General features: G+C 72.9%; 53 protein-coding genes and 1 riboswitch (2 of these 54 running past the window's edge). Of the genes, 30 read left to right on the top strand and 23 right to left on the bottom strand.

Translation table 11 applies throughout. The features are described 5' to 3' along the window. The 3 genes from OTB19_RS04095 to OTB19_RS04105 form a co-directional block, all read left to right on the top strand. Positions 1 to 360, top strand: the 3' end of a protein-coding gene (locus OTB19_RS04095; protein ID WP_267796535.1) for a heme o synthase. It extends 582 nt beyond the left edge of the window; only the last 360 of its 942 coding nucleotides appear in the window; its start codon lies off the left edge, out of view; the stop codon is at positions 358 to 360. A 24-nt stretch (positions 361 to 384) separates the two neighbouring features. Next, entirely contained in the window at positions 385 to 744 is a 360-nt protein-coding gene (locus tag OTB19_RS04100; RefSeq protein WP_267796537.1) for a hypothetical protein, read from the top strand. 94 nt (positions 745 to 838) lie between these two features. Then, on the top strand, positions 839 to 1960 hold the full coding sequence (locus OTB19_RS04105; protein ID WP_267796538.1) for an amidohydrolase family protein: 1122 nt from the start codon (positions 839 to 841) through the stop codon (positions 1958 to 1960). A gap of 72 nt (positions 1961 to 2032) precedes the next feature. Here the strand turns inward: OTB19_RS04105 and OTB19_RS04110 are convergent, their stop codons facing one another. The 4 genes from OTB19_RS04110 to OTB19_RS04125 form a co-directional block, all read right to left on the bottom strand. After that, positions 2033 to 3001: a COX15/CtaA family protein gene (locus OTB19_RS04110; protein WP_267796638.1), complete on the bottom strand. Its 969-nt coding sequence runs from the start codon at positions 2999 to 3001 to the stop codon at positions 2033 to 2035. A 25-nt stretch (positions 3002 to 3026) separates the two neighbouring features. Next, complete coding sequence (locus OTB19_RS04115; RefSeq protein WP_267796540.1) at positions 3027 to 4163, bottom strand: hypothetical protein; 1137 nt, start codon at positions 4161 to 4163, stop codon at positions 3027 to 3029. Positions 4164 to 4248: 85 nt separating this feature from the next. Continuing rightward, the gene (locus OTB19_RS04120) at positions 4249 to 5016 is read right to left on the bottom strand and encodes an ABC transporter permease (protein WP_267796542.1); all 768 of its coding nucleotides are present in this window, start codon (positions 5014 to 5016) and stop codon (positions 4249 to 4251) included. Next, positions 5013 to 5948, bottom strand: coding sequence for an ABC transporter ATP-binding protein (locus tag OTB19_RS04125; RefSeq protein WP_267796544.1), 936 nt, complete (start codon positions 5946 to 5948; stop codon positions 5013 to 5015). The genes OTB19_RS04120 and OTB19_RS04125 overlap by 4 nt, the downstream gene beginning before the upstream one ends. 460 nt (positions 5949 to 6408) lie before the next feature. Between OTB19_RS04125 and OTB19_RS04130 the strand changes: the two genes are divergently transcribed. The 11 genes from OTB19_RS04130 (at position 6409) to OTB19_RS04180 (ending at position 15562) form a co-directional block, all read left to right on the top strand. Continuing rightward, positions 6409 to 7167 (top strand): helix-turn-helix transcriptional regulator, encoded by a 759-nt coding sequence (locus OTB19_RS04130; RefSeq protein ID WP_267796545.1) that lies wholly within the window; start codon positions 6409 to 6411, stop codon positions 7165 to 7167. Beyond that, on the top strand, positions 7164 to 8579 hold the full coding sequence (gene sufB / locus OTB19_RS04135; RefSeq protein WP_267796546.1) for a Fe-S cluster assembly protein SufB: 1416 nt from the start codon (positions 7164 to 7166) through the stop codon (positions 8577 to 8579). Before OTB19_RS04130 ends, sufB begins: the two co-directional genes overlap by 4 nt. A 64-nt stretch (positions 8580 to 8643) precedes the next feature. Continuing rightward, positions 8644 to 9822 (top strand): Fe-S cluster assembly protein SufD, encoded by a 1179-nt coding sequence (gene sufD, locus OTB19_RS04140; RefSeq protein ID WP_267796547.1) that lies wholly within the window; start codon positions 8644 to 8646, stop codon positions 9820 to 9822. Next, the gene (locus OTB19_RS04145) at positions 9822 to 10139 is read left to right on the top strand and encodes a bifunctional 3-phenylpropionate/cinnamic acid dioxygenase ferredoxin subunit (protein ID WP_053681636.1); all 318 of its coding nucleotides are present in this window, start codon (positions 9822 to 9824) and stop codon (positions 10137 to 10139) included. Before sufD ends, OTB19_RS04145 begins: the two co-directional genes overlap by 1 nt. 7 nt (positions 10140 to 10146) lie before the next feature. Then, complete coding sequence (gene sufC, locus OTB19_RS04150; protein ID WP_267796548.1) at positions 10147 to 10911, top strand: Fe-S cluster assembly ATPase SufC; 765 nt, start codon at positions 10147 to 10149, stop codon at positions 10909 to 10911. Then, positions 10908 to 12164: a cysteine desulfurase gene (locus OTB19_RS04155; RefSeq protein WP_053681641.1), complete on the top strand. Its 1257-nt coding sequence runs from the start codon at positions 10908 to 10910 to the stop codon at positions 12162 to 12164. The genes sufC and OTB19_RS04155 overlap by 4 nt, the downstream gene beginning before the upstream one ends. A 23-nt stretch (positions 12165 to 12187) precedes the next feature. After that, positions 12188 to 12649 carry a Fe-S cluster assembly sulfur transfer protein SufU gene (gene sufU / locus OTB19_RS04160; RefSeq protein ID WP_053681643.1) on the top strand — a complete coding sequence of 154 codons (462 nt, stop codon included), beginning with the start codon at positions 12188 to 12190 and terminating at the stop codon, positions 12647 to 12649. Next, positions 12646 to 12990: a metal-sulfur cluster assembly factor gene (locus OTB19_RS04165; protein ID WP_053681645.1), complete on the top strand. Its 345-nt coding sequence runs from the start codon at positions 12646 to 12648 to the stop codon at positions 12988 to 12990. Before sufU ends, OTB19_RS04165 begins: the two co-directional genes overlap by 4 nt. 195 nt (positions 12991 to 13185) lie before the next feature. Beyond that, on the top strand, positions 13186 to 14580 hold the full coding sequence (locus tag OTB19_RS04170) for a DUF3616 domain-containing protein (protein ID WP_420716789.1): 1395 nt from the start codon (positions 13186 to 13188) through the stop codon (positions 14578 to 14580). Between the two features lie 116 nt (positions 14581 to 14696). After that, positions 14697 to 15020, top strand: a complete 324-nt coding sequence (locus OTB19_RS04175; protein WP_267796550.1) for a DMT family transporter — start codon at positions 14697 to 14699, stop codon at positions 15018 to 15020. After that, positions 15020 to 15562 (top strand): TetR/AcrR family transcriptional regulator, encoded by a 543-nt coding sequence (locus OTB19_RS04180; protein WP_267796551.1) that lies wholly within the window; start codon positions 15020 to 15022, stop codon positions 15560 to 15562. Before OTB19_RS04175 ends, OTB19_RS04180 begins: the two co-directional genes overlap by 1 nt. Positions 15563 to 15635: 73 nt before the next feature. Here the strand turns inward: OTB19_RS04180 and OTB19_RS04185 are convergent, their stop codons facing one another. Further along, positions 15636 to 16511, bottom strand: coding sequence for a winged helix-turn-helix transcriptional regulator (locus tag OTB19_RS04185; protein WP_267796552.1), 876 nt, complete (start codon positions 16509 to 16511; stop codon positions 15636 to 15638). Between the two features lie 416 nt (positions 16512 to 16927). Here OTB19_RS04185 and dapD point away from each other — a divergent pair, with 416 nt between their 5' ends. After that, on the top strand, positions 16928 to 17908 hold the full coding sequence (dapD, locus tag OTB19_RS04190; protein WP_267796553.1) for a 2,3,4,5-tetrahydropyridine-2,6-dicarboxylate N-succinyltransferase: 981 nt from the start codon (positions 16928 to 16930) through the stop codon (positions 17906 to 17908). Between the two features lie 151 nt (positions 17909 to 18059). On the opposite strand, the gene OTB19_RS04195 is transcribed toward dapD, so the two are convergent. Both OTB19_RS04195 and OTB19_RS04200 read right to left on the bottom strand, forming a co-directional pair. Continuing rightward, entirely contained in the window at positions 18060 to 18314 is a 255-nt protein-coding gene (locus tag OTB19_RS04195; protein WP_267796554.1) for a hypothetical protein, read from the bottom strand. 199 nt (positions 18315 to 18513) lie between these two features. Continuing rightward, entirely contained in the window at positions 18514 to 20355 is a 1842-nt protein-coding gene (locus OTB19_RS04200; protein WP_267796556.1) for an endonuclease/exonuclease/phosphatase family protein, read from the bottom strand. Positions 20356 to 20603: 248 nt separating this feature from the next. Between OTB19_RS04200 and OTB19_RS04205 the strand changes: the two genes are divergently transcribed. After that, on the top strand, positions 20604 to 22115 hold the full coding sequence (locus OTB19_RS04205; protein WP_267796557.1) for a hypothetical protein: 1512 nt from the start codon (positions 20604 to 20606) through the stop codon (positions 22113 to 22115). Between the two features lie 265 nt (positions 22116 to 22380). Next, positions 22381 to 23820, top strand: coding sequence for an alkaline phosphatase PhoX (locus tag OTB19_RS04210; protein ID WP_267796558.1), 1440 nt, complete (start codon positions 22381 to 22383; stop codon positions 23818 to 23820). Between the two features lie 30 nt (positions 23821 to 23850). On the opposite strand, the gene OTB19_RS04215 is transcribed toward OTB19_RS04210, so the two are convergent. The 4 genes from OTB19_RS04215 to OTB19_RS04230 form a co-directional block, all read right to left on the bottom strand. Beyond that, positions 23851 to 24027, bottom strand: coding sequence for a hypothetical protein (locus tag OTB19_RS04215; protein ID WP_199826603.1), 177 nt, complete (start codon positions 24025 to 24027; stop codon positions 23851 to 23853). A gap of 101 nt (positions 24028 to 24128) precedes the next feature. Beyond that, entirely contained in the window at positions 24129 to 25400 is a 1272-nt protein-coding gene (locus OTB19_RS04220) for a TerD family protein (protein ID WP_267796640.1), read from the bottom strand. A gap of 101 nt (positions 25401 to 25501) precedes the next feature. Next, the gene (locus tag OTB19_RS04225; RefSeq protein WP_267796559.1) at positions 25502 to 25720 is read right to left on the bottom strand and encodes a hypothetical protein; all 219 of its coding nucleotides are present in this window, start codon (positions 25718 to 25720) and stop codon (positions 25502 to 25504) included. A 118-nt stretch (positions 25721 to 25838) separates the two neighbouring features. Next, on the bottom strand, positions 25839 to 27383 hold the full coding sequence (locus OTB19_RS04230; protein WP_267796560.1) for an aldehyde dehydrogenase (NADP(+)): 1545 nt from the start codon (positions 27381 to 27383) through the stop codon (positions 25839 to 25841). 147 nt (positions 27384 to 27530) lie between these two features. Between OTB19_RS04230 and OTB19_RS04235 the strand changes: the two genes are divergently transcribed. The 8 genes from OTB19_RS04235 to OTB19_RS04270 all read left to right on the top strand — a co-directional run bounded on the left by OTB19_RS04235 (position 27531) and on the right by OTB19_RS04270 (position 35901). Continuing rightward, complete coding sequence (locus tag OTB19_RS04235; protein ID WP_267796561.1) at positions 27531 to 28337, top strand: IclR family transcriptional regulator; 807 nt, start codon at positions 27531 to 27533, stop codon at positions 28335 to 28337. Positions 28338 to 28627: 290 nt separating this feature from the next. Next, a complete protein-coding gene (locus OTB19_RS04240; protein WP_267796562.1) occupies positions 28628 to 29578 on the top strand; it encodes a hypothetical protein in 951 nt (316 codons plus the stop codon). Positions 29579 to 29818: 240 nt separating this feature from the next. Next, positions 29819 to 31108: a sensor histidine kinase gene (locus tag OTB19_RS04245; protein ID WP_420716790.1), complete on the top strand. Its 1290-nt coding sequence runs from the start codon at positions 29819 to 29821 to the stop codon at positions 31106 to 31108. Further along, complete coding sequence (locus OTB19_RS04250) at positions 31105 to 31830, top strand: response regulator transcription factor (protein WP_267796563.1); 726 nt, start codon at positions 31105 to 31107, stop codon at positions 31828 to 31830. Before OTB19_RS04245 ends, OTB19_RS04250 begins: the two co-directional genes overlap by 4 nt. Before the next feature lie 62 nt (positions 31831 to 31892). After that, positions 31893 to 33341, top strand: a complete 1449-nt coding sequence (locus OTB19_RS04255) for a peptidoglycan D,D-transpeptidase FtsI family protein (protein WP_267796564.1) — start codon at positions 31893 to 31895, stop codon at positions 33339 to 33341. A 63-nt stretch (positions 33342 to 33404) separates the two neighbouring features. Continuing rightward, positions 33405 to 33923 (top strand): GNAT family N-acetyltransferase, encoded by a 519-nt coding sequence (locus OTB19_RS04260; RefSeq protein WP_267796565.1) that lies wholly within the window; start codon positions 33405 to 33407, stop codon positions 33921 to 33923. Positions 33924 to 34042: 119 nt separating this feature from the next. Continuing rightward, positions 34043 to 34759, top strand: coding sequence for a DsbA family oxidoreductase (locus tag OTB19_RS04265; RefSeq protein WP_267796566.1), 717 nt, complete (start codon positions 34043 to 34045; stop codon positions 34757 to 34759). Between the two features lie 83 nt (positions 34760 to 34842). Continuing rightward, the gene (locus OTB19_RS04270) at positions 34843 to 35901 is read left to right on the top strand and encodes an aminotransferase class V-fold PLP-dependent enzyme (protein WP_267796567.1); all 1059 of its coding nucleotides are present in this window, start codon (positions 34843 to 34845) and stop codon (positions 35899 to 35901) included. 92 nt (positions 35902 to 35993) lie between these two features. Here OTB19_RS04270 and OTB19_RS04275 read toward each other — a convergent pair whose 3' ends face one another. Then, positions 35994 to 37061, bottom strand: a complete 1068-nt coding sequence (locus tag OTB19_RS04275) for a pyridoxal-phosphate-dependent aminotransferase family protein (protein WP_267796568.1) — start codon at positions 37059 to 37061, stop codon at positions 35994 to 35996. Between the two features lie 64 nt (positions 37062 to 37125). Between OTB19_RS04275 and OTB19_RS04280 the strand changes: the two genes are divergently transcribed. Together OTB19_RS04280 and OTB19_RS04285 are read left to right on the top strand one after the other, a co-directional pair. Beyond that, positions 37126 to 38229: an amidohydrolase family protein gene (locus tag OTB19_RS04280; protein WP_267796569.1), complete on the top strand. Its 1104-nt coding sequence runs from the start codon at positions 37126 to 37128 to the stop codon at positions 38227 to 38229. Positions 38230 to 38536: 307 nt separating this feature from the next. Beyond that, entirely contained in the window at positions 38537 to 39481 is a 945-nt protein-coding gene (locus OTB19_RS04285) for an SCO1860 family LAETG-anchored protein (protein ID WP_267796570.1), read from the top strand. A gap of 42 nt (positions 39482 to 39523) precedes the next feature. Here the strand turns inward: OTB19_RS04285 and OTB19_RS04290 are convergent, their stop codons facing one another. Together OTB19_RS04290 and cobC are read right to left on the bottom strand one after the other, a co-directional pair. Beyond that, positions 39524 to 40744: a CapA family protein gene (locus tag OTB19_RS04290; protein ID WP_267796571.1), complete on the bottom strand. Its 1221-nt coding sequence runs from the start codon at positions 40742 to 40744 to the stop codon at positions 39524 to 39526. 147 nt (positions 40745 to 40891) lie between these two features. Continuing rightward, positions 40892 to 42319 (bottom strand): Rv2231c family pyridoxal phosphate-dependent protein CobC, encoded by a 1428-nt coding sequence (gene cobC, locus OTB19_RS04295; protein ID WP_267796572.1) that lies wholly within the window; start codon positions 42317 to 42319, stop codon positions 40892 to 40894. 109 nt (positions 42320 to 42428) lie between these two features. Here cobC and OTB19_RS04300 point away from each other — a divergent pair, with 109 nt between their 5' ends. Continuing rightward, the gene (locus OTB19_RS04300) at positions 42429 to 43178 is read left to right on the top strand and encodes a ZIP family metal transporter (RefSeq protein WP_267796573.1); all 750 of its coding nucleotides are present in this window, start codon (positions 42429 to 42431) and stop codon (positions 43176 to 43178) included. Between the two features lie 23 nt (positions 43179 to 43201). Here OTB19_RS04300 and OTB19_RS04305 read toward each other — a convergent pair whose 3' ends face one another. The 7 genes from OTB19_RS04305 to OTB19_RS04335 form a co-directional block, all read right to left on the bottom strand. Beyond that, positions 43202 to 44641, bottom strand: coding sequence for a cobyrinate a,c-diamide synthase (locus OTB19_RS04305; protein ID WP_267796574.1), 1440 nt, complete (start codon positions 44639 to 44641; stop codon positions 43202 to 43204). Beyond that, the gene (gene cobO, locus OTB19_RS04310) at positions 44635 to 45234 is read right to left on the bottom strand and encodes a cob(I)yrinic acid a,c-diamide adenosyltransferase (RefSeq protein WP_267796575.1); all 600 of its coding nucleotides are present in this window, start codon (positions 45232 to 45234) and stop codon (positions 44635 to 44637) included. The genes OTB19_RS04305 and cobO overlap by 7 nt, the downstream gene beginning before the upstream one ends. Beyond that, entirely contained in the window at positions 45234 to 47375 is a 2142-nt protein-coding gene (locus OTB19_RS04315; protein WP_267796576.1) for a putative cobaltochelatase, read from the bottom strand. Before OTB19_RS04315 ends, cobO begins: the two co-directional genes overlap by 1 nt. Positions 47376 to 47469: 94 nt before the next feature. Then, positions 47470 to 49029 carry a cobyric acid synthase gene (locus OTB19_RS04320; RefSeq protein WP_267796577.1) on the bottom strand — a complete coding sequence of 520 codons (1560 nt, stop codon included), beginning with the start codon at positions 49027 to 49029 and terminating at the stop codon, positions 47470 to 47472. After that, positions 49026 to 49985 (bottom strand): cobalamin biosynthesis protein, encoded by a 960-nt coding sequence (locus tag OTB19_RS04325; protein ID WP_267796578.1) that lies wholly within the window; start codon positions 49983 to 49985, stop codon positions 49026 to 49028. Before OTB19_RS04325 ends, OTB19_RS04320 begins: the two co-directional genes overlap by 4 nt. Positions 49986 to 50043: 58 nt before the next feature. After that, a riboswitch (cobalamin riboswitch) is annotated at positions 50044 to 50130 on the bottom strand. Between the two features lie 143 nt (positions 50131 to 50273). Further along, positions 50274 to 50495: a hypothetical protein gene (locus OTB19_RS04330; protein ID WP_266972080.1), complete on the bottom strand. Its 222-nt coding sequence runs from the start codon at positions 50493 to 50495 to the stop codon at positions 50274 to 50276. Positions 50496 to 50524: 29 nt separating this feature from the next. Then, on the bottom strand, positions 50525 to 51814 hold the full coding sequence (locus OTB19_RS04335) for an inorganic phosphate transporter (RefSeq protein WP_267796579.1): 1290 nt from the start codon (positions 51812 to 51814) through the stop codon (positions 50525 to 50527). 354 nt (positions 51815 to 52168) lie between these two features. Between OTB19_RS04335 and OTB19_RS04340 the strand changes: the two genes are divergently transcribed. Then, positions 52169 to 53296, top strand: coding sequence for an alpha/beta hydrolase family protein (locus tag OTB19_RS04340; protein WP_267796580.1), 1128 nt, complete (start codon positions 52169 to 52171; stop codon positions 53294 to 53296). Between the two features lie 117 nt (positions 53297 to 53413). Next, positions 53414 to 54874 (top strand): hypothetical protein, encoded by a 1461-nt coding sequence (locus OTB19_RS04345; protein WP_420716791.1) that lies wholly within the window; start codon positions 53414 to 53416, stop codon positions 54872 to 54874. A gap of 29 nt (positions 54875 to 54903) precedes the next feature. Here OTB19_RS04345 and OTB19_RS04350 read toward each other — a convergent pair whose 3' ends face one another. Together OTB19_RS04350 and OTB19_RS04355 are read right to left on the bottom strand one after the other, a co-directional pair. Then, on the bottom strand, positions 54904 to 55299 hold the full coding sequence (locus tag OTB19_RS04350; RefSeq protein ID WP_267796581.1) for a VOC family protein: 396 nt from the start codon (positions 55297 to 55299) through the stop codon (positions 54904 to 54906). 113 nt (positions 55300 to 55412) lie between these two features. Further along, positions 55413 to 56274, bottom strand: the 3' portion of a protein-coding gene (locus OTB19_RS04355) for a neutral zinc metallopeptidase (protein ID WP_267796582.1). It continues 29 nt past the right edge of the window; only the last 862 of its 891 coding nucleotides appear in the window; its start codon lies off the right edge, out of view — the gene reads right to left on this strand; the stop codon is at positions 55413 to 55415.

Below are 56274 nucleotides of genomic sequence, written 5' to 3' on the forward strand. Positions count from 1 at the left end.
ACGCCGCCGCACTACTGGCCGCTGTCCATGAAGGTCAAGGACGACTACGCGCGGGCCGGCGTGCCGATGCTGCCGGTCGTGGCGGGCAACAAGGTCGTGGCGCGCCAGATCGTCCTCTACAGCTGGGTGATGGTGGCGGTCTCGCTGCTGCTGACCCCGCTCGGCTACACCGGCTGGTTCTACACGACGGTGGCGTTGGTGGCCGGCGGTTGGTGGCTGTGGGAGGCGCACGCGCTGAACGCGCGGGCCAAGTCGGGCGTGACGGGCGCGAAGCTGAAGGAGATGCGACTGTTCCACTGGTCGATCACCTATGTGTCGCTGCTCTTCGTCGCCGTCGCCGTGGATCCCTTCCTCAAGTGATTACTCGTCGGTAGCATGCGAGTCATGGCAGACACCGCAGACACCCCGGTCACCCCGGCCACGCCGGACAAGAAGCAGGACCGCACCGCCGCGAAGCTGGCCCGGCAGATCGGCGCGTTCGCCAAGCAGCACGGCGGCGCCGAGGGCCAGCTGGCCCACATCGGCCAGGCCGGCACCCGGATCGTCCTCGTGGGCACCGACGGGGGCTGGGGCGACCTGGTGGCCCCGACCTACGGCGTGGCCGAGCTGGCCGCCGAGAAGGCCGGACTGACCCTGCACGAGGAGTTCGACGGCGAGTTCGCCGCGCGCGTGCGGACCGGGCCCTACGAGTGGACCCGGATGGCCGGCATCCAGATGGGCGGACCCGCCAATCCCGGATTCTGAGGGCTCGGTCAACAGCCCGAGCAACACCTCACACCCCGCTCACCCGTTAGGACGTGTGGAAGCGCCTTCCTCACGTCCGCAACGGGATGACCGGATGATCGAAACGCCGCCCCTGGTGGACCAGTACTGCCAGGGAGTGCTCCGCACGGAGCTGGGCCTCGGCACCTTCGAGGCCCAGCTGATCAGCTCTGCCGGCCCGCCCGCCGCGGGCACCACCTTCTTCGACACCCAGACCGGCTTCGCCGTGCGCCGCTGGTGTCCGCCGCTGCTGGGGCTGGAGCCCCACTGCACGCCCGCCCGCTACCTGGCCCGCCGGCGCGAGCTCGGGGTCGTCGAGGCCGGCAAACGTCTCCTGCGCGGCTCCCGGGTCGCCGCGTACCTGGTCGACACGGGGGTTCCCGGGGACGTCACCGGGCCCAAGGAACTGTCCCTCGCCGGCGACGCCGAGGCCTTCGAGATCGTACGGCTCGAACTGCTGGCCGAGCAGGTCGCCGACACCTCCGGGACCGTCACCGCCTTCCTCTCCCACCTCGTCGAGGCGCTCCAGCACGCCGCCGCCGGGGCCGCGGCCTTCAGCTGCGGGGATGCCGCCGGATACCCCGCCGTGCTGGCCTTCGCCCCCGAGCCGCCCGGTCCCGGCGAGGTGCACGGGGCGGCCGGGCGGTGGCTGGCCCGCCGGGCCAAGGGCGAGGCGGTACGGGACCCGGTGCTCCTGCGGCACCTGCTGTGGAGCGCGGTGGCTTCCGGGCTGCCGATCCAGCTGCACACGGGCGCGGGGGAGCCGGCGGAGTACCCGGGGCGGGCCGATCCGGCCCTGCTGACCGACTTCGTACGGGCCACCGCGGGCCTCGGGACCCGGTTGGTCCTGCTCGGCGGCTATCCGTACCACCGCCACTCGGCGCGCCTGGCGTCCGCCTTCCCCCACGTGTACGCCGACCTGGGCGCGGTCCTCTCGCAGACCGGTGCGCGGGCGGCGACGGTACTGGCCGAACTGCTGGAGACCGCCCCCTTCGGGAAGCTGATGTTCTCCAGCGGCGGTCGCAGGCTGCCCGAGCTGCACGCCGTCGGCGCCCTGGTCTTCCGGCAGGCGCTCCAGGACGTGCTCGGTGGCTGGGTCGCCGACGGGTCCTGGTCCCGGCAGGACGCGGACCGGGTCGCGGCCATGATCGCGGCGGGGAACGCCCGGCGCGTCTACCGGCTGGACGAACGCGCCTGAGCGGCCCGGCCCGCGACGGACCGGGCCGTCGACGGACCCGGGCCGAGCGGGGCTCGGGCGGGCCGGGCGGGCTCAGACGGCGGCGAGCAGCGGGTCGCCCTGGGCCGGGATCCCGGCCTGGTCCGCGGGCCGCTCGCGCAGGCTCAGCGCGACGCGGAGCACCGCGATCCACACGAGGCAGGAGCCCAGCATGTGGGCGGCGACCAGGGCCTCGGGCACCTGGGTGAAGAACTGCACGTAGCCGATGGCGCCCTGGGCGAGCAGCACGATCAGCAGGTCGCGGGCGCGCGCCCGGGTGTCGACGGGGGCGTCGACCACGCGCAGCACCAGCCACATCGCGACGGCGAGCGCGCACACCACCCAGGCGGCGATGGCGTGCACGTGGGCGGTGGCCGCCCAGTCGAACGGCATCCGCTTGATCTCGCTGCTGTCACCCGCGTGCGGACCGGACCCGGTGACCACCGTGCCGGCGGCGATCAGCACCAGGGTGGTGGCGATCAGCGTCCAGGAGAGCCTGCGCACCGGGGCGGGCACCCGCGGCCGGGCCGGGGAGTCGCCCTCGGCGGCGCGCTGCCAGGTGATCGTCGTCACCGTGATCAGCGAGGTGGCGAGCAGGAAGTGCCCGGCCACGCTGTACGGGTTGAGCCCCGTCAGGACGGTGATGCCGCCGAGCACGGCGTTGCCCATCACGATGGCGAACTGGAGCCAGCCCAGCCGGGACAGGGAACGGCGCCACGGCTTCGTCGAACGGGCGGCGACGATGGCCCAGCCGACGGCGGCGCAGAGCACGTACGTCAGCATGCGGTTGCCGAACTCGATCGCCCCGTGGAAGCCCTGTTCCCGGGTCACGATCAGGCTTTCGTCGGTGCACTTGGGCCAGGTGTCGCAGCCGAGACCGGATCCGGTCAGCCGCACCGCGCCGCCGGTGACGACGATGACCACGCTCATGACGAGCGCGGCGAGCGCGGCCCGCCGGACGGTCCGGGGTGACGGGGTCCAGCGGCCGGCGATGAAGGAGAGAGGGGTCAACACGGCCCCTATCGTATGCCGCCCCTTGTGCAAACTTTCACGAGGGGGTGCCGGCCGCCGAGTCGGGTCCTATGACCAGGCGGAACCGTGCTCCGGCCGGGTCTCCCTCCTCGTGCCACCACAGCCGGATCCGCCACAGGCCGCTGTCGCCCGGGTAGTCCGGCGAGTCCATGAAGCCGCGCACCAGCTCCGCCGCCACGTCCTCCGCGGTGCGGTCGCGCACCTCCGTCGAGCCGTGCCACGGACGCTCCTGTACGGTCCACAGCCCGTCCGCGCCCCGGACCTCCACCCGCCACACCGCGAGCCAGGGCGTGACCTCCAGCATCGTGCCCACCTGCTCGGTGCCCAGGCCCAGCCGGGCCGCGATGTCGGGCGCGGCGACGCCCTGGATCCGCGCCGCCACCACCGCCTGGGGCAGCAGCCGTTCGGGCAGCAGGCCGCCCGCGCGCAGGCTCACCAGCGAGTCGAAGGACAGGAAGCGCAGGCGCAGTTCCAGTTGCCGACCGATGTGGTCCAGGGCCTCCTCGGCCTCTTGGGCCTCCTCGGCGCCGGGCGCGGCCAGCAGCAGCCGGCGAAACCCCGCCTCCGCGTCGACGGCCCAGGCCACCGCGTCCTCGGCGAACCCCAGTTCCGCGAGCCGGTCGCCGAGAAACACCTTGGCCTGCGCCAGACCGCGACGGTTGACCGGATCGTGCTGATCGAGGGACGCCCACACCTCGACGGCGGCACGGGTCAGGTCCCGGGCGCGCTCACCGGCCGCGCGTTCCATCGGGGTCGGGCCGCTCTCCGCCACCGTGCCCAGCGGGTGCCGGGGGAGCCGCGCGTCGTCGCTGAGGGGCCAGGACAGCCAGACGCCCTGGTTGATCAGCCCCCGGGCGTACCAGCGGGCGTACTCGGGAGCGTGGCCCGCGGCCTGCTGCGCGTGCCGCAGGGCCTCCTCGATCGCCGAGAGCGCCCCGGCCCGGTCCCCGGCGGCGAACCGACGGGCCGCGAGGTCGCCCAGCCGCAGCCCCAGCCGGGCCGCGCACTCGGCGTCCGTACGGGCGGGCTCGCGGAGCGCGCCGATCAGCTCGGCCAGCAGCCGGTCGCTCTCCCCGGGCTCCGCGTGCGCGGCTCCCGAGCGGACCCTCGCCCACTGCTCGTCCAGCCGCAGAACGGCCTCCCGCTGTGTCATGCCCGCCCCCCGGCGTCCTCGTCGTGCGTCACTGATGCGTGGAGGTGGTCATCCTCCTGTCATGCCAACGCGCGAGGGAGGGGATTCACTCCCAGCGGAAGAACCTCGCGGCGGCGCCCAGCCCCAGCACCGCCCAGCCGAACAGGATCGCGGCGTCGCCCCAGGGCATCGAGGCCCCGTGTCGGAGCACCTCGCGCAGCCCGTCGGACAGGGCCGAGATCGGCAGCAGTTCGAGTACGGAGCGCACGGCGTCGGGGAACCTGTCCAGCGGCACGATCACCCCGCCGCCGACCAGCAGCAGCAGGAAGACGAGGTTGGCGGCGGCCAGGGTCATCTCGGCCTTGAGCGTGCCCGCCATCAGCAGGCCCAGCCCCGAGAAGGCGGCGGTGCCGAGCAGGATCAGCGCGGCGACCGACAGCGGGTTCCCGTGGGGGGACCAGCCCAGCGCGAGCGCGATCACCGTCAGCAGGGCGACCTGGAGCACCTCGGTGACCAGGACGGACAGGGTCTTGGCCGCCATCAGGGCCCGGCGCGGCAGCGGGGAGGCCCCGAGCCGCTTGAGGACCCCGTAGCGGCGGTCGAAACCGGTGGCGATGGCCTGGCCGGTGAAGGCGGTGGACATCACCGCGAGGGCGAGGATGCCGGGCGCGAGGAAGTCCACGGCCTTGCCCTCGCCCGTGTCCACGACGTCGACGGCGGAGAAGAGCACGAGCAGCAGCGCCGGAATGATCACGGTGAGCAGCAGTTGCTCCCCGTTGCGCAGCAGCATCCGGGTCTCCAGCGCGGTCTGCGCCCGGATCATGCGGGACAGGGGAGCGGCCCCCGGGTTGGGGGTGAACGTACCGGCGCTCATGCGCGCAGCTCCTTGCCCGTGAGTTCGAGGAAGACGTCTTCCAGCGTGTGCCGCTCGACCGAGAGGCTGTCCGGCATCACCCCGTGCTGCGCGCACCAGGACGCGACGGTGGCCAGCAGCTGCGGGTGCACGTCGCCGGTGACCCGGTAGACCCCGGCGCTGAGCTCGGCGGCCTCGGTGCCGTCGGGCAGCGCCTTCAGCAGGGAAGCCAGGTCGAGGGAGGGGCGGCCGGTGAAACGCAGGGTGTTCTCGGCGCCACCCCGGCAGAGCTGCTCGGGGCTGCCGTGGGCGATGACCTTGCCCGCGTCGACGATGGCGACCTCGTCCGCGAGCTGCTCGGCCTCGTCCATGTGGTGGGTGGTCAGGACGACGGTGACCCCGTCGGCGCGCAGTTCCCGTACGAGGTCCCAGGTCGCGCGGCGGGCCTGCGGGTCGAGACCGGCCGTGGGCTCGTCGAGGAAGACCAGCTCGGGCCGGCCCACGACGGCCATGGCGAGCGACAGGCGCTGCTGCTGGCCACCGGAGAGCCGGCGGTAGGCGGTGCGGCCGCACCCGCCGAGTCCGAGGCGTTCCACGAGGGTGTCCACGTCGAGCGGGTCCGCGTACAGCCTGGCCATGTGGCGGAGCATCTCGACGGCGCGGGCGCCGGAGTAGACCCCGCCGGACTGGAGCATGACGCCGATCCGCGGGCGCAGGGCCTCGGCCTGGGCGATCGGGTCGAGGCCGAGGACGCGGACGGTGCCCGCGTCGGGGCGTCGGTAGCCCTCGCAGGTCTCCACCGTGGTGGTCTTGCCCGCGCCGTTGGGACCCAGTACCGCGGTGACCGACGCCGTGCGGACGGTGAGGTCCAGTCCGTCCACGGCCGGTCGGTGGGGGTGGGGGCGGTACCGCTTCACCAGTCCGCGGATCTCCACGGCGGGGTCGTTGCTCATGCGGGTGAGTCTACGGAGGGCCGAGAGGGGTCCTCGGTGCCGGGGGCGGCGGGGGCACGGGCATGACCGTCCATGATTTTCGGCGCTCGCAGGCGCGGTCGAAATCCCCGTTCCGCGGCCGGACGAGGGGATTTCCCGGCTCCCGGATTCGAACACCGCGTCGCGATCACGGCTCTTTTCGGCCCGATGGTCCTGGATGGCCCAGTCGGTTTCCGTGAACTTTTCCGGATCCCGGCGTTTACCGTCCAGGGACGGACTCGTGCGGGGGATTGCTGGTGGGAGCCGTTGCCCGGCGCCCTGGACGGGCCGCCCAAGGGATCGGAATGCAGGCCTCCGAATAACTCTGCGTCGATAAATTAGGTGACCCTTAGTGATGGAGGCCACCCGGGGTGGCCTCGGTCACGGCTTGTCGATGCCCGGTTAATTACGCAACAATGGCGTTGTGAAATACGGCGAACGGATGATCGAGACCCCCCAGGGGGAACTCGTGACCGGGGAGCGGTCCACCCGCAACCGGGTCGCGCGCTCCATCCTGGACCACGGTCCGTCCACCGTCGCCGACCTCGCCAAGCGTCTCGGCCTCACCCAGGCCGCCGTCCGTCGTCACCTCGACGCACTCGTCGCCGACGACGTGATCGCACCCCGCGAGCAGCGTGTGTACGGCGCACGCACGCGGGGTCGGCCGGCCAAGGTGTTCGCGCTCACCGACTGCGGCCGCGACGCGTTCGACCAGTCCTACGACTCGCTCGCCGTCGAGGCCCTGCGCTGGATCGCGCAGTCCGCCGGCGGGGGCGAGCAGGGCGAGGCGGCCGTCGCCGCGTTCGCCCGCGCACGACTGGCCGCGCAGGCGGAGACCTACCGGGAATCCGTCGAGGCGGCCGCCCCCGCGGAACGGACCGAGGCCCTGGCCAAGGCGTTGACCGCGGACGGGTACGCTGCCACGGCGAAGAGCGCTCCCGGTCCGCACAGCGGTGAACAGCTCTGCCAGCACCACTGCCCGGTCGCCCACGTGGCCGAGCAGTTCCCGCAGCTCTGCGAGGCGGAGACCGAGGTCTTCTCCCGCCTGCTCGGGACACATGTGCAGCGACTCGCCACGATCGCCCACGGTGACGGGGTGTGCACGACGTTCATTCCGCGCAGCGCAGGCGCCGGCGCCAAGGGCGCCGCACAGACCGACACATCAGTATCTGCAAGTACGGCCGGGAGGAACCCCGCATGACCACGGAGACTGCTCACCCTGAGCTCGATGGCCTGGGCACCTACGAATACGGCTGGGCCGACTCCGACGCGGCGGGCGCCGTCGCCAAGCGGGGTCTGTCCGAGGATGTCGTCCGCGACATCTCGGCCAAGAAGTCCGAGCCGGAGTGGATGCTGAACCTCCGACTCAAGGGCCTGAAGCTGTTCGGCAAGAAGCCCATGCCGAACTGGGGCTCGGACCTCTCTGGCATCGACTTCGACAACATCAAGTACTTCGTGCGTTCGACCGAGAAGCAGGCCGCTTCGTGGGAGGACCTGCCCGAGGACATCAAGAACACGTACGACAAGCTCGGCATCCCGGAGGCGGAGAAGCAGCGCCTCGTCGCCGGTGTCGCGGCCCAGTACGAGTCCGAGGTCGTCTACCACCAGATCCGCGAGGACCTGGAGGAGCAGGGCGTCATCTTCCTCGACACGGACACCGCGCTGAAGGAGCACCCGGAGCTCTTCCAGGAGTACTTCGGCACGGTCATCCCGGTCGGCGACAACAAGTTCGCGTCGCTGAACACCGCCGTGTGGTCGGGCGGCTCGTTCATCTACGTGCCCAAGGGCGTCAAGGTCGACATCCCGCTCCAGGCCTACTTCCGCATCAACACGGAGAACATGGGCCAGTTCGAGCGGACGCTGATCATCGTCGACGAGGACGCCTACGTCCACTACGTCGAGGGCTGCACCGCCCCGATCTACTCCTCGGACTCGCTGCACAGCGCCGTGGTCGAGATCATCGTGAAGAAGGGCGGCCGCTGCCGCTACACGACGATCCAGAACTGGTCGAACAACGTCTACAACCTGGTCACCAAGCGCGCCGTGGCGTACGAGGGCGCGACCATGGAGTGGATCGACGGCAACATCGGTTCCAAGGTCACCATGAAGTACCCGGCGGTCTACCTGATGGGCGAGCACGCCAAGGGCGAGACCCTGTCCATCGCCTTCGCGGGCGAGGGCCAGCACCAGGACGCCGGCTCCAAGATGGTCCACATGGCGCCGAACACCTCCTCCAACATCGTCTCCAAGTCGGTGGCGCGAGGCGGCGGCCGCACCTCCTACCGCGGCCTGGTCGAGATCGGCGAGGGCGCGCACGGCTCCAAGTCCAACGTGCTGTGCGACGCGCTCCTGGTCGACACGATCTCCCGCTCGGACACGTACCCCTACGTGGACGTCCGCGAGGACGACGTCTCCATGGGTCACGAGGCCACCGTCTCCAAGGTCTCCGACGACCAGCTCTTCTACCTGATGAGCCGCGGACTGACCGAGTTCGAGGCCATGGCCATGATCGTGCGCGGCTTCGTCGAGCCCATCGCCCGTGAGCTGCCCATGGAGTACGCGCTGGAGCTGAACCGGCTGATCGAGCTGCAGATGGAGGGCTCGGTCGGTTAGTCCCGACCCGCCCGGACCATCCGCAGCACATTCATAGACGTAGGAAGAGAGCAAGACGACAGCCATGGCTGAGGCTCAGAACATTCCGGCGGGCTCGACCACCGCCGGCGCGATCGCGGTGGCCGCCGAGTCCACCGTCGCCACCCGGATGAGCGCGCCCCCGTCCTTCGACGTGGCGGACTTCCCGGTTCCCAACGGCCGCGAGGAGGAGTGGCGGTTCACCCCGCTCGCCCGCCTGCGGGGCCTGCACGACGGCACCGCGGTCGCCGACGGCACCCTGAAGGCCCAGATCGACGCGCCCGAGGTCGTCACGATCGAGTCGGTGGAGCGCGGCGACGCGCGCATCGGCAAGGCGGGCACCCCGGTGGACCGGGTCGCCGCCCAGGCATTCTCGTCCTTCGCCAAGGCCACGGTCGTCACCGTGCCCAAGGAGGCCGTCCTCACCGAGCCCGTGCGCGTCACGCTGCACGGTGAGGGGGGCACCACCTTCGGCCACACGGTCTTCGACGTGAAGGCCTTCGCCGAGGCCGTCGTCGTCATCGACCACACCGGTGACGGCGTGCGCGCCGCCAACGTCGACTTCCTCGTCGGCGACGGCGCGAAGCTCACCGTCGTGTCGGTGCAGGACTGGGACGACACCGCCGTCCACGTCTCGCAGCACAACGCGCTGGTGGGCCGGGACGCGACCTTCAAGTCGATCGTCGTCACCTTCGGCGGCGACCTCGTCCGCCTGCACCCGCGCGTGACCTACGCCGGCCCCGGCGGCGAGGCCGAGCTCTTCGGCCTGTACTTCACGGACGCCGGCCAGCACCAGGAGCACCGCCTCCTGGTCGACCACAGCGCGCCGCACTGCAAGTCGAACGTGGTCTACAAGGGCGCCCTCCAGGGCCAGGACGCCCACGCGGTCTGGATCGGTGACGTGCTCATCGAGAAGACCGCCGAGGGCACCGACACCTACGAGATGAACCGCAACCTCGTCCTCACGGACGGCGCGCGGGTCGACTCGGTGCCGAACCTGGAGATCGAGACCGGCGAGATCGTCGGCGCCGGCCACGCCTCGGCGACCGGCCGCTTCGACGACGAGCAGCTCTTCTACCTCCAGGCCCGCGGCATCCCGGCCGACGAGGCCCGCCGGCTGGTCGTGCGCGGCTTCTTCGCCGAGCTGGTCCAGCAGATCGGTGTCGACGACATCGAGGAGCGCCTGCTCTCCAAGATCGAGACCGAGCTCCAGGGTTCCGTCTGATGAATTACGTCAAGGCCTGTGCGCTGAGCGAGCTGGAGGCGGACACCCCCAAGCGGGTGGAACTCGACGGCACGCCGGTGTCCATCGTCTCCACCGAGGGGGAGGTGTTCGCGATCAACGACATCTGCTCGCACGCGAACGTGTCCCTCTCGGAGGGCGAGGTCGAGGACTGCATGATCGAGTGCTGGCTGCACGGCTCGGCGTTCGACCTGCGAACCGGCAAGCCGTCCGGTCTGCCCGCGACGCGCCCCGTACCCGTATACCCCGTAAAGATCGAAGGGGACGACGTGCTCGTCTCCCTCACCCAGGAGTCCTGAGGTATCCATGGCAACGCTTGAAATCCACGACCTGCACGTCTCCGTCGAGGCCGAGAACGGCGCCCGCGAGATCCTCAAGGGCGTCGACCTCACCGTCAAGCAGGGTGAGACGCACGCCATCATGGGTCCGAACGGCTCCGGCAAGTCCACGCTGGCCTACTCGCTGGCCGGTCACCCGAAGTACACGATCACCGGTGGCACCGTCACCCTCGACGGCGAAGACGTCCTGGAGATGTCCGTCGACGAGCGCGCCCGCGCCGGCCTGTTCCTCGCCATGCAGTACCCGGTCGAGGTCCCCGGCGTCTCGGTCTCCAACTTCCTGCGCACCTCGGCCACCGCCATCCGCGGCGAGGCCCCCAAGCTGCGCACCTGGGTGAAGGAGGTCAAGTCCGCCATGGAGCAGCTCCAGATGGACACGGCCTTCGCCGAGCGCAACGTGAACGAGGGCTTCTCCGGCGGTGAGAAGAAGCGCCACGAGATCCTCCAGCTGGAGCTCCTCAAGCCGAAGATCGCGATCCTCGACGAGACCGACTCCGGCCTGGACGTCGACGCCCTGCGCGTCGTCTCCGAGGGCGTCAACCGGGTCCGTGAGGGCGGCGAGGTCGGCACCCTGCTGATCACCCACTACACGCGCATCCTGCGCTACATCAAGCCCGACTTCGTGCACGTGTTCGCGAACGGCCGGATCGCCGAGTCCGGCGGCGCCGAGCTGGCGGACCAGCTGGAGGCCGAGGGTTACGACAAGTACGTGAAGGGTGGCGCGACCGCGTGACACAGCTGCCTGGCCTCCTCGACATCGAGGCGATCCGCAAGGACTTCCCCCTTCTGGATCGTGTGGTCCACGACGGGAAGAAGATCGTTTACCTGGACAACGCGGCGACCTCGCAGAAGCCGCGCCAGGTGCTCGACGCGTTGAACGAGTACTACGAGCAGCACAACGCCAACGTCCACCGCGGCGTGCACGTGCTCGCCGAGGAGGCCACGGCGCTGTACGAGGGCGCCCGCGACAAGGTCGCCGCCTTCATCAACGCACCGAGCCGCGACGAGGTGATCTTCACCAAGAACGCCTCCGAGTCGCTCAACCTGGTCGCGAACATGCTCGGCTGGGCGGACGAGCCCTACCGGGTCGACCGCGAGACCGAGATCGCCATCACGGAGATGGAGCACCACTCCAACATCGTCCCGTGGCAGCTGCTCTCGCAGCGCACGGGCGCGAAGCTGAAGTGGTTCGGCCTCACCGACGACGGCCGGCTCGACCTGTCCAACATCGAAGAGGTCATCACGGAGAAGACGAAGATCGTCTCCTTCACGCTGGTCTCCAACATCATGGGCACGGTCAACCCGACCGAGGCGATCGTCCGGCGCGCGCAGGAGGTCGGCGCGCTGGTGCTGATCGACGCCTCGCAGGCCGCCCCGCACATGCCGCTGGACGTACAGGCGCTCGGCGCCGACTTCGTGGCCTTCACCGGCCACAAGATGTGCGGCCCGACCGGCATCGGCGTCCTGTGGGGCCGGCAGGAGCTCCTGGAGGACCTCCCGCCGTTCCTCGGTGGCGGCGAGATGATCGAGACCGTGTCGATGCACGCCTCGACCTACGCCCCCGCCCCGCACAAGTTCGAGGCGGGTACGCCCCCGATCGCCCAGGCCGTCGGCCTCGGCGCGGCCGTGGACTACCTGAGCGCGATCGGCATGGACAAGATCGCCGCGCACGAGCACGCGATCACGGAGTACGCCGTCAAGCGTCTCCTGGAGGTGCCCGACCTGCGGATCATCGGCCCCACCACGGCCGAGGACCGCGGCGCCGCCATCTCCTTCACGCTGGGTGACATCCACCCGCACGACGTCGGCCAGGTGCTGGACGAGCAGGGCATCGCGGTCCGCGTGGGACACCACTGCGCGCGCCCCGTCTGCCTGCGCTACGGAATTCCCGCGACCACGCGGGCGTCTTTCTACCTGTACTCCTCTCCGGCCGAGGTCGACGCACTGATCGACGGGCTGGAGCACGTACGGAACTTCTTCGGATAAGCGACGAAGGCGACGAGGACGCAGTGAAGCTGGATTCGATGTACCAGGAACTGATCCTGGACCACTACAAGCACCCGCACGGGCGTGGCCTGCGCGACGGCGACGCCGAGGTGCACCACGTCAACCCCACGTGCGGTGACGAGATCACGCTGCGCGTGAAGTACGACGGCGAGACGCTCACCGACGTCTCGTACGAGGGCCAGGGCTGCTCCATCAGCCAGGCCAGCGCGTCCGTGCTGAACGAGCTGCTGGTCGGCAAGGACCTCGCCGACGCGCGTCGGATCCAGGAGACCTTCCTGGAGCTGATGCAGTCCAAGGGCAAGATCGAGCCCGACGAGGCCATGGAAGAGGTACTGGAGGACGCGGTCGCGTTCGCCGGTGTCGCCAAGTTTCCCGCCCGCGTGAAGTGTGCTCTGCTGAGCTGGATGGCGTGGAAGGACGCGACCGCCCAGGCCCTGGGCGACGCGGAGAGGAAGACGGCATGACCGAGAACGCGACGCCCGAGGCGTCGATCAAGCCGGCCAGCGAGGAAGAGGTCCGCGAGGCCCTCTACGACGTGGTCGACCCCGAGCTGGGCATCGACGTCGTGAACCTGGGCCTGATCTACGGCATCCACGTCGACGACGCGAACATCGCCACCCTCGACATGACGCTCACCTCGGCGGCCTGCCCGCTGACGGACGTCATCGAGGACCAGGCGAAGTCGGCGACGGAAGGCATCGTCAACGAACTTCGCATCAACTGGGTCTGGATGCCCCCGTGGGGCCCGGACAAGATCACGGATGACGGCCGTGAGCAGCTGCGCGCACTCGGTTTCAACGTCTGAGTCGACGTGTGTGAGGAGGGGCCCCCGGCACGGTGCCGGGGGCCCCTCCTGCCGTTCGGGCCCCCTTGCGACGTCCGCTCCTCGGCCTGTTCGCCCGGCCGTCGGACGGCGTGCACCGGAAGTTGGCCGCGGTGGCCGAATCTTCTCCATGGCCGCCACGCTCATGCCGTGGCGCAGCAGTCGAGAGGACCATCTGTGACCGTTCGCCTATCGCCGGTGCGCCGTGCGGGCGCCGTGGGCGTCGCCGGGGCCGCGGCCCTCCTCGTCGCGGGGCTCACAGCGCCCGCGCACGCTGCCGGGTACGCCGACCCGACGATCTCGCTCTCCGCCACCCACCTCACCGGAGCCGTGGGCGCGTACGGCGACCCCGCCGTGACGGTGGACGTCAAGCAGCCCGGGGTGCCGGCCGGCTTCCTGCGGCTGCGGGTGCTGTCCTCCAGCAACCCCGCGGTGGCCGCGGTGGCCGACGTACGGCAGCGGCGGACCCCCTCGGGCGACCGCAGCCTGACGGTCCGCCCGCGGGGGCAGGGCTACACCGACCTGACGCTCCAGGTCACCGGACGCGGCGGGAAGACCGCGACGGCCACCCTGGCCTACGCCGCCTCGGCGCGGGTCGGCGGCGCGCCCACGACCCGCTACCTCACGGGCTCCTCGGACGCCTCGGCCGCGGTGGACGTGGGTGGCGGACACGTGCTGGTGGCCGACGACGAGTCCAACGTCCTGCGCCTCTACGACCGCTCCCGCACCGGTGCGCCGGTCAGGACCTGGGACCTCGGCCCCTCGCTCGGCCTGAAGAAGGAGGTCGACATCGAGGCGGCGGCCCGGGTGGGCGACACCGTCTACTGGACCGGCTCGCTCGGCAACAACAAGGACGGCGAGTACAAGGCGGAGCGGAACACGGTGTTCACCACCACGCTCAGCGGATCCGGGGCGGGCGCGCAACTCGCGTACGGACGCTCGTACAAGAAGCTCCGCGACGACCTGGTGGCCTGGGACAAGGGCAACGGCAACCGCTACGGCTTCGCGGCCGGCACGGCCGACGGCGAGGCGCCCAAGCAGATCGACGGGTTCAACGTGGAGGGGCTGGAGTTCGCGCCGGGCTCCACCACCACCGCCTACCTCGGCTTCCGGGCGCCGCTCGCCCCGGCCGTGCCGGGCGGCAAGGCGCTGGTGGTACCGGTCACCAACTTCGACAAGGTGCTGTCCACCGGGGCGAAGGCCACCTTCGGCGCGGGCATCGAGCTCGACCTCGGAGGCCTCGCGATCCGCGACATCCGCAAGAACGCCGCCGACCAGTACCTGATCCTGGCCGGCTCCTGGGCCGCCGACGACAACTCCGACCCGTACGCGCTGTACCAGTGGGACGGGGTCGCGGGCCACGCCCCGGTCAAGCGGACCGACCTGCCGACCACCGATCCCGGCGGCTGGGAGGCCATCGTGGAGGTGCCCGACCTGTCGGTGGCGGGGGCGCGGGTCCAGCTGATCACCGACAGCGGCTCCGGAGACCTGTACGGGGACGGCACCGAGGCCAAGGACCTGACGCACGCGGAGTGGAAGAAGGCGCGGGCGGCCTGGTTCACGCTCAACTGATCCGCCGGACCTGATCTCCGTTCGCCCCGCCGGACCGGCTTCCCGGAGGGGCGGTCGCAGAGGAGTGGGCCCTGATATGTGTACGGGCGTACGCAACGATGTGTACCCTTGTACGCATGCCCTACGTACTGCTTGCCGCGGCCATCGCCGCCGAGGTCGCCGGCACGACCGCCATGAAGTTCAGCGACGGCTTCACGAAGCTGTGGCCCTCGATCGGCACGGTCCTGGGCTACCTCATCGCCTTCACCCTGCTCGCGCAGACCCTGAAATCCATGTCGGTGGGAACGGCCTACGCCATCTGGGCGGGCGTCGGCACGGCCGCGATCGCCGCCATCGGCATGCTGTTCCTCGGGGAGGCGGCGACCGCGGCGAAGATCGCCGGGATCGCGCTGATCATCGGCGGGGTCGTCCTGCTGAACATCGGCGGGGCGGCCCACTGATGCCGGCCGGAGCGGTGCGCCGCCACGACCCGGAACGACGACAGCGGATCATCGACGCGGCGATCCGGGTGGTGGGCGCCAAGGGCATCGCGGGCCTGAGCCACCGCAGCGTGGCGGCGGAGGCGGACGTCCCCCTGGGATCCACGACCTACCACTTCAAGACCCTGGACGACCTCCTCGTGGCGGCCCTGCGCCAGGCGAACGAGCATTTCGTCCTGGTGCCCGACCCCGGGGAGCCGGACCTCGCGACGGCGCTCGCGCGACTGCTGGGGGAACTCCTCGCGGCGGGCCGGGACCGGGGGCGGGTGGAGCTGGAGTACGAGCTGTACCTGGCGGCCCTGCGTCGCCCGGCGCTGCGGCCGGTGGCCGCCGAGTGGTGCGGGGCCGTGGCGGCGGCGCTGGGCGAGCGGACGGACCCGGTGACGGCGCGGGCGCTGGTGGCGGTGATGGACGGGATCAGCCTCCAGGTCCTGCTGACGGACGCGGAGTACGACCCGGCGTACACGCGGGACATCCTGGGGCGGGTGCTGGCCGGGGCGTGAGAAACCGCCGCCCGGGGGGGGGTGGGGAACCACCGTCCGGGCGGCGTGCCTGCGGCCGGCGCGGCGGGGTCGGTCAGGCGGCGCCGCGGACCGCCTCCAGGGCGGTTCGGACGCCGGCCTCGATGTCCGTGATCGGGTAGATCACCTCGCGCACCGTCCGGTCCCGGTCCAGGACGAGGGTCAGCCGCTTGAGCCGGCTCACCCCGCCCGCGCGGAAGGTCGGCAGCCGCAGTGCCGAGGTCAGCGCGAGTCCCGCGTCCGAGAGGAGCGGGAAGCGCAACCGCTCCGCCTCGGCGAACTCCCGCTGCTCGTCGGGCCGCTGGGTGGAGACGCCCTGTACCGTCGCGCCCGCCGCCGTGAACTCGGCCAACTGGTCCCGGAACGTGCAGGATTCCAGGGTGCACCCCTTCGCCCCGGGGATCCCGGCCCACCCCGGCGGATAGGACTCGGCCCGGGCGTAGGCGCCGGGGAAGCAGTACAGGACCGTGAACGGCGTGTCCGCCACGGGGTCGCGAGGCTCCCCGAACCGGTCCGGCAGCAGCAGCTCCGGCACCCGGGTGCCGAGCAGCGCGTGGACCCGCGCCGCCTCCCGCGAGGATTCCTCGGTCGTCGCCGTCATCTCTCCCTCTCCCAGGACCCAGGTGTCCCCCCAGTCCTGGAGGGCCACCAGCACCGGCAGCAGCCCCCGGCCGCGCGGGGTCAGCCGGTACTCGTGCCGCACCGGACGTTCCTGGTACGGCTCGCGCGTCAACACCCCGGCCTCGACCAGGAGTTTCAGCCGCTCGGTCAGCACCTTGCGGGAGACGCCGAGCTCGCGCTGGAACTCCTCGAACCGGTGCACGCCGCGCGCGGCGTCGCGCACGACCAGCAGCGTCCACCAGTCGCCCACGACGTCGAGGGCCTGGGCGATGGAGCAGTCCGCGTCGCCGAGGTGCGTGCGCTGGGCCATGGGAACTCCTTTGTCCGTTGACCCAAGGCTGCCATGCTGACATAGTCCGTTCCCAAAAGGAACTGACCTGTTCGTGGTGGGCGGCGTGTGGTGAGGGGCGAGGACGTGCCGAGGGTGGCGTCGCTCCCCGGCGGCCCGGTCTCCCCTTCGGGTCGGCCCGGCCCGCGGCGCCACCCACGGACCCGCCGCGGCCCCGGACGGGGGTCTGGGCCGCGGCGTCACCACCGAGCCGGGGGCGCTGCCTCGCCCTGCTCGCCGCCGCCTGGGAGTCGGGAGTCCGAGCGTGTGGGGAGCCGGGACCCCGGGCGTGGGGGAGGGAGCCGGGGCCCATTCCCGCCCACCGAGCGCGACACGCGGCGCGACCGTCACATGAGACCGGTTCGCGACCGCGGCCCGTCGCCGGTTAGGTTTCGGGCATGACTGCTACGCGTACCTCCGGCGCCGTCGCCGCCGGCCTTGCCACCATCACCTCCGACGGCACCGTCCTCGACACCTGGTTCCCCGCCCCCCGCCTCGTCGCCGAGCCCGGCCCGGCCGGCACCGAGCGCCTCACCGCCGAACAGGCCGTGGAACTCCTCGGGGCCACCGCGCCGAAGGCGATCCGCCGGGACGCGGTCCGCGGGGTCGAGGTCGTAGCCGTCCGCACGGTCATCTCCTCGCTCGACGACAAGCCGCTGGACGCCCACGACGCGTACCTGCGCCTGCACCTGCTCAGCCACCGCCTGGTCAAGCCGCACGGCCAGAACCTCGACGGCGTCTTCGGCCTGCTGACCAACGTCGCCTGGACCTCGCTGGGTCCCGTCCCCGTCGACGAGATCGAGACGGTCCGCCTGAACGCCCGCGCCGAGGGCCTGCACCTCCAGGTCACCTCGATCGACAAGTTCCCGCGCATGACGGACTACGTCGCCCCCAAGGGCGTCCGCATCGCCGACGCCGACCGCGTCCGCCTCGGCGCGCACCTCGCCGAGGGCACCACCGTCATGCACGAGGGCTTCGTCAACTTCAACGCCGGCACCCTCGGCACCTCCATGGTCGAGGGCCGCATCTCGGCCGGCGTCGTGGTCGGCGACGGATCCGACATCGGCGGCGGCGCGTCCACCATGGGCACCCTGTCGGGCGGCGGCAAGCAGATCATCTCGATCGGCGAGCGCACCCTGGTCGGCGCCGAGGCGGGCGTCGGCATCGCCCTGGGCGACGAGTGCATCGTCGAGGCCGGCCTGTACGTCACCGCGGGCACCCGCGTCACCCTCCCGGACGGCCAGATCGTCAAGGCCCTGGAGCTCTCCGGCGCCGACAACATCCTCTTCCGCCGCAACTCGGTCACCGGCGCCGTCGAGGCCCGCCCGAACAACGCGGTCTGGGGCGGCCTGAACGAGATCCTGCACAGCCACAACTGACCCACGACCGGGGCCGGATCGCCGGCGCCGGACACCGCGACGCCCTCCCACCCCGAACGGGTGGGAGGGCGTCGCGCGTCCCCGAGTGGACGCCGGCCGCGGGCGGCCCTCCCGCCCCGAGCGGGGGAGGGGGCCCGACGGGCCGAACCGGTCAGTGCAGGGGGATCGTGCGGACCAGGCCGGCGAAGGCCTGTTCCTCCTCCTCCGTCAGTTCCACCGACTCCATGGGGTGCCCGGCCGGGCCGCGCTGGGTCGGGATCGTCGCCAGGCCCTCGAAGGAGTCCTGCCCGGAGTGGTGGAGACGGCCGTCCCACAGGATGTGGCCGAGGCCGACCACCCAGACGAGGGCGGCCACGAGCAGGACGGCGATGCCGATTTCCTGGACGAGGGTGATGGAGGGAAACACACGGTCCTCCGGGGTGCGGGATCGAGCGTGCAAGATCGGGCGTGCAGACACTCAACACCAGAACGGCCGAATTGGACAGGGGTGTGTCGAGTGTCACGCCAGGGCCGAAAGTCCCCACCTTGTCCTGAAAGGCCCCCTCGAAGGGTGGCAGGAGGCCCGGGCGGGACGGCGCCCGGACCCCCTGCCGTTCCGCCCGTGACTACGGGCGGAAGCGCAGCACCTGCGGGTCGTGGTCGCTGTTCTGGTTCGCGAACTCCGCGTTGATGTGCACGCTGTCGTACGTGAAGGTCTTGATCGCCGGGCTGGTCAGGATCTGGTCCAGCACCTGCGCGTTGCCCTGGTACACGTACGAGTAGCGCTCCGCCTTCGGCAGCGACCTGATCGCCGGGTACAGCGCCCCGCCGTCCGCCAGGGCGTCGGCGGTCGCCGAGAACTCGAAGTCGTTGATGTCACCGAGGGCGATGACGTTCGCCTTCTTGTCGGCCGCCAGGATCTCCTTGACGAAGCCGTTCACGGCCTGCGCCTGGAGCAGCCGCTTGGCCTCCGAGGAGCGCACCGGCGGCTGGTGGTGCGAGGTGAGACCCTCGTCGCCGCCCTTGGAACCGAAGTGGTTGGCGATGACGAAGACCGTCTTGCCGCGGAAGACGAACTCGCCGGCCAGCGGCTTGCGGCTGTCGGCCCACGCCGCGTTCGCCGGGTCGATCCGGCCGGGGGAGTGGGTCAGGGCGGCCGTGCCGTCGACCGTGGTGACACCGGTGGCCGTCACCGCGTCGCCCGCGGCGCGCTCGGTGAAGGAGACCCGCGCCGGGTTGTAGAGGAACACCTGACGGATGTTGCCGCCGGGCTCGCCGCCGTCCTTGTTGTTCTCGGGGTTGACGGTCCGCCACTGGTACGCGGGACCGCCGGCCGCCGTGATCGCCGCGGTGAACTTCGTCAGCGTCTGCTCGGCCGCGACGGTGCCGTCGTTCTTGGCGCCGTTGTCGTCCTGGATCTCCTCCAGGGCCACGACGTCGGGGGAGGCGAGGTTCTCGACGACGGCCTTGGCCAGCGCGTCGAACTTCTCCTGCGGGTCGCTCGGGTCGAGGTTCTCGACGTTGTACGTGGCCACCGCGAGCTCCTCGCCCGCCTGCGCCTTGGTCTTCTCGGGGGCCAGGGTGCCCGCCTTGACCGTGCCGAGCGTGCGGGCCACCAGGGTGTAGCCGCCGAACTGGTTGAAGTCCAGCGGGCCCTCGGTGGCGCCGGTCAGCTTGTCGCCGACGTTGGCCACGGGGAAGGGCTGCTGCGCGACGGGCGCGAGCTGCTGGATCTGGAGCCGGCCGGTGTTCTGGGACTCGTACGAACCGTAGATCGTGCCGCCGCGCTTGGCGGTGTTCTCCCAGCCCTTGACCGTGACCCACAGCTCCGAGTACGGGTCGGTGGCACCGACCACGCGCGACGTGCCGATCTTGACGTTCATGCCCTCGACGGACTCGTAGAAGTCCAGGGCGAAGCGCGAGGGCTCCAGGGTCAGGGCGTTGATGCTGCCGGCGGCGGCCGGGTCGCCCGCCGGGGCGTACGCGGCGGGCACCGTGTACTCGTTGATCGCGGTCGCGGCCGGCAGGGCGTTGCCCGAGGAGACCACGGTCACGACCGGCTTGGCGATCTGGGTCACGGACTGGTTGCCGGAGGAGACGCCGCCCGGGATGTACTCGCCGACCGTGCCGGTCACCTTGACGGCGTCGCCGACGGCGACGGTCGGCACCGAGCTGGTGAAGACGAACACGCCCTCGCTGGTGGCGGCGTCGTCGTCGGCGTCGGGGTCCTGGATCCAGAAGCCGCGCGAGCCGTACGTCCGCACGCCGGTGACGATGCCCTCGACGTCGGCGACCTGCTTGCCGTTGAGCGGGGATATGCGGGTGGTGCCCTGGATGTCGTGGATGCGTATCGGATCGGCGGACACGGCGCCTTCGGCCGCGTCGGCGGAGCCCGCGAGCAGGCCGGTGGCCAGCGCGGTGGCGACGAGGGCCGCGACGGCGGCGGAACGGGGATGCGAGGAGCGCATGGGCGGGAACTCCGGTGTGAGGGTGGGGGGAACGCCGGGAATTCCGGGGCTCCCGTACTGCTCAGTACATCTACGCGCGTCAATTTCCTGTGTGGACCGCAAAGTTGTCAAGGTCTCCGAGGAAGACGGCAGCTGACTGTGGGATGAACCAAGGGCGATGGCCCCTCGGGCATGCCCGAATTGCGTCTACGCTGGGTCGTCGCCGTACGACCCAACGGCCCCACCGCGACCGCGAGGAGAACCGCCCCATGTCCGCAGAGCCGCACCCCACACTGCCGCCGGTACGGCTGCACTCCGATGCGGAACTGGCCCGCGACGCCCTGGTCACCCCGCTGTTCGCGCACGCCGTGCGCCTCGCCCGCTGGGCCGGCCCCCACACCCGCGTGGACGTCGGCGGCGAACTGACCGCCGAACAGCTCGCCGAGGCGGCGGCCGTCCTGGGGCTCGACCCCGAGGGCGAGGAGGGCCCGGTGCTCGCGAGCCAGGCCTGGCGGGTGGCCGTGGACACCGGGCTGGTCGACGTGACCGGGCCGGACGAGGACGCGGGCGCCGCGGAGCACGAGACAGGCGAGGGCGCCGCGGACGGCGCGGAGCCGCGGTACGGCACCGCCGCCCCCGGCGAGGACCTGGCCCTGATCGCGGGCGGTGCGCCCGGCGATGTGCTCGACCTGTGGCTCGCGGCCCTGGACGCCGTCCTCGCGGACGCCGCCGTGCCCGACCTCGACGACCTCGTCGACGCGTTGGACGCGGGCGGCGACATCGACTTCGACCGGCTCGACTGGAACCCGCAGCGCGAGGCGGACTTCCTCGACGGGGTGCTCGCCAACCTCTACCTGCTCACCGTCGCCGAAGGAGGCTCCGGCGACAGCCCGGTGCCGCTGCCGGTGCTCGCCGCCTCGATGGTCGTCCCCGACGACATGGGCGACCCCACCGACGCCGTGCTCGAACAGGTCTCGGACGCGATGATGCGCCTCGACGACCAGTTCCGGCAGCTGGAGCCGATCGGGCTGGTCGAGTTCCGCCCGGTGGACGAGGCGCTCATGGCGGAGGCCGACGACGAGGAACTCCTCGCCGGGCAGGGTGACGGCACCGAGGAGGACGTGGCGCGGTACGGCATGGTCCGGCTGACGGCCCTCGGCCTGTACGGCATCCGGGCCCGGATGCTGGAGGCCGGGGTCGACGCCCCGGCCATCGGGGAACTGGCCGACAAGGGCGCCGACGCGCTGCTCGACGCGGTCTCCTTCTACCCGGAGGACGCGGCGCAGGCCGAGATCGAGCAGTGGCTGACCGGACGGGACCTGCCGACCGCGGTGGCCGAACTGCTGGCCGCGGCCCGCGGCGACGACGAGGGCGCGCCGCTGCGCCGACTGCGCTGCCAGCAGGCCCTCGCCCCGGCCGGCCCCGACGCCGAACCGGCGGTCCGGGCGGTCCTGGACGACCCGGAACTCGGGGGGCTCGCCCGGGTCTGGCTCGCCGAGCGCGGGGCGACGGACATCCCGGCGCCGGACGGGGCGATGGTGTTCTGGCTGACGGTCGACACGATCGCCGCTCAGCTCGCCGCCGACGGCGAGACGGAGGAACTCCCGCTGTTGATGCACACCCTGACCGAACATCACGCGGGCTTCTTCGAGCAGGTGTGGCGGGTGGAACACCCCGCCACGGCCTACGTGCTGGAGGCGATGGGGCGGCTGCACCCGGACAAGAAGACGGCGAAGGAATCCCGCAAGGCCGCCTTCAAGGCCCGCTCCCGACAGCCCTGACGGAAGGTCCCGGGGCGGGCGGTCCCGGGCGGTCCGGACGGGCGGGTCCGGTCGGTCCGGGGCGGGCGCGCGGCGATCGCGCGCCCGAGGGGGCCGCCCGGGGGTGCACAACGCGCCGATCCTGGGCTGGAGTTCGCCATTCCGGCCGGGCGTGAGGGGACGGTTCGCGTTCGGGGGTAGTTCAGCCGCCGTTCACGTGCGGGCGGGAGCGTGTGCGCCGACGACCGCACGACAGGCGCCCCACCTCCCCACCCCAGGAGATCCGATGCCGCTCACCCGTAGAGACTTCACCGCCCGCACCGTGATCGCCGGTGCCGGAGTCGCCCTCACCGGAACCGTCGGCGCCCTCGCCACCGCCCCCGGAGCGCTCGCGGCCGACGACGGCACGCGGCACGACGAGCAGGGCCGCCCCCACGGCCCCGGATACGGTCCGCTCGTGCCCGACCCGGCCGGAATCCTGGCCCTGCCCGCCGGATTCAGGTACCGCGTGATCACCCACAGCGGTGTCACCACGCTCGACTCGGGAGAGACCACCCCGTCCAACCACGACGGTACGGCCGCGTTCGAGGGACACCGGGGAGTCACCCTCCTTGTCAACAACCACGAGCTGAAGGGCCCGCGCACGGGCTGGGAGCGGCCCGTCCCGCTCGCGGAAGGCCTCGTCTACGACCCGGCCGCCGCCGGTGGCTGCACGGTCGTCGAGGTCCGGCGCGGCGGCGAGGTCGCCGAATGGGTGGGCATCGCCGGTACGTCGACCAACTGCGCGGGCGGAGCCACCCCCTGGGACACCTGGCTGACCTGCGAGGAGAACTCCGACCTCGCCGGCAAGAACGGCATGACCAAGGACCACGGCTATGTCTTCGAGGTGGACCCGCACGACCGGCGGGCCAACCGCGACCCCAGGCCCGTCAAGGCCTTCGGGCGCTATGACCACGAGGCCGTGGTCATCGACCCGCGCCACGGCCACGCGTACTTGACGGAGGACGCCTCCGGCCCCAACGGGCTGCTCTACCGCTGGACTCCGCCGCAGGGCTTCCGGCACGGGCGGGGCAGGCTCCGTACCCTCGCGCCGGACGCGGGCGTCCTCGCCGCCGCCAAGTGCTTCGACCGCAACGGCCGGTTCGTCGACGACCTCTCGCGCGCCACCGCGATCGGCACCGTGTACGGGGTGGACTGGGTGGAGGTGCCCGACCGCGACGCGCGGACCACGCCGGTGCGCAAGCAGTTCGCGGACACCGCGGTGACCCGGGGACGCAAGCTGGAGGGCATGTGGTGGGCCGACGGGGGCGCGTACTTCGTCTCCTCGTTCGCCCGCGCGGAGAGCCCGGGCACACCGCACGACGGCCAGGTGTGGTTCTACGACCCCAAGCGGCGCACGATCCGGCTCACCGTGCTGCTCGGTGTGAACGCCGACCCGTCGCAGGACGGCACCTACGACGGCCCCGACAACATCACCGTGTCCCCGTACGGAGGCCTGGTCATCGCGGAGGACGGGACGGGGCTCCAGCACCTGTTCGGCGCGACGGAATCGGGGCGCACCTACCCGCTGGCACGCAACGAGCTGAACATCGGGACGAACGAGGCGCCCGAATACTCGGAGTTCACCGGCGTGTGCTTCTCACCGGACGGGCGCACCCTCTACGCGAACATCCAGGACCCGGGCATCATGCTGGCCGTCACCGGGCCGTGGCGGCGCGCCCGCTGAGGCGAGGGCGCGGCCACGGCCGACGGCGCGCTACTGGGTCGCCGCGGTCTCCGAGCGGGAGGCGGCGGCCCATTCCTCCAGGAGGAATTCGTACGCGTCGGAGGGCCACTCACCGCCGACCCCGGTCTCGACGAGGTGCCGGATCGCCTCGTTCGCCTCTGCGGCGGACGGGCGGGCCGGACCCGCGGGCTGGAGTGTCTTGTGCATGGCTCAAGGCTACGGGCGGGCACTGACGATCACCGCCGATTTCGAGGTGGAATCGCTCACCCGAAACGGCTTTTGGTGGCACCATGTGCCCGCCCACCTGCTCAGAGTGCCTGCGAGGCGGGTTTGACCATGCCGCGCACTGTGCGGGACTTCACAAAGTCCCCGATGGCCGTCATCTCCCACTCACCGCTGAACTGCTTGATCAACTTGGCCATCATCACGCCGGTTTGGGGTTCGGCGCCCGTGAGGTCGAAGCGCACGAGCTCCTCTCCGCTCGCCGCGTCGATCAGACGGCAGTAGGCCTTCGCGACCTCGCTGAACTTCTGGCCGGAGAAGGAGTTGACCGTGAAGACCAGCCCCGTCGCCTCGGCGGGCAGCCGGCCGAGGTCCACGACGATCACCTCGTCGTCCCCGGCGCCCTCGCCGGTGAGGTTGTCGCCGGAGTGCTTGACGGCGCCGTTCAGGATGGACAGCTTGCCGAAGTAGCAGCTGTCGATGTGGTTGCGCTGGGGGCCGTACGCGATGACCGACGCGTCGAGGTCGATGTCGCGGCCGCGGAACGCGGGCTCCCAGCCGAGGCCCATCTTGACCTGGGAGAGCAACGGGCGGCCGCCCTTGACCAGGGAGACGGTCTGGTTCTTCTGGAGGTTGACCCGACCCTTGTCGAGGTTGATCTTCCCGGCGCCCGGGGCGGCCGCGGGCGGGGCGGCGGGTGCCGGTGCGGGCGTGGGGGCGCCCCAGGCCTGGGCGGGGGCCTGGGCGGCCGGGGTGGGCGTCGAACCCCCCAGCCAGGGGGAGGGCGGGTACTGGGTCGGCGGCGCGGCGGGCGGCGCCGGCGGAGCGGGGGGCGCCACAGGTGCGGCGGAGGCCGGGGGCGGCTCCTCGTCCACGGAGACCCCGAAGTCGGTGGCGATGCCGGCGAGGCCGTCGGCGTAGCCCTGGCCTACGGCGCGCACCTTCCACACGCCGCCGCGCAGGTAGACCTCGACGACGACGAGCGCGGTCTCGGAACCCAGCTGGGGCGGGGTGAAGGTGGCGATCACCGCTCCGCCGACGGCGTCCCGGACCGTGGCCGTGGGCTCGATGCCCTGGAAGGTCTGCCCGGCGGCATCCGGGCTGGCGGTGACCACGATCCGCTCGATGCCCGGCGGCACGGCGCCCGTGTCCACCGTGATCGAGTCGGGCGTCGACCCGCCTCCGGACCGGTGACTCACACCGGGGCCGGTCGGCTGGTTGTAGAAGATGAAGTCGGCGTCGGAACGCACCTTGCCGTCCGCGGCGAGGAGGAGTCCCGATACGTCGAGCCGCACCGGAGCAGCCACGTCCACCGTCACCCGGACGGTGTTGAGCGGCAGATTGGAACCAGGGGTCATAGCGGTCATGCCCGGAGAACGACCGGAGGTGCTTTGCCGTTCCCTTACCCTCGCGGGATATTTCCGGGGGCCGGGCCGGGCCGGTCGGGGGCCCGGTGGGGTCAGCGCTGGTTGCGGGGGTGGTTCCTGGCGGTGCGCTCGTTGCCGAACTTGTAGGCGCCCGTCCAGCGCGCCATCACCAGCTGCGCGTCGCCCGACTCCACCTCCAGCAGGAACTTCTCGGCGCGGCCACCCCTCAGGGAGCCCGCGGCCCGGCCCCGGTGCGTGATGACGACGGAGTCGCCCTGTCTCTCGTACGTGAATCCGTGCGGTTTCGGCATGACGCGCAGCCTGCCGGGCCGAGCACCGGGCGGGCAACGGATTATGCGGTGGCCGGGTGGCCGGGTGGCCGGGTGGCCGCATGGGCTGGTGGGGAGGCGGTTCGGTGGGCCTGTCGGCTCAGTGACCCGGCGTGCGGGCCTGCTCCCCGGTGACCCGGCGCGGCAGGCCCAGCGGGTTGGCCTCGCGCAGTTCCGCCGGCAGCAGGGCTTCCGGCACCGACTGGTAGGCCACCGGCCGCAGCCAGCGCTCGACGGCGGTGCCGCCGACCGACGTGGAGTGCGAGGTCGCCGCCGGGTACGGGCCGCCGTGGTGCTGGGCCGGAGCCACCGCGACACCGGTCGGCCAGCCGTTGACGACGATCCGTCCCGCAAGGCCGGTGACCTGCGCGATCAGTTCGCCGGCCGGTCCGGGCGCGCCCCCGGTCTCGGCGGTGGACAGCTGGAGGGTGGCGCTCAGGTTCCCGCCGAGCAGGCTCAGCACCCCGGCCGCCTCGTGCTGATCGGCGTACCGGACGACGACGGTCACCGGGCCGAAGCACTCCTCCAGCAGCACCTCGTGCGCGCCGCCTGCCAGGAGGCGCGCGGCGTCGACCGTCAGATAGCCCGCGCCGACGGTGTGCTCCCCGCCGGAACCGGGGGTCACGGGCGCGGTGACGCCGGGCAGGGCGGCCCGCTCGCCGACCCCGGCGACGAAGTTCTCCCGCATCCGGTGGTCCAGCAGCACGCCGGGTTCGGTCTCGCCGAGCGCCTTGGTGAGGGCGGAAGTCAGCCGGTCGCCGTCCCCACCCGCGGGGACCAGCACCAGCCCGGGCTTCACGCAGAACTGGCCGACCCCGAGGGTGACGGAAGCGGCGAGTCCGGCGCCGATCTCCTCGGCGCGCTCGGCGGCCGCCGCCGGGGTGACCACGACGGGGTTGAGGGAGCCGAGTTCGCCGTGGAAGGGGATGGGGACGGGCCGCGCGGCGGCCGCGTCGAACAGGGCCCGACCGCCCCGGATGGAACCGGTGAATCCGGCGGCGGCCACGAGCGGGTGGCGCACCAGTTCCAGGCCGGCCTCGAAGCCGTGGACCACCGCGACGACCTCCGCGGGCAACCCGACCGCGACCGCCGCCCGGCGCAGCAGGGACGCGCACAGCTCCGAGGTGGCCGGATGGTCGGGGTGGGCCTTGACCACGACCGGGCAACCGGCGGCCAGCGCGCTCGCGGTGTCCCCGCCGGGCACGGAGAAGGCGAGCGGGAAGTTGGAGGCGGCGTAGACCGCGACCACGCCCAGCGGCACCTTGTAGCGACGCAGGTCGGGGCGCGGCGGGCTCAACGCCGGGTCGGCGTGGTCGATGCGCACGTCGAGGTACGCGCCCTCGTCCACGGCATCGGCGAAGGCGCGCAGCTGGCCGGTGGTACGGGCGAGCTCGCCGGTGAGGCGGCCCGGGCCCAGCGCCGTCTCGGCGTCGGCCGCCTCGATGACGTGGGCGGCGGACTCGTCGAGCAGATCGGCCGCGGCGCGCAGGAACGCGACCCGCGCGGTGCGGTCCGTCAGCGCGGCCCGGGCGGCGTGCGCCGCGCGGACGGCCTCGTCCACCTCCCCGGGTGTGGCCTCCACCGCAACCTGCTCGCGCTGCTTCCCGGTGCGGGGGTCCACACTCCAGACTGGTGTTGCTCCCATGGCGCACTGCCTCCTGGATCTCCGCTGACCCGCGCGGCGGCGTTCAGTACTCTGAACGCCGTTCCGATGGATGAATGATCACATCCATCGTGGACTCTATTTCCGCGTCTTCCGGGTTGACAAGAGACAAGAGGGGCACGAAGGCGAATGACCACAGCTGAGTCCGCCGGGTCGGGGGGTGCGGAGCCGGGGGGTTCGGGCACGCACGCGGCCGTCAAGTCGGCGGTGCGCACGGTGCTGTTGCTGGAGCACTTCGCGGCGCGGCCGGGGCTGCACAGCCTCGCCGACATCCAGCACGACCTCTCCCTGCCGAAGTCCAGCCTCTACATGCTGCTGCGCACCCTGGTGAACCTGGGCTGGGTGGAGACGGACGCGACCGGCACGCGCTACGGCATAGGAGTACGGGCCCTGCTCGTCGGCAGCTCGTACATCGACGGCGACGAGGTGGTGGCGGCGGCCCGGCCCACCCTGGACCGGCTCTCCGACGACACGACGGAGACCATCCACCTGGCCCGCATGGACGGGACGAGCGTGGTGTACCTCGCCACCCGACAGTCCCGGCACCACCTGCGGCCGTTCACCCGGGTCGGGCGGCGGCTGCCGGTCCACTCCACGGCGCTCGGCAAGGCACTGTTGGCCACGCACACCGACGACGAGGTGCGACGGCTGCTCCCGCGACGGCTGGAGGCGGTCACCGAGCACACCATCACCGACCGCGACCGGCTCGTGGACGAGCTGGCGCTGGTACGGGAACAGGGCTACGCGGTGGACCGGGAGGAGAGCACGCTGGGGCTGCGTTGCTTCGGCGTGGCGGTGCCGTACCGGACGCCGGCGAGGGACGCGGTGAGCTGTTCGGTGCCGGTGGCGCGGCTGACGGACGGGCACGAGCAGCTGATCAAGGCGTCGTTGTTCGAGGCGCGGGACCGGCTGTCGGTGGTGACGCGGCGGATGTGACGTGGGGGGACGTGACGTGAGCGGTGTGACGTGAGGGGTGTGGCCTGGGGGGTGTGATGCGGGGCGGGTGGGTCGGCGGGCCGGGGTCGGGCGGCGGAATCGATGCGTCCTCCCCCGCGTGGGGGAGGAGGTTCCCCAATGAGGGGGAGGTGCGGCGGGGCGGCGCACGGGACCGTTGAGTCATGACCGGAGCAACCGTTCACCCGCAGCCACCGACCTCCGACCCGCAACCCTCCTCACCCGCACCCACGCCTGTGCCCGGATCCACGCCTGTGCCGGAATCCACGCCTGTGCCGGAATCCGGACCCGCACTGGGGGTCGGGCGGCGGATCCTGCGCGCGGTGGCGATCGCCGCCACCGTGCCGTATCTGACGCTCAAGTCCGCCTGGCTGGCGGGGAGTCACCTGGGCATACCCGACGGCAGTGACCTGCTCGGTCCGGGACTGATCCTCCCCCTGATGAATGCCCTCTCCCTGGTCATGGACTCGGGCGTGGTGCTGCTCGCCCTGGTCCTGACCCGTCCCCGGGGCCTGAGGGTGCCGGCCCGGCTGTTGACCGTCCCGGTCTTCGCCGCCACCGGACTGCTCACGCCGATCGTCCTCGGCTATCCCGGCCAACTACTCGTGGCGGCACTGGGATCGGGCCCGGACGCAGCCGAGCGCGCGGCCAGGGAGCCCTTCCTCGAACCCTGGGTGTTCAACGTCGTCTACCTGGGGTTCATCGTCCAGGCCGTGGCCCTGGCCGGGCTGTTCGTGCCCTACGCGCGGCAGCGCTGGGGCCGGCGGTGGCAGGGGCGCCTGGGCGAGCGGCTCCCGCCATCCACGGGGGTGGTGGCGGGAGCCGCGGCGGTCATGGCCCTGGCGGTGGCCGCCGCGTACGTGTACTGGGGCTTCGGCGGCACGGCCGGACAGAACCCGACGCAGATCGCGCGGTACTCCTCGGATTCGGGAGTGGTGTCCGTCGCCCACGCGATATGTGCCCTGGCCGCAGGGGCGGGTTCGGTGTGGCTGGCCCGGGGCGGGAGCAGACGGGCGCGGGGGCCGTTGGCCGTGGCCTGGATCGGTTCGTCCGCGACGCTGAGTTGGGGGATGTGGCTCGCCGTCGCCCTGCTGGGCGCAGGGTCGGGGCCGGACGAACGACCCACCGCCGCGACCGTTCTGCTCTACGCTGCCCAAATGATCATCGGACTGCTCGCCGTCACGGTTCTCACGCGGTTCCTCGCCGCCCGCCGCGCGGCCTGAAGCGACCGGCGGTGACACGCGTGCGGCCGGGGCGGTCGGGGTCCGGTGGGGTGATCGGGTCCAGCGGTTCGGCCCTGCGGTTCGGTCCGGTCCTGGGGTTCGGTTCGGTCCAGCGGTTCGGTTCGGCCTGTGGGGCGGTGGAGTCCGGTGGCTCGGTGGGAGGTTGTGGGGGTGTCGGGTTCGGGGCGTCGGTCGGGTCCGTGGGGCCGGTGGTTCGGGGCGCGGGCGCGGTTGCGGTGGGTGCACCAGATACTCGGCGGGGCCCTGCTGATGCCGTACTTCCTGCTGACCCAGGTGGTGGTCGGGGTGGTCGCGGGCGGGCGCAACACCCTCACCTCCCTCCCGCTGGCCCTGGCCGCCTACGGGGCGGCCCTGCCCCTCGCCGCCGCGACCGGGGCGTTCGGGTTGGTCCGGCCCATGTCGGTCGCCGCGGTGCGCGCCCTGTGCGGGGTGCCGGGGGAGGGGCTGGCGGAGGGCCCGGCCCGGTCCTGGTCGGCCCGGGCACGCGGTTCGGCCTGGTGGACCGCGCACCTGGGGGTGGGCGCGCTGGTCAGCGGGATGTGCCTGGCGTTGCCGCCGCTGGCGGTGGTGCTCATCGTGGCACCGTTCACGGACCCGTTGCGCCACTCCGACCTCGGGCTGTTCTGGCTCGACGGCGAGGCCCGGCCCTATACGGCTCCACTGCTCGGGGTGGCGCTGCTCGTCGGGCTCGGGTGGTGCGTCGCGGGCGCCGGGGCGCTGCTGGCCAGGCTGGCGCCGGTCCTGCTCGGCCCCACCCCGGCGGACCGGTTGGCGGTGGCCGAGGAGCGGGCCGCCGACCTGGCGGTGCGCAACCGGCTGGCCCGGGAGCTGCACGATGCGGTCGGGCACGCGCTGAGCGCCGTCACCCTCCAGGCGAGTGCGGCCCGGCTGGTCCTGGACCGTGACCCCGTGTTCGTCCGCGAGGCGCTGACCGCCATCGAGGAGACCACCCGGCGGACGGTCGGCGAGCTGGACGCGGTGCTCGGTCTCCTGCGCGAGGAGGGCGAGGGCGGCCCGCACGACCCGTCCGGGCCGGGCACGGAACCGGCCCCCACCCTCGCCGGCGACCTCGACGGGCTGCTGGCCCGCTCCCGGGCCGCCGGTACCCCGATCACCGCCCACCTGGACCCCGGGCGCGCCGGCGACTGGGCCCGACTCCCGGCGATCACCTCCCGCGAGGCCTACCGGATCGTCCAGGAGGGCCTGAGCAACGCCCTGCGCCACGGGGCCGGCGCCGTGGAACTGCGCATCGTGCTGCGCGACGGGGACGGCGAGCACGATCAGGGCCCGCATCCGCAACCGCACGGACACCGGGAACTGGAGATCACCATGACCAACCCGCCGGCCTCCGCCGCGAGCGGGGAGCGTGAGCGCCGGGCCACCGGAGGTCGGGGGCTCCGCGGGATCGGCGAGCGGGCCGCCCTCCTCGGCGGGGCCGTCGAGGCCGGCCCGTACGACGGCCTGTGGCGGCTGCGGGCCGTCCTGCCGCTGGGCGGGGGTGGGCGATGACCCGGCCCGCGCTGCGGATCGTGATCGCGGACGACGAGCGGATGGTGCGGACGGCCCTGCGGGTCATCCTGGAGGCCGAACCGGATCTGGAGGTCGTCGGCGAGGCCGGCTCCGGGGCGGAGGTCGTTCCGCTGGTCCGTTCGCTGGCGCCCGACGTGGTGCTGATGGACGTACGGATGCCCGAGATCGACGGCATCCGGGCCACGGAGCGGATCCTCGCCACCATGGCCGCCCCGCCTCGGATCGTGGTCGTCACCACCTTCGAGACCGACTCCTACGTCTACGAGGCGCTGCGCGCCGGCGCGGCCGGTTTCCTGTTGAAGCGGGCCGACCCCGACGAGCTGATCGGCGCGGTCCGGCTCGTCGGTCGCGGCGACTCGCTGCTCTTCCCGGCGGCCGTCCGGTCGCTGGCCGCCATGTACGCCCCCGCCCCGCACTCCGGCCCCCCGCACTCCGGCCCCCCGCACTCCCGCTCCCCGCACTCGGCCGCCGGCCCGCTCGGCGTGGCTCCGTGGGTGGCCCGGCTCACCGATCGGGAGGCCGACGTACTGCGCCTGATCGCCACCGGACTCTCCAACCACGAGATGAGCGAGCACCTGGGCGTCGGCCCGCAGACGATCAAGACGCACGTGGCCGCCGTCCTCGCGAAGACCGGCTCCCGGGACCGTACACAGGCGGTCATCGCGGCCTACGAGGGAGGCTTCCTCATGAGGAAACACTGAGAACCCCGCCACAATCGGGCCGGAGCGGAACGCCCGGAGCCGTTGACACGTCCTTCTTGAGGATGAACAAAACGATCAGGCGTGCGTCGGTCTTCTGTCTGCTTCTGGTGTTGGCCCTGCTGGTCCGCGTCACCTGGGTGCAGGCATACCAAGGCCAGGCCCTCGCAGACGACAAGAACAACCGACGGAACCTCATCGGGCAGTACGAGAACCCGTTGGGCAACATCATCGTGGGCGGGGAGGCGATCACCGGCTCCGTGAAGACGGGCGGCAAGGACTTCGGGTACAAGCGCACGTACACCGACGGTCCGCTCTACGCGCCGATCACCGGGTTCAGCTCCCAGGCGTTCGGCACGTCGATGTTGGAGGGTGTCTACAAGAACATCCTCAACGGCTCCGACAACCGCCTCAAGACGGTGATGGACACGCTCACGAACAAGCGGGCCGCCCCGGGCAACGTCCTGACCACCATCGACAAGGGTGTCCAGAAGGCCGCCTACGACGCGCTCCAGGGCAAGCAGGGCTCCGCCGTGGCCATCGACCCGGCGACCGGCGAGATCCTCGCCGTCGTGAACAATCCGTCGTTCGACCCCGGCCGCATCGCCGGAGCCAACGACACGAAGGCCTGGGCGGAACTGTCCGCCGAGAACGGCAAGGCCATGGAGAACAGCGCGCTGCGCAAGCCGCAGGCGCCCGGTTCCACCTTCAAGCTGGTCACCCTCGCGGCGGCCATCGAGAACGGCCTGGTCACGAGCATCGACCAGAACGCGTCCGTCCCGGGCAACTACACGATTCCCGGCACCACGACCAAGCTCAAGAGCGAGGTCCCGGACGAGATGTGCAACAACGTCTCGTCGCGCACCGCCCTGAGGCTGTCCTGCAACAACGTGTTCGCGGAGTTCGCGCACAAGCTGGGTCAGGACAAGATGCTGAAGATGGCCGAGAAGCTCGGCTTCAACGCGCAGATCGACACCCCGGTGCGGACGAACCCGCCGAGCAAGTACCCCTCGAAGAAGATGTCGGTCGACCAGGTCGCACAGACGGGTATCGGCCAATTCGACGTGCAGGCCACCCCGCTCCAGATGGCGATGGTGACCGCCGCGATCGAGAACGGCGGCAAGCTCGTCGGCCCGCACATGGTCTCCGAGGTCACGGACGCCAACGGCAACGTGCTGGAGAGCCTGAAGGACCCGAAGACCGACGAGGTCATGAGCGCCAAGACGGCGTCCATGCTCCAGGACGCCATGCGGACGGTCGCCACCGAGGGCGGCGGCAGGCCCGCCCAGGTCGCGGGCGCCGAGGTGGGCGGCAAGACCGGTACAGCGCAGCGCGGCGTGAACAACAGCCAGTCGCCGCTCGCCTGGTTCACCTCGTACGGGAAGGCGGGGGACCGGCAGATCGCCGTGGCGGTCGTCATCGAGAACTCGGACACGGACCGTTCCGAGATCGGCGGCGGCCGGCTCGCCGCGCCGATCGCGCAGAAGATGATGTCGACGTGGCTGAAGAAGTAGCCGCCTCGAACGCGTAGCCGACGCGCCGGGAACCGACACGGTTCCCGGCGCGTTTCCCTTCCCATGATCCGGACCGCGCTCCCCGCCGATCTCGACGCCATCGCCGCCCTCCACACCCGGGCCCGCTCCACCTACTACCGAGGTCGGGTCCCCGAGGCGGTCCACGGCGGGGACGAGGGGTTCGCGCGGACCCGCGAGGGCTGGTCCCGGGCCGGCGCCGAGGGCGGGGTGTTCTGCGCGGAGCGGGACGGGGTGCTCACGGGGGTCGCCGCGTTCCGCACCGCCGAGGGGCAGGCCACGCTCACCCAGCTGCACGTCGACCCCGACCACTGGCGGCAGGGCACCGGGGCGGCCCTGCACGCCGCCTGCCTGGACGTCTGGCGTCGGGCGGGCGTCGATCGGGTACGACTGGAGGTCTTCGAGCACAACCTGCGCGCCCAGGCCTTCTACGCCTCGCACGGTTGGCGCCCGGATCCCGCCGCCGACCGCTCCGGGTCCCACCTCACGCTCTGGCTGCGGGTCGCCGACGGCGCGGAGCCCCGGTCGAAGGCGGCCGGCGCACGGCCGTTGTCCGGGGAATGAGACGACTCCCAGGTTGGTTGAACCGGAAACCGCCGTGCCGCGAAGGGCGCGGCGCCCGTCGGCCGCGTCCCCCCACGAGGAGACCGGCCGGGTTCCCGAACACGGAGAGAAGAAGGAACATGCGCGTCGAGATCTGGAGCGACATCGCCTGCCCGTGGTGCTACATCGGCAAGGCCCGTTTCACGAAGGGGCTGGCCGAGTTCGCGCACCGCGACGAGGTGGAGATCGTCTTCCGGTCCTTCGAGCTCGACCCCGGCGGAGCCAAGGGCGTCGTGGCGCCCGTCGTGGAGATGCTGGCCAGGAAGTACGGCCGCACCCTCGACGAGGCGCGCGGCATGGAGGAGCACGTCGCGGCGAGCGCACGCGCGGAGGGGCTCACCTACCGGGTCGAGGGGCGTGACCACGGCAACACCTTCGACATCCACCGCCTGCTGCACCTGGCCGCCGCCCGAGGCCGCCAGGAAGAGCTCCTCGACCTCGCCTACCGCGCCAACTTCGCCGAGGAGCGCAGCGTCTTCGACCCCGAGGTGCTCCTCGCGCTGGCCGTGGAGGCCGGACTGGACGAGGCGGAGGCCCGTACGGTCCTCGCCGACTCCTCCGCCTACGCCGAGGCGGTACGGGCCGACGAGCGCGAGGCCGCCGAGCTGGGGGCCAACGCCGTCCCGTTCTTCGTCTTCGACCGTCGCTACGGAATCTCCGGCGGCCAGCCGGCCGAGGTGTTCACCCAGGCGCTGGAGCAGGCCTGGGCCGGCCGCGAGACCCTCGCACCCGTCGCCGCGGCCTCCGACGCGGAGGTCTGCGAACCCGACGGGGCCTGCGCCGTACCGAAGGCGTGAGCCCACCCACCTGAGGGGAACCTCGGGTGGGTGTCCGGAACCCGGTGATGGACTGGGGGGCGTTTGCCGCTCACAGTGGGTCCATGGACCTTCCCCTTGCCGAGGCCGTCCGGGCCGAGTTCGCGCACACCACCACCTACCTGAACACCGCGACCTGTTGCGTCCTCCCGCGTTCCGCGGTCGCGGAGGTACGGGCCCTGGCCGAGGCGGCCGGGGCCGGACTCCCCGCCGGATCCGGCGACTTCGACCGGGTGAACCGGGCACGGGACTCCTTCGCACGGCTGGTGGGGGTCCCGTCCGACCGGGTCGCCGTCGGCTCGACCGTGGCCGGCCACGTCGGTCTCGTCTCGGCCTCGCTCCCGGCCGGCGCCGAAGTGCTGTGCCCCGAGGGCGACTTCGCCTCGGTGATCAACCCGTTCGTGGTGCGCGCGGACCTCAAGGTCCGCTTCGCCCCGCTGGGGGCGATGGCCGAGGCCGTCGGCCCGGACACCGCGCTGGTCGCGCTGAGCGCCGTGCAGTCCTCCGACGGCCGCACGGCCGACCTCGCGGCGGTGCGCGCCGCCGCGGCCGCGCACGGCGCGCGGGTCCTGGTGGACGCCACCCAGGCCGCGGGATGGATGCCTTTCGACGCGTCGCCGTACGCCTACACGGTCACCGCCGGCTTCAAGTGGCTGCTCGGCTCGCGCGGGGTCTCGTACCTGACCGTCTCGCGGGAGGCCCAGGAGGGCCTCACCCCCCTGCACGCGGGCTGGGCCGCCGCCGGAGCGCCGGCGGACGCCACCTACGGGCCGATGTCCCGACCGGCCGACGGGGCGCGACGCTTCGACGAGTCCCCGGCCTTCCTCGCCTACCACGCCGCCGCGCCCTCGTTGGCGCTGCTGGAGCGGATCGGCCTCGCCGCCGTCCACGCCCACGACACCGCGCTGGCCTCCCGCTACCGGGCCGGCCTCGCCCGCATCGGCCACGAGCCCGTGCCGGGCGGCGCGCCCATCGTGTCCGTCCCGGGCCTGGCCGACCGGCAGCCCGCACTCCAGTCGGCCGGCATCGCCGTGGCGGCCCGCGCCGGTTCGCTGCGGGCCTCGTTCCACCTGTACAACACCGAGGCCGACGTCGACAGACTGCTGGACGTGCTCGCCGGCTGAAACCCACCGCGCCGCCGAACCGCCGCACCGAACCCGACCAGCCGCCGCACGTCCGGGTCCCGGTCCCCCTCGGGGGTCCGGGACCCGCGCCGTCACCAGGCCGCGGTCGCCGCCGCCACCGCCTCGGCCGGGTCGGCGGACAGTGCCGCGGCCAGGGCCGTCAACGAGCCCCGGACGACGGCCAGATCGGCCGCCGCACCGTAGTGGTTGACCCGGAGCATCTCCTCGGCCGGCGCCCCGCCGCCCGCCGCGAGCGGGACCGACGGGTCCACCGACAGCGCCTTGGCCACCACCGCCGACGCCCCGCGAACCCGCAGGGTGGTCGCCACCGGCGCGGCCTCCGCGGCCACCGTGACGTACGGGGCCACACCCAGGGCCGCCGCGCCGGCGCGGGTGGCTCGCGCCGCCGCCGCGTGCCGGGCCTCGACCGCGGTCAGGCCCTCGGCCGAGATCCGCTCCAGGCAGGCCTCCAGCGCGAGCATCTCCAACTGCGCCGGCGCGTGCGGCAGCGCCGTGCGACCGCCGTCGATCCAGCGTTCCTTCCAGTCCAGCAGCGACAGGTAGGAGCGGCGGGGCGCGGCAGGGTTCTCCGCGAACCGGGCCCACGCCCGCTCCGACACCGACACCATCGAGACGCCGGCCGGACCGCCCATCGCCTTCTGCGCGCCGATCACGCACAGGTCCACGCCCCACGCGTCCGGGAGCAGGGGCTCCGCGCCCACCGACGCCACCGCGTCCAGCATGAACAGCGCGCCGTGGGCCCGTACGACCTCACCGATCGCCGCGATCGGGTTGGTGTTCCCGGTGGCCGCCTCGGCGTGCACCAGCGAGACGAAGTCGATCTCCGGGTGCGCCTCCAGCGCCTCGGCGACCTGCGCGGCGGTCACCGCGGTGTCGTACGGCACGGCCAGGTCCACCACGGTTGCCCCGCCGTCGCGCAGCCAGTTGCCGAAGGTGGTCCCGTACGGCCCGGTCACGATGTTCAGCGCCGTCGAACCCGGCCTGGCCCCCGAGCGGATGCAGCCCTCCAGCGGCAGCAGCGCCTCGCCCTGGGTGATCACCACGTCCTGCCGGGTGTCGAGGAGTTCCGCGACCCCCCGCTCGATCGACGCGAAGCGCGCCGCGGTGAGCGGCGGAAGGTCCAGCAGGGGGTGGTTCACGGCGGTGCTCTCCTCGTCCGGGGTTACCGGTCGAGCCTACCGAGCACCCGCGTAGGGTGCCGACATGAGCGATGTGAGCGGTCCGGGCGATGTGCTGCACGTGAGGGGACGGGTCCTCGTGGGGCCCGACGACGTACGCGACGAACTGTGGGTCGTCGGCGGCCGGATCTCGTACGAGCGCCCGCGCGGCGCCCGCGACGTCACCGAGGTCTCCGGCTGGGCGCTGCCGGGCCTGGTCGACGCGCACTGCCACGTGGGGCTCGACGCGCACGGGCCCGTGGACGCCGCCACGGCCGAGGTGCAGGCACTCGCCGACCGGGACGCCGGAACCCTCCTGATCCGCGACGCCGGATCCCCCTCCGACACCCGCTGGATCGACGACCGCGAGGACCTCCCGAAGATCATCCGGGCGGGCAGGCACATCGCCCGCACCCGCCGCTACATCCGCAACTACGCCCACGAGATCGAGCCGGCCGACCTCGTCGAGTACGTCGGCCGCGAGGCGCTGCGCGGCGACGGCTGGGTGAAGCTCGTCGGCGACTGGATCGACCGCGACGCCGGTGACCTGACGGCCTGTTGGCCGCGCGCCGAGGTCGAGGCGGCCATCGCGGAGGCCCACCGCCTCGGCGCCCGGGTCACCGCGCACTGTTTCGCGGAGGACTCGTTGCGCGATCTGGTCGAGGCGGGCATCGACTGCGTCGAGCACGCCACGGGCCTGACCGAGGACACCATCCCGCTGTTCGCGGAACGCGGGGTGGCGATCGTGCCGACCCTCGTGAACATCGCGACGTTCCCGAAGCTGGCGGCGGGCGGTGACGCCAAGTTCCCGCGCTGGTCCGCGCACATGCGCCGGCTCCACGAGCGCCGCTACGACACCGTCCGGGCCGCCTACGACGCCGGCGTCCCGGTGTACGTGGGCACCGACGCGGGGGGCTCCCTGCCGCACGGCCTGGTCGCCGCCGAGGTGGCGGAGCTGGTGAAGGCCGGAATCCCGCCGCTGGAGGCCCTGTCGGCGACCGCCTGGGCGGCGCGGGAGTGGCTCGGCAGGCCCGGTCTGGTCGAGGGGGCGCCGGCGGACCTCGTGGTCTACGCGTCCGACCCACGCGCCGACGTACGGGCGTTGGCGCAGCCACTGCGGGTCGTGGTCGACGGGAAGGTCCGCGCCTGAGCCCTGCCCCGTGGAGCGCGGTTGACCGGGCGTGACATCGCGGGCCCGGCCGTCGTTAGGAGTGCCTGATCGGGGCATCGGGACGCCGGCGGAGGGAAACTTCCGTTCCTCCGGAGTCCTTCTGGGCCCTCCTGAGGCGTAAAGAATCGAAAGCGTGCGTGAAAACCACCCGTTGGGGTGAACTCACGCCAGGTTGCCGCCCGTTCACCCACAGTGCGTAAAGATTCCGAGGGTCGAGGCCGTCGGCGCGCGCAATGTCCCCCATTGGCGGCGCGACGGCACCCATCTCCCCGGGGGTTCCACCATCTTGAACAGCAACACCTTCCGCATGCCCGCGGCCGCCCTGCTCGCGACGGGGGCGGTGGCCCTGCTCACCGCGCCGCCCGCCTTCGCCACGGGCGGCGGCGCCGGGAGCGAAGGCAGGGCCGGAGCCGTCGTCCTGCGGGCCGGACTGGACGTGGGCCTGCTCAACAAGAGCGTGCACGTCCCGCTGAAGACCACGCTCAACGAGGTCAGCGCCCCGGCCGCCGCCGAGAAGACCGTGCTCTCCGTGGCCCTCGACGGGGTCGACGAGGGCAAGCCGGTGAGCGTGCTGCGGGCCGAGGTCGCCACCTCCAAGGCGACCGCCGACAAGAAGCGCGCCGAGGCCGAGGTCAACCTGGCCAAGGCCAAGGTCCACGTCCCCGGTCTGCCGCTGCTCTCCCTCATCCAGGTCGAGAAGGTCACCTCCAAGGCGGTGTGCGAGGCCGGCAAGAAGCCGGTGGCGAGCGCGAACGTCCTGGGCAACGTCACCGTCCTCGGCAAGAAGGTCACCCTCACCGCGGGCGGCCCCACCAAGGTGGAGGTGCCGAAGGTCGGGCTGGTGAGCCTGGAGCTGTCCGGTACGGAGACCACCTCCACCACGGCCGCCGCCGCCGCGCTCCGGCTGAAGGTGTCGGTGAACCCGCTGGACCTGAACGTCGCACAGGTCGAGGGCGACATCGTGTTGGCGGAGGCGCGCTGCGAGTCCCCGTCCGGTCCGGGTCCGGGGCCGAGCGCCTCCGCCCCCGCCCGGCCCGACGTCAAGCCGCAGGCCGCCACCGGCTCCAACGTCACCGTCTCCGAGCCCGCCGCCACCCCCGCCGGCGCGAGCAACCTCGCCGAGACCGGGGCGGCTTCGGTGACCCCCTGGGTGGCCGGCGGGGCACTGCTCCTGCTCGGCATCGGGGCGGGCGCGCTCGTCGTGACCCGGCGCGGCCGGGCGACCCCGTAGCGGCAAGCGCCGGCGGGCGACGGCGGACGGCCGCGGCCGGGCTCAGCGGGTGGCGTGCTCCAGTCCCTGGGCATGCGCGCCGCGCGAGGCCACGGCCGCGGTGATCTGCCGGTCGACGGCGGCGTACCGGCTCTTGTCGGCCGCGGACAGGGTGTCGTCGCCGGCGGCGCAGGAGGTGCAGACGACTCGGAACGGCGGGGTCATGTCCGAGTACTGCGTCAGGTACTCGGCCTTCACCACCTCCCAGCGCCCCGGCCGGCCCTTCGCCGGCGAGAAGGTGAAGCGGGGGATCGAGGACATGTTGCCGCGCGCCTTCTCGGCCTCGTAGAAGCTGGCCACCTGGTCGCCCATGCCGAAGACCACCCAGGTGCCGTTGATCTTCTCGTAGGGCTGCGGGACGTGGTTGTGCGTGCCGAGGATCAGATCGATGTCGGGGAGGCCGTCGGCGCCGCGCGACGCGGTCAGGGCCTGCGCCAGCTCCCGCTGCTGCTGGTCGGGCGCCGTCTGCCATTCCGTGCCCCAGTGGACGCTCAGGACGACGACGTTCGCGCCCGCCGCCCGCGCCGCGCGGGCGTCGGCGATGATCCGCGCCTTGTCGATCAGGTTGACGGACCAGGGCTTGCCGGCCGGGATCGGGATGCCGTTCGTCCCGTACGTGTAGTCCAACTGGGCGATCTGCGCGCCGCCCGCCCGCACGAGCGCGGGGGCCTTCGCCTCGTCGGCGCTGCGGCCCGATCCGACGTGCTTGATGCCGACCCGGTCGAGGTGGTCGAGGGTGCGGACGAGACCGTCGTAGCCGTCGTCGAGCGTGTGGTTGGAGCCGGTCGAGCAACTGTCGTACCCGGCGTCCTTGAGGCCGTCGGCCAACTCGTGGGGCGCCTTGAAGGCGGGGTAGCCCGTGTAGGGGCCGCCGGGGCGCCCGTAGGGTATCTCGTGGTGGCATATCGCCAGGTCGGCGGCGGATATCAGGGGCTTGACCCCCGCGAGGATCTTCTGGAAGTCGTGGGCCCGGCCGGTGCCCTCGGCGTCGTCGGCCGCCCGCTGGATGATCGACGGGTACGGGATGATGTCGCCGGTCGCCACCAGGGTGAACGGCGTCCCGGCCGGCGCCGGCGCCGCACCGGTGGGCTTCGCGCCCAGCCGCTGCTCCGTGGCCGGCTTCGCCCCGCCGCCCCCGCCCCTCAGGTGCGGCACGGCGTAGACCGCGCCGCCCACGACTGCCAACGCGGCCGCAGCGGCGCCCATCTTGGCGACTGCCCTCATTCTCGAACCCCCGGTTTCACGCACGACTGACGCTCTGATCCTCGCTCACCCCAAGCCCCCACGCCACGGCCGCCCTGCCCCCCGGCCGCGGCCCCGGTCCGGCCGCCGTGCTCAGCTCAGTCCGTGCTCAGCCCGTGGTCCGCGTCGTCAGGGCGAGCGCGTGGTCAGGGCGAGCGCGTGGTCCAGGGCCTGGAGGAGACGGCCCGTCGTGGCGCGGTCCCGCACCGCCAGCCGCAGCCACGAGGGGTCCAGCCCGGGGAAGGTGTCACCCCGCCGCACCGCGAAGCCCAGCGCGCGCAGCCGGGTACGGATCTCCGCCGCCCCGGCCACCTTGATCAGGACGAACGGCCCCTCCGCCACCCCCGCCACCGTGACCTCGTCGAACTCCGCGAGCCCGGCCAGCAGATGGGCCCGGTCCACCGCGATCCGCCGCGCGGCCGCCTCGGCCTCGGCCAGTGCCGCCGGAGCCACACAGGCCTCCGCCGCCACCAGCGCCGGAGTGGACACCGGCCACAGCGGTTGCGCCGCCGCGAGCTTCGCGATCACCGAGGGCTCCGCCAGCACGTAGCCGATCCGCAGCCCCGCCAGCCCCCAGGTCTTGGTCAGGCTCCGCAGCACCACCAGTCCCGGCACGTCCATCCGCCCGGCCAGCGCCTCCCGTTCCCCCGGGACCGCGTCCATGAACGCCTCGTCGACCACCAGGGTCCGGCCCGGCCGGGCCAACTGCGCCAGGTCCGCCGCCGGGTGCAGGACCGACGTCGGGTTGGTCGGGTTCCCCACGATCACCAGGTCCGCGTCCTCGGGCACCTCGGCCGGGTCCAGCCGGAACCCGTCCTCCGCGCTCAGCACCACCCGTTCCACCCGGTGCCCGGCGTCCCGCAGGGCCGCCTCGGGCTCGGTGAACTGCGGATGCACCACCACGGGCCGTACGGCGCCCAGGGCCCGGGCGATCAGCACGAAGGCCTCCGCCGCGCCCGCCGTCAGCAGGACGCGCTCCACCGGCAGCCCGTGCCGGTCCGCGACGGCCGCGCGGGCCGCCCGGCCGTCCGGGTACGCGGCCAGGTCGCCGAGACAGTCGGCGATCCGCCGCCTGAGCCACTGCGGGGGCGTGTCCGTCCGTACGTTCACGGCCAGGTCCACCAGCGCCTCACCCGCGTCCAACACCTCGGCGTCCCCGTGGTGGCGCAGGTCGTGCGCCTGAGCGGTGGCCACGGCGCAGGTGGCGGCCATCGACCGGCGCTTGGGCACGAGGAGGTCCCCGCCCCCCGCGAGGGCGGCGGCCTCGGCCACCGAGGAGGTACCGGCCGCGTCGCGGACCGCGTCCGAGGGATGCGGCACCACGATGGCGGCCAGCCGCTCGGCGGAGTAGCCGACGAGCGGTACGCCGAAACGTTCCGCCGCCCCGGCGAGACCCGCCTCCGCCGTCTTCGACTCCACCGTGGCCAGCGCCGTCACCGACCCGGTGGCCAGCCCCGCGCCGCGCAGCGTCTCCTCGACCAGGGCGCAGACCTCCGCCACGGAGACCCCCGCGCGTCCGCCCACCCCCACCACCAGCGGCGTCACGTACTCACCCACGGGGTCCTCCCTCCGTCGTCACTCTCGACATCACATTCGTCAACACGCTGATGCCCGCCACCCGCGAGCGGAAGTGCGCCGGCCGCCCGCGCCCGGTATCCAGGGGCGCATGGCGGTGATCGTGGCGTTGGGCGCGTTCCTGATGACGCTGGCGGGCGGATGGACGGCGCAACGCGTCACGGACCGCCGCCACCTCGTGCTGGGCCTGGCCGGCGGGCTGATGCTCGGAGTCGTGGGCCTGGACCTGCTCCCGGAGGCGATGCACGCGGCCGGCCGGGAGGTCTTCGGCGTCCCGCTCGCCCTGCTGCTCTTCGTCACCGGCTTCCTCGTCGCGCACGTGGTGGAACGCCTGCTGGCCGTGCGGCAGCACGCGCACGGCGCCGCGGACGGGGACGGCGCCGGCGGCGAGCACGGCGGCCGGGTCCCCGAGGTCGGTCTCACCGCCGCCGCCGCGATGGTCGGCCACAGCCTCGCCGACGGAGTGGCCCTGGGCGCGGCCTTCCAGGTCGGCGGCGGCATGGGCGTGGCCGTGGCGCTGGCCGTCATCACCCACGACTTCGCCGACGGATTCAACACGTACACCCTGACCCGGCTCTACGGGAACGACCGCCGCAAGGCGCTGATGATGCTGTTCGCCGACGCGGTCGCGCCCGTCGTGGGCGCCGCGTCCACTCTGCTGTTCACCCTTCCGGAGGAACCGCTCGGAGCGTACCTGGGCTTCTTCGGCGGTGCCTTGCTGTACCTGGCCGCCGCCGAGATCCTCCCCGAGGCGCACCACAAGCACCCCGCCCTGTCCACGCTGATGTGCACGGTGGGCGGGGTGGCCGGGATCTGGCTCGTGGTCGGCCTCGCGGACTGAGACCACCGGCGCGCGGACCGAGGTCACCGGGCCGGCGCCGCGGCTTCCGCGAAGCGCCGGGCGGACCCGGCGAACCGCCGTGCGACGGCCGGGGCCGCCGCCCAGTGCGTGTGCAGATAGCTGGCGTGCACCCCGTCCCGCACGAACCCCTCGACGCGACGCTCGGGATGCGTGAACCCCCACGCGGGCGAGGCACCGGCGCCCGGCTCGATCACCGTGCGGTGGAACTCGTGCCCGCGCAACCTGGTCCCCGCCACGGCGAGCGAGCTGTCGGACACCGCCACCGCCTCGCGGTAGCCCAACGTCAGCCGCTCCGACATCCGGGCCCGCGCGTTCAGCACCCCGCACATCGGCTTGCCGTCCAACGACGCCCCGAGGTACAGCAGCCCGGCGCACTCCGCCGCCACCGGTCCGCCGGCCGCGGCGAAGGCGGCGACGGCCCCGCGCAGCGGCTCGTTGGCGGACAGCTCGGGCGCGTACACCTCGGGGAACCCGCCGCCGATCACCAGCCCGGCGGTCCCGTCGGGCAGCCGTTCGTCCCGCAGCGGATCGAAGGTGACGACGTCCGCCCCTGCGGCGGTGAGCAACTCCGCGTGCTCGGCGTACGAGAACGTGAACGCGGCCCCGCCCGCCACGGCGACCAGCGGCCGGCCGCCCCGCCCGGCCTCCGCGAGGCCGTCCGAGAGCGCCCCGCCCACCGCCGGGCCCGACGCCGACGCGATCGCCGCGCCGGCGTCCCACGCCTCGCCGTCCAGCGGCGGCGCGGTCCGGGCCAGGGCCATCAGCGCGTCCAGGTCACAGCCCGCCCGGACCTGGTCGGCGAGCGCCCCCACCGAGGACACCGCGTCGGCCCGGCGCTCGGCCACCGGTACCAGCCCCAGGTGCCGCGAGGGCGCCGCAACCTGCGGAGCGCGCCGCAGGACACCCAGAACCGGCATCCCGGCCTCCTCCAGGGCCTCCCGGAGCATGACCTCGTGCCGGTCTGAGCCGACCTTGTTGAGGATCACGCCCCCGAGCCGCACCTGCGGGTCGAACGAGGCGAAGCCGTGCACCAGCGCCGCCACCGACCGCGACTGCGAGGAGGCGTCCACGACCAGGACCACCGGCGCCCGCAGCAGCTTGGCGACCTGCGCCGTCGAGGCCAGCTCGCCGCGCCCCGCAGCCCCGTCGTACAGGCCCATCACGCCCTCGATCAGGGCCAGGTCGCACCCGGCCGCCCCGTGCGCGAAGAGCGGGGCGACCAGCTCCGGCCCGCACATGAAGGCGTCCAGGTTCCGCCCCGGCCGGCCGGTGGCCAGCGCGTGGTAACCCGGGTCGATGTAGTCGGGCCCGGCCTTGTGTGGGGACACGGCGAGGCCGCGTTCCGAGAAGGCCGCCATCAGGCCCGTCGCGACGGTGGTCTTGCCGCTGCCGGAGGACGGCGCGGCGATCACCAGGCGCGGTATGGGGAGCGATGTCACCACTCGATGCCCTTCTGGCCCTTCTGGCCGGCGTCCATGGGGTGCTTGACCTTGGTCATCTCGGTGACCAGGTCCGCGAACTCCACCAGCCTCTCCGGCGCGTTGCGACCCGTGATCACCACGTGCTGGGTGCCGGGACGGTTGCGCAGCACCTCGATCACCTCGTCCACGTCGATCCAGCCCCAGTGCATCGGGTACGCGAACTCGTCGAGCACGTACAGCCGGTGCGTCTCGGCGGCCAGATCGCGCTTGACCTGCTCCCAGCCTTCCTTGGCCGCCTGCTCGTTGTCGAGCTGCGCGTCACGCTGGACCCACGACCAGCCCTCGCCCATCTTGTGCCAGACGACGGAACCGCCCTCGCCCGAGGCGCCGAGCACCTTCAGCGCGTTCTCCTCGCCGACCTTCCACTTCGCCGACTTGACGAACTGGAACACCCCGATCGGCCAGCCCTGGTTCCAGGCGCGCAGCGCCAACCCGAAGGCCGCCGTCGACTTGCCCTTGCCGGGGCCTGTGTGGACGAAGACGAGGGGGCGGTTGCGACGCTGGCGCGTCGTGAGTCCGTCGTCCGGAACGACGGACGGCTGTCCCTGCGGCATTACGCGGCCCTCCTGTTGCCGGCGCCCTGCGGCGACCGGGCGGATTCCACCGATGTACGAACGTTCTTCACGAGCCCCGCCAGGCTGTCGGCCCGCAGCCCGTCGAGGCTGACCGCGGGCCCGCCCAGATCGGCGGCCAACACCCCGGCCAGGCCCAGCCGGACCGGCCCGCTCTCGCAGTCGACGACGACCGAGGTGACGCCCTCGGCGGCCAACAGCCGCGCCCCGCGCCCGGCCAACTCCCGCGCGTCGCCGCCCAGACCGCCGGCCGACGTGGCCCGCCCGTCGGTGACGACCACCAGCAGCGGCCGCCGCGAAGGGTCCCGCAGCCGCTCGATCCGCAGCACCTCGCGCGCCTTCAACAGACCGGCGGCCAGCGGTGTGCGGCCCCCGGTCGGCAGCTGCTCCAGCCGCGCGGCGGCCGCGTCCACCGAGGACGTCGGCGGCAACGCCAGCTCGGCGCCCGCACCCCGGAAGGTGATCAGACCGACCTTGTCCCGGCGCTGGTAGGCGTCCAGCAGCAGCGACAGCACGGCGCCCTTGACCGCGCTCATGCGCTGCCGGGCGGCCATCGAACCCGACGCGTCCACGACGAAGAGCACCAGGTTGCCCTCACGGCCCTCCCGGGTGGCCTGCCGCAGGTCGTCCTTGCGGACCACCAGCCCGCGCCCGCTGCGCCCGCGCGCCTTCTGGTGCGGGGCGGCGGCGTGCACGGTCGCGGCCAGGTGCAGCTTCGTCAGCTGCCCCCGGGGGCGCCGGGAGCCGGTGGTCCGGCCGTGCGCCGTCCGGGCACGGGAGCGGCGGCCGGCCGCGCCCTCGCCGAGCCCGGGCACGCTCAACATCTTGGTGCGGAACGGCTCGGAGGCCCGTACGGCGGCCTGCTCCGGGGCGCCGCCCCGCGGGGCCGGGGACCGCGGGTCCTCGGTGGACTCCGGCGCGTCGGGAGCCTCCCCGGCGTCAGGGGTCCCCCCGGTGTCGGGGGTCCCCGGCGCCTCGGGGGAGTCCGGTGCCTGGGGCTCCTCGTCCTGCGGCGCGCCGCCGCCGTCCGGCCCGCCGTCGTCCGGGCCCTCGTCGCCGGGGCCGCGGTCGTCCGGGCCCTCGGGTTCCGGTTCGGGTTCCGGTTCGTCGTCGGGGAACTCGTCCAGGATCCGGTCCAGCTTGTCCTCGTCGAGGCCGGGCGCGTCGAACGGGGCCCGGCGGCGGCGGTGGGGGAGCGCCAGCAGCGCGGCCTGCCGCACGTCCTCCTTGACCACGTCGGTCCGCCCGGCCCAGGCGGCCAGGGCCGTCGCCGTACGGGCCATCACGATGTCGGCGCGCATGCCGTCGACCTCGAAACCGGCGCAGGTGGCGGCGATCTGCAACAACGAGGTGTCACCGAGCACGACCCGCGGCAGCAGGGCCCGCGCGGCCACCACACGGGCGCGCACGTCGTGCTCGTCACCGGCCCAGCGGCTCGCGAACCCGGCGGGGTCGTCCTCGTACGCCAGCCGGCGGCGCACCACCTCGACGCGCTGCGCCGGCTCGCGCGACGCGGCGACCTCGACGGTCAGCCCGAACCGGTCCAGGAGCTGCGGGCGCAGCTCGCCCTCCTCCGGGTTCATCGTCCCGACGAGCAGGAACCGGGCCGCGTGCCGTACGGAGACGCCCTCGCGCTCGACGTACGAGGCGCCCATCGCGGCGGCGTCGAGCAGCACGTCCACCAGGTGGTCGTGGAGCAGGTTCACCTCGTCGACGTACAGGATCCCCCGGTGCGCGTCGGCCAACAGGCCGGGCTCGAAGGCCTTCACCCCCTCGGACAGGGCGCGTTCGATGTCGAGGGAGCCGACCAGACGGTCCTCGGAGGCGCCGACGGGCAGCTCGACCATCCGGGCCGGGCGCTCCCCGCCGGGACCCGCCTCGTGGGGTCCGTCGGGGCAGTCGGGGTCGGGCGCGGCGGGCGCGCACGAGAACCGGCAGCCGGGCACGACGTCCACCCGCGGCAGCAGCGCGGAGAGCGCGCGCACGGCGGTGGACTTCGCGGTCCCCTTCTCGCCGCGCACGAGCACGCCGCCGACCGCCGGGCTCACGGCGTTGAGGAGCAGGGCCAACCGCAGGTCGTCCTGCCCGACCACGGCCGAGAACGGAAAGTGGGCGCTGCTCATGAGACGGTCACTCCTTCGAGTGGCTTGCGATGGACATCGGTGCCGCCGGATCGGCGGCCCCTCGGATGTGCGGCCGGACCGGAGCCCGCGCCCCTCACGGGGCGCCCGGCGGCAGGAAGGGGAGGCCCGTCGGGGCCCCGCCCTCGATCAGCCGCATCAGCGCGTCGGTGTCGGCGTGTTCCTCGATCAGGTCGCCCAGCAGGTCGAGCTGTTCCTCGCGCAGCGCGCCGAACGAGGTGTCCGGCGCCGGGACGAAACGCCGCCCGGCCGCGGCCGCGACCTCCCGCAGGAACGCCCGGCGGAAGCCGTCCGACTCCAGCGAGCCGTGCCAGTGCGTTCCCCACACCTCGCCGACCCGGCAGCCGTCCAGGAAGGGGGTCCCGCCCAGCACCTCGGCCACGCCGTGGTGGATCTCGTACCCCGAGACCTCCTCGCCCAGCGCGGAGCCCACGGGCCGCGCCAGGGTCTTCTCCCGCGCGAAACGGACCCGTACCGGCAGCAGGCCGAGACCGTCGACGGCGCCCGCCCGGGACTCCACCTCGTCCTCGATGTGCTCGCCGAGCACCTGGAACCCGCCGCAGATCCCCAGGACCGGCCGCCCCTCGGCCGCCCGCGCGGCCAGCGCGTCGGCGAGACCGCGCTCCCGCAGCCACGCCAACGCCTTCACCGTGCCGCGGGTGCCCGGTACGACGACCAGGTCGGCGTCGACCAACTCCTCGGCCCGGTCCACGAACCGGACCACCACCCCCGGCTCCGCCGCGAGCGCGTCGACGTCCGTGAAGTTCGACATCAGCGGGACCGCGCAGACCGCGACGCGCAGCACGTCCGCGCCCACCGGCGGGGCCACCGCGGACTCGCGCACAGAGCCCCGCAGCGAGACCCGCAGGCCGTCCTCCTCGTCGATGCCCAGCCCGTGCCGGAACGGCAGCACGCCGTACGTTGCCCGACCGGTCAGCCCGCGCAGCATCTCCATGCCCGGCTCCAACAACGACACGTCGCCGCGGAACTTGTTCACCAGGTAGCCCGCGATCAGCGACTGGTCCTCGGGCGACAGCAGCGCCGTGGTCCCGAAGAACGACGCGAAGACCCCGCCCCGGTCGATGTCCCCGACCACGACCACGGGGAAGCGCGCGGCCCGCGCGATGCCCATGTTCACGATGTCGGTCCGGCGCAGGTTGATCTCGGCCGGACTGCCCGCCCCCTCGCAGATCACGGCGTCATACGTGCCCCGGAGCTGCTCCAGACAGTCCGTGACGACCCCGAGGAGCCGTTCCCGACCGCCCCCGTGCAGCTCCTTCCCGGTCGACGACCCGCCGGGCTCCCCGAAGAACCCGCGCGCGCTCATCTCGCCCACCGGCCTGCCCAGCAGCACCACCTGGCTGCTCTGGTCGCCGCCGGGCTTGAGCAGCACCGGGTTCATCAGCGCCGTCGGCTCCACGCGGGCGGCCTGGGCCTGCATGGCCTGGGCCCGCCCGATCTCGGCGCCCTCCCGCGTGACGAAGGAGTTCAACGACATGTTCTGGGCCTTGAACGGCGCGACCTTGACGCCCCGGCGGGTCAGCCAGCGACAGATGCCCGCCGTGACCACGCTCTTGCCCGCGTCCGAGGTCGTCCCGGCGACCAACAGACCGCCGCCCCGCCTGGTAGCCGTCACGCGCTTCCCTTCCCGAACCGACGCGACACCGCACACCGCAGTGCCACACACGTGGCCAGCGCCACCCACGTCACCCGACGCGACAGCCGTACGGCGCGTTCGATGTCCGCGACCTCCACCGGCCGGCCCGCGGCGCCGTTCAACACGGCCCGGTGCTCGACCCGCCCCCCGTACGCGAGGGTGCCGCCCAGCCGAACGCCCAGCGCGCCGGCGAAGGAGGCCTCCACCGGGCCCGCGTTCGGGCTCGGGTGCGCGGCGGCGTCGGCGCGCCAGGCCCGCACGGCTCCCCGCCGGTCGGGGCCGGCCAGTACCGCGGCCAGCGCCGTCAACCGGGCCCCCGGCCAGCCGGCCAGGTCGTCGAGCCGGGCGGAGGCCCAGCCGTAGCGCAGGTGGCGGGGCGACCTGTGGCCCACCATCGCGTCCAACGTGTTCACGGCGCGGAAGGCCAGCAGGCCGGGCACGCCGGCGACGGCGCCCCAGACCAGGGCCCCGACCACCGCGTCGGAGGTGTTCTCGGCGACGGACTCCACGACCGCGCGGGCCATCTGCTGATCGTCCAGGGCCTGCGGATCGCGCCCGCACAGGTGCGGCAGTCGGTCGCGGGCCACCTCGGTGTCCCCGGCGGAGAGCGCCCCGCCGATGGCACGGGCCTCCCGTCCGAGGGAGGTGCCGCCGACAACGGCCCAGGTCGCGACGGCGGTGAGGGCGACACGGGCGGCCGCGGGCCGGGAGCGCACGGCCCGTGAGCCCAGCGCGCCGAGCGCGGCCGCGCCCCCCACGCACACCAGGGCGTGCACGACGCCGCGGGCGCGGTCGTCGCGCCACAGGGCGCGTTCGACGGAGGCGGCGGCTCTTCCGAAGGCGGCCACGGGGTGCCCGCGGCGCGGATCCCCGAGGATCCGGTCGCCGATCAGGCCCGCCGTGACGCCGTACGCGAAAACGCGATCGGCACGCATGGTGGCAGGTATGTCCTCACTCAGGGTCCGCGCCCTGGTTCGACGTGTACGGCGGCGAGAGTTCCTGGCTCCCGGGGCGCACGGGCGGTGTGCGCTCCCCGGTGACAGTGGCGGGACCGCGCCGGATTCGCACCGGACTTCCTCTCCATGCCGCCGTATTGGCTCGGGCAGTCCACCACGGCCCAGGAACGCCCGTCAACTTGCTGTTGACCTGCGGTGAGTGTGGGGCGACGGCATGCGAAAGCTCCCCCCGGGACGGACCCGGAGGGAGCTTTCGGACGTGCGACGTCAGCTGACGATCAGGTAGATCCCGAAGGTCACGGCCGCCGCGCAGAGTGCGAAGCACGCGTACGCGCCGCTGCGGGCCAGGGTGGCGGCCCCGCCCTGCTCGGTGGCGGTCTCGTGCTTGGACAGGCCGACCAGACCCAGGGTGAAGAGGGCCACGAGGGCGACGGTGGCGGAGAGGCTGACCCCGAAGACGGAGCCGAGTGCTGCCCAGTCGATCTTCATACTGCGGATTCCTCTGTCGTTCTCGGGGGTCAGACCGCGGCGGCCGGAGCCGACGGGGTCGTCGGGGCCGCGGGAGCGGCGGCGGCCGGGATGGTGGCCCGGAGGTCGTCGTCCGCGGCGATCGCGGCCGCGGCGGCCGTGGTCGGCGGGACGGTGACGGCCGCGATGGCCGTGGTGACCACGCCGGCCTCCTCGGTCGCGACCTCGGAGCCGGCGGGCTCCGCGGCGGTGACGTTGTGGTGGTCGACGACCTGGCGGCGCGAGATGACCCAGATGGCGAAGCAGGACGCGACGAGGAAGACCGCGACGGCGGCGACGCCGATGTCACCGGTGCGCATGACCAGCTCGGCGCCCGCGGCGACGAGCGCGGCGGCCGGGAGGGTCAGGCCCCAGGCGATGAACATCCGGGTGGCGGTGGACCAGCGGACCACACCGCCCTTGCGACCCAGCCCCGCGCCCATGACCGCGCCGGAGCACGAGTGGGTGGTGGAGAGGGAGAAGCCGAGGTTCGAGGAGGCCAGGATGACGCTGGCGGCCGAGGTCTGGGCGGCGAAGCCCTGCTGCGGCTGCAGGTCGGTCAGGCCGCTGCCCATGGTGCGGATGATGCGCCAGCCGCCCAGGTAGGTGCCCATCGCGATGGCGAGACCGGCGGAGACGATGACCCAGACCGGCGGGTTGGACCCGGCGGGCAGGGCGTTCCCGGCGACGAGCGCCAGGGTGATGATGCCCATCGTCTTCTGCGCGTCGTTGGTGCCGTGCGCCAGCGAGACGAGACCCGCGGAGGTGATCTGACCGGCCCGGAAGCCCTTGGCCGAGGTCTTCGCGCCGAGGTTCTTGCCGACCTTGTACGAGAGCTTCGTGGCCAGCATGGCGGCGAAGCCGGCGACCAGCGGCGCGGCGATGGCGGGCAGCAGCACCTTGGTGACGATCACACCGCCGTTGACGGCGTCGAGACCGGCCGAGGCGACGGCCGCGCCGATCAGGCCGCCCATCAGGGCGTGCGAGGAGCTGGAGGGCAGGCCGACCAGCCAGGTCACCAGGTTCCAGAGGATCGCGCCGACGAGCGCCGCGAAGATCACTTCGGGCTGGATGCCGCTCTCGTTGACGAGTCCGCTGGAGATCGTCTTGGCGACCTCCACCGACAGGAAGGCGCCGACCAGGTTCAGCACGGCGGACATGGCGACCGCGGTCTTGGGCTTGAGGGCGCCGGTCGAGATGGTGGTGGCCATCGCGTTGGCCGTGTCGTGGAAACCGTTCGTGAAGTCGAACACGAGAGCGGTGATGACCACGATCCCGAGGAGAAGCGTTATGTGCTCCATTTACCCAGACTTCTGTTTGACGTCAGTGGTTCGGCGACCGTAGGCAACCTGAGTGAACGGAAGATGAACTGGATGGGACCGGGTGGTGGATCACGCCACGGCTCGATCGGGTCGTATTTCCCGATTCCTTCGTAGATATATCGATTAATGCACGTCAGGGCGGGGTGAACACGCGGTCGGGCACGGGCGCTTCGGCCGGGCGAACACCCCTCCCGCGGGCCCCGAAGAGACCTACATCACTCCCGCACGCATCCCGGCGGCCGCGTTCCGCTCCCCGTTCCGTTCGGCCCGCCGACGAAGGCGGACGCATCCCCTCCGGTGGCCCGTCCGCCCTCGCGCGCCGAGACTGGAGCGGTGCGAACCGCCACGACGGCAGCGGCCGTCACCACGACCCTGATCGGTGCCGGCGCTGCCGCCGTCGCCGCCGGTCGGTACGCCGCCGACGCGGCCCTGCGAACCGAACCCGGCCGCCCGCTCCCCGGCGGCCCCCGGCTCAGCGTCCACTCCACCACCGCCGACCGCATCACCCTGACCCGCTCGCTCGCCTCCCTGCGCCCCGGCACGTACGGACTGGACGCGCCCGGGGTGCACGCGGTGGTCGGCCCCGTCGTCGCCGACGTCGCGCACGCCCCGGACACCGTCGTCCGGCGGCTCGTCGCCGTCACCCACGGCCGCCTCGAACCCGGAACCCGGGTCACCCTCACCCCCCAGGTGCACCTGGGCAACCCGCGCACCGCCCTCGGGCTCGACCACGCCGACGTGGACGTCCCCGGCGAGCTCGGCCCGCTGCCCGCCTGGTTCGTTCCCGCCGCCCGGGACACCTGGGTGATCACCGTGCACGGCCTCGGCGCCACCCGGGAACACCCGATGGTGGTCATGCCCTTCCTGCACCGCCACCACCTCCCCGTCCTCGACCTCGCCTACCGCGGCGACCTCGGCGCCCCCGCCTCCCCGGACGGCCTCGGCCACCTCGGCGAATCCGAATGGCGGGACCTCGACGCGGCCATCCGCTACGCCCTCCGCTACGGCGCCCGCCGCGTGATCCTGCACGGCTGGTCCACCGGGGCCGCCATGGCCCTGCGCGCCGTCGAACGGTCGGCGCTGGCCGGTCGGATCTCGGGGCTGGTGCTCGACTCCCCGGTGCTCGACTGGCACGCCACCCTGCGGGGCCTGACCGCCGCCCGACGCACCCCCGCACCCCTGATCCCGCTCGTCGTCCGGGCCGCCGAGGGCCGCGCCGGACTGCGGGCCGACCACCGCGCCCCGGGAGCGGACCCCGACGCGCTCCGCGTCCCCGTCCTGATCTTCCACGGCCCGGACGACGGGCTCGCCCCGTGGGAGCCGTCCCGCCGGCTCGCCGCCGCCCGACCCGACCTCGTCACCCTGCGCACCGTTCCCGACGCCCCGCACGGCGCGATGTGGAACGCCGATCCCGCCGGCTACGAGGAGGTGTTGCGCCGCTTCCTCACCCCCCTCATGTGACGGGCGTGTGCAGGACGGGACACGGCGGGCGGTTTGTTCCGTTCCATCCCCCCGCCGGCCGGCGGTAACGACCGGTTCCGTTTGGGCTTTCGGCCAGTGACGGGCGAGACTGCTTCCGTGACGTCCCGAAAGCCTGATGAGCAGTTGGCTCGCGACTCCAGACTCCGACTCGTCTCCCCGCGTTCCGTGGCCGCGGCCCGCAAGGCGGTGACCGACCGAAGGACCCGACCCGCCCCCCGGCCTCCGGCGGGCACACCCGCCACGGCCGACCTCGCGAACAGGGCCCGGGCCTCCCTCGCCGACGCGGTGCGCCTGGCCCGCTGGGCCGAGCTGCACCTCGGGGCGGGCGACGGCGGCCGGCCCGCACCGGCGGCGGGGCTCTCGACCGCCGACGTCGAACGGGCCGCGGCGGAACTGAACCTGACCCACGGCCAGATCAGGGTCGGCTGGGACCGCTCCAGACTCGCCGGTCTCGTCGAGGTGCACGGCGGCGACGCCCGGCCGGGCTGGCGGCTGCGCGCCTGGGACCGCGACGACACGGCCGTGCTGCGCGGCTGGGTCGCCCTCTTCGACGCCTGGTCCCTCGTCCACCCGGCCCCCGCCGACATCGCCCCCGCCGTGGTCGCGGAAGTCGTCGAGGCCATGCCCCAACTGCTCTCGCTGCTCCAGCTGTCCGCCGGCCCGGTGACCGTCCCGGACCTGCTGGACCTGCTGGGCCAGCGCGTCACCGAACTGCGCGACGAGCGCTGCGAAGTGCCCTACGGGACCTGCGCGAACGGCGGCCCGGACGGGACGACGGCCGGCTCGGCGACCGCCCAGGCGGCCCTCCCGGCACAGGGCGCCCCCGCGGAGCCCGTCCCGCTCGCCCGGCTGCTGCGCTGGGCGCTCGGCGGCCTCGCCGCCGTGGACGCCGTCACCCTCGGCCCCGCACAGGCCGCCCTGACGCCGCTGGGCAGCTGGGCCGTCTGGGTCAAGCTGGAACAGATCTGCGTCGCCGCGCAGAGCCCCGCCGGGAACATCGAGCAGTCCGCCGCCGCGATGCTGCACGGCTGCGCCCGCCTCACCCCCGGGCCGGCCCGCGCCGAGTACCGGGCCTGGCTCGCCGCCCGCCCCGTCGGCCACGCCATCGGCGAACTCCTCCAGGCCGCCCGCGGCGAGGACGCCCTGACGCGCGGACTCGCCTTCGAGGCCCTGCGCGTCGTCGGCGCCCCCGCCGAGCCCGACGTCCGCGCCGCCGTACGGGAACCCGCGCTGCGCCCGTACGCCCTGCTCTGGCTCGCCGAGCACGACGGGGTGGACCCGGACGAGGCGCAGGACGTGCTCACCGCCGAGGAGTCGACCTGGCTCTGGGTGGACACGGCGGCGGCCATCGCCGACCACGGCGAGGCCGAACTGCTGGCCCGCCACCTCGACTCGGCGGTCCGCACCACGGTCCCGCGGCTGCTGGACGAGGTCCGCGCCGTCGGCCACCCGCGCACCGTGCAGGTCCTGGTCGCGCTGGCCGCGGCCCACCCCGACCCGGCCCTGGCCAAGGCGGTCCGGCGGGCCGCGTTCCAGGTCCACACCGGCGGGGCGTAGCCCCCGCACGACGAGGACGCGCCGCAGGGTCAGATCTGCGGCGCGTACGTCCCGAAGCTCCAGACGTTGCCCTCGGCGTCGCGCGCCATGTAGTCGCGCGATCCGTAGTCCTGGTCGGTGGGCTCCATCAGGATCTCCACCCCGTGCTCGACCGCTCTGCGGTGGTGGGCGTCCACGTCGTCGACGACCACGTACACCCCGGTCGGCCCGGCTTCCGCCATCACCTTGTCGAACTGGCCGCCGCGGCCCTTGCTGCCGAGCATCACCGCGCCGTTGCCGTAGGACAGTTCCGCGTGCATCACGGCCCCGTCCTCACCCTCGTACACCGCGACCTGCGTGAACCCGAACGCCTCCGTCAGCAGTTGGATGGCGGTCTTGGCGTCGCGGTAGAGCAGAGTCGGGTAGACGGACGGAACACCTGCCATGACGATCACTCCCTCTCGTGCAGTGCGCCTGCGTGCCTGGACGGGTCCGTGACCAACGGCCTGTCACCACCGGCATGTGACCCACGACACAGCATGGCAGGCGCCACCGACAGTCAGCGGAAGGTGTTGCACTGGGCCATGTCGCCCGTCCGGTAACCCTGGTAGAACCACTGCCGGCGCTGCTCGGCGCTGCCGTGCGTCCACGACTCGGGGGTGACCCGCCCCTGGAACTTCTCCTGGATCCGGTCGTCGCCGACCGCCGCCGCCGCGTCCAGACCGTCCTTGATGTCCTCGTCGGTCAGCCTGGTGATCAGCGGGCGTCCGGTGGACTCGTCCGGGGTGCGCGTCGCGTTGTGCGCCCACACCCCCGCGTGGCAGTCCGCCTGGAGCTCGACCTTGACCGCGTTGCTGTTCGCGCCCTGCCGGCCGTCCTGGGCCCGCTGGAGGGTGCCGGTCAGGTTCTGGATGTGGTGCCCGTACTCGTGGGCGACGACGTAGGCCTGGGCGAAGGGTCCGCCGGTGGCGCCGAACTTCGTCCGCAGCTCCTCGAAGAAGCCGAGGTCCAGGTAGACCTGCCGGTCGGAGGGGCAGTAGAAGGGGCCGACCGCGGAGGTGGCCGCGCCGCACGCGGTGTTCACCCGGCCGGTGAAGAACACCGTCGAGGCCGGGCTGTACTGCCCCCCGCGCTTTTGGAACTCCTGCTTCCAGAAGTCCTGGGTGCTGTTCACCACCGCGACGAGCCGGCAGTCCTCACGGGTGTTCGCGTCCTGCCCCGTGCGGCAGGCCTGCTGCACCTGGCTCGCGGAGGAGGAGGTGGCCACCGGCTCGGGATTGCCCTCGGTCAGCCCCAGCTGCTCGGGACCCACGCCGAAGAGCAACCCCATGATCAGTGCGATGAGGCCGACGATGCCGCCGCCGACCGTGGCCCTCCCGCCGGGGATGCGGCTGCCCCGCACGTCCTTGACCTCGGACGTA

This window comes from Streptomyces sp. H27-H5 (assembly GCF_026627505.1).
GTDB lineage: Bacteria > Actinomycetota > Actinomycetes > Streptomycetales > Streptomycetaceae > Streptomyces.

What these genes read in the sequence shown, in the direction of transcription:
- OTB19_RS04280 (WP_267796569.1), top strand. Translation starts at nt 37,126, where the DNA reads ATGAGCGATGTGAGCGGTCCGGGCGATGTGCTGCACGTGAGGGGACGG.
- OTB19_RS04220 (WP_267796640.1), bottom strand. Translation starts at nt 25,400, where the DNA reads ATGACCCCTGGTTCCAATCTGCCGCTCAACACCGTCCGGGTGACGGTG.
- OTB19_RS04350 (WP_267796581.1), bottom strand. Translation starts at nt 55,299, where the DNA reads ATGGCAGGTGTTCCGTCCGTCTACCCGACTCTGCTCTACCGCGACGCC.
- OTB19_RS04315 (WP_267796576.1), bottom strand. Translation starts at nt 47,375, where the DNA reads ATGAGCAGCGCCCACTTTCCGTTCTCGGCCGTGGTCGGGCAGGACGAC.
- OTB19_RS04185 (WP_267796552.1), bottom strand. Translation starts at nt 16,511, where the DNA reads ATGGCCCAGCGCACGCACCTCGGCGACGCGGACTGCTCCATCGCCCAG.
- sufB (WP_267796546.1), top strand. Translation starts at nt 7,164, where the DNA reads ATGACCACGGAGACTGCTCACCCTGAGCTCGATGGCCTGGGCACCTAC.
- OTB19_RS04230 (WP_267796560.1), bottom strand. Translation starts at nt 27,383, where the DNA reads ATGGGAGCAACACCAGTCTGGAGTGTGGACCCCCGCACCGGGAAGCAG.
- OTB19_RS04130 (WP_267796545.1), top strand. Translation starts at nt 6,409, where the DNA reads ATGATCGAGACCCCCCAGGGGGAACTCGTGACCGGGGAGCGGTCCACC.
- OTB19_RS04145 (WP_053681636.1), top strand. Translation starts at nt 9,822, where the DNA reads ATGAATTACGTCAAGGCCTGTGCGCTGAGCGAGCTGGAGGCGGACACC.
- OTB19_RS04265 (WP_267796566.1), top strand. Translation starts at nt 34,043, where the DNA reads ATGCGCGTCGAGATCTGGAGCGACATCGCCTGCCCGTGGTGCTACATC.
- OTB19_RS04235 (WP_267796561.1), top strand. Translation starts at nt 27,531, where the DNA reads ATGACCACAGCTGAGTCCGCCGGGTCGGGGGGTGCGGAGCCGGGGGGT.
- OTB19_RS04210 (WP_267796558.1), top strand. Translation starts at nt 22,381, where the DNA reads ATGCCGCTCACCCGTAGAGACTTCACCGCCCGCACCGTGATCGCCGGT.
- OTB19_RS04290 (WP_267796571.1), bottom strand. Translation starts at nt 40,744, where the DNA reads ATGAGGGCAGTCGCCAAGATGGGCGCCGCTGCGGCCGCGTTGGCAGTC.
- OTB19_RS04205 (WP_267796557.1), top strand. Translation starts at nt 20,604, where the DNA reads ATGTCCGCAGAGCCGCACCCCACACTGCCGCCGGTACGGCTGCACTCC.
- OTB19_RS04250 (WP_267796563.1), top strand. Translation starts at nt 31,105, where the DNA reads ATGACCCGGCCCGCGCTGCGGATCGTGATCGCGGACGACGAGCGGATG.
- sufD (WP_267796547.1), top strand. Translation starts at nt 8,644, where the DNA reads ATGGCTGAGGCTCAGAACATTCCGGCGGGCTCGACCACCGCCGGCGCG.
- cobO (WP_267796575.1), bottom strand. Translation starts at nt 45,234, where the DNA reads ATGCCGCAGGGACAGCCGTCCGTCGTTCCGGACGACGGACTCACGACG.
- OTB19_RS04225 (WP_267796559.1), bottom strand. Translation starts at nt 25,720, where the DNA reads ATGCCGAAACCGCACGGATTCACGTACGAGAGACAGGGCGACTCCGTC.
- OTB19_RS04300 (WP_267796573.1), top strand. Translation starts at nt 42,429, where the DNA reads ATGGCGGTGATCGTGGCGTTGGGCGCGTTCCTGATGACGCTGGCGGGC.
- OTB19_RS04165 (WP_053681645.1), top strand. Translation starts at nt 12,646, where the DNA reads ATGACCGAGAACGCGACGCCCGAGGCGTCGATCAAGCCGGCCAGCGAG.
- OTB19_RS04115 (WP_267796540.1), bottom strand. Translation starts at nt 4,163, where the DNA reads ATGACACAGCGGGAGGCCGTTCTGCGGCTGGACGAGCAGTGGGCGAGG.
- OTB19_RS04180 (WP_267796551.1), top strand. Translation starts at nt 15,020, where the DNA reads ATGCCGGCCGGAGCGGTGCGCCGCCACGACCCGGAACGACGACAGCGG.
- OTB19_RS04105 (WP_267796538.1), top strand. Translation starts at nt 839, where the DNA reads ATGATCGAAACGCCGCCCCTGGTGGACCAGTACTGCCAGGGAGTGCTC.
- OTB19_RS04120 (WP_267796542.1), bottom strand. Translation starts at nt 5,016, where the DNA reads ATGAGCGCCGGTACGTTCACCCCCAACCCGGGGGCCGCTCCCCTGTCC.
- sufC (WP_267796548.1), top strand. Translation starts at nt 10,147, where the DNA reads ATGGCAACGCTTGAAATCCACGACCTGCACGTCTCCGTCGAGGCCGAG.
- OTB19_RS04270 (WP_267796567.1), top strand. Translation starts at nt 34,843, where the DNA reads ATGGACCTTCCCCTTGCCGAGGCCGTCCGGGCCGAGTTCGCGCACACC.
- OTB19_RS04215 (WP_199826603.1), bottom strand. Translation starts at nt 24,027, where the DNA reads ATGCACAAGACACTCCAGCCCGCGGGTCCGGCCCGCCCGTCCGCCGCA.
- dapD (WP_267796553.1), top strand. Translation starts at nt 16,928, where the DNA reads ATGACTGCTACGCGTACCTCCGGCGCCGTCGCCGCCGGCCTTGCCACC.
- OTB19_RS04335 (WP_267796579.1), bottom strand. Translation starts at nt 51,814, where the DNA reads ATGGAGCACATAACGCTTCTCCTCGGGATCGTGGTCATCACCGCTCTC.
- OTB19_RS04200 (WP_267796556.1), bottom strand. Translation starts at nt 20,355, where the DNA reads ATGCGCTCCTCGCATCCCCGTTCCGCCGCCGTCGCGGCCCTCGTCGCC.
- OTB19_RS04175 (WP_267796550.1), top strand. Translation starts at nt 14,697, where the DNA reads ATGCCCTACGTACTGCTTGCCGCGGCCATCGCCGCCGAGGTCGCCGGC.
- OTB19_RS04125 (WP_267796544.1), bottom strand. Translation starts at nt 5,948, where the DNA reads ATGAGCAACGACCCCGCCGTGGAGATCCGCGGACTGGTGAAGCGGTAC.
- OTB19_RS04325 (WP_267796578.1), bottom strand. Translation starts at nt 49,985, where the DNA reads ATGCGTGCCGATCGCGTTTTCGCGTACGGCGTCACGGCGGGCCTGATC.
- OTB19_RS04260 (WP_267796565.1), top strand. Translation starts at nt 33,405, where the DNA reads ATGATCCGGACCGCGCTCCCCGCCGATCTCGACGCCATCGCCGCCCTC.
- OTB19_RS04100 (WP_267796537.1), top strand. Translation starts at nt 385, where the DNA reads ATGGCAGACACCGCAGACACCCCGGTCACCCCGGCCACGCCGGACAAG.
- OTB19_RS04255 (WP_267796564.1), top strand. Translation starts at nt 31,893, where the DNA reads ATGAACAAAACGATCAGGCGTGCGTCGGTCTTCTGTCTGCTTCTGGTG.
- OTB19_RS04330 (WP_266972080.1), bottom strand. Translation starts at nt 50,495, where the DNA reads ATGAAGATCGACTGGGCAGCACTCGGCTCCGTCTTCGGGGTCAGCCTC.